This is a genomic window from uncultured Maribacter sp., from assembly GCF_947500405.1.
Lineage (GTDB): Bacteria > Bacteroidota > Bacteroidia > Flavobacteriales > Flavobacteriaceae > Maribacter_B.
Genome location: NZ_CANMRY010000005.1, coordinates 1 through 57,671 on the forward strand (window position 1 = coordinate 1; position 57,671 = coordinate 57,671).

Here is a 57,671-nt window from a genome sequence, read left to right on the forward strand (position 1 = left end):
GATTTTGAACTTAAATTTGTAGCTTAGACTAACTAAAAAAAAAGCAACGTTTGTTGCGTTAGAACCTTGAATGCAGCGTGGAATGGGATGAACATAGATAGTTTTAAAAAACATAGCTATGCATTTTGTCATTGGTCTCCAAAAATGACATTTAGTCGTTATAATGATAACTTTAACAACTAATTAAAACCTCATTCATAATTTTTTTCTAGTTTTATTTCAAAATCTAACTAATATTTGAATTAAATTTTCTTGTTTCTATTTATTGTGACAACATTTTTCAGCTAATTTGTAGAAGTGTAAATGCCATTTATTATGGAAAATGGTCAAATGTGAATTATATAGAAAAGGACTATTCTTAGTAATTGAGAAACTTCTGCGATTAATTGTAATCCAGTACTCTTTTTTTTTTTAATAAAAGACAATAAGTAACCATGAAATTAAAACTAATTGGCCTAATGTTTTTTTTAATAGGCATCAGTAACTTAAACGCCCAATGGACCGATGAGCAAAAGCGTATAGCAAGCGACAATGTAGAGGGAGACAATTTTGGTAATTCAGTGGCTGTTTCAGGAGACTATGCCATAGTAGGGGCAAAATATAACGATGATAATGGGGCCGATAGCGGTGCTGCCTATATATTTGAAAGGTCATTAAGTGGTAATTGGATTCAGCAACAAAAGCTTGTTGCCAGCGATGCCGGTGAATTTCATCGATTTGGTGAATCGGTTGCCATTTCTGGGGATTTGGTTATAATAGGAGCTCCTGTTAATAATGCTGTCTATGTATTTGAAAGAGGAGCAGATGGTAACTGGACAGAAGTACAAAAGCTTATCTCCAGCGACGCTCCGCGGGGTAACTTATTTGGTGATTCAGTATCTATTTCTGGTGATGTGGCTGTGGTTGGGGCATTCAGGGACAATGGGTCGACAGGTGCGGCCTATGTGTTTGAAAAAGGTTCAGATGGAAGCTGGTTTGAAGTAAAAAAACTAACTGCGAGCGATGCCTTTGATTCAGATGGTTTTGGCATTTCCGTATCGGTTTCTGGTGATTTGGCCATTATAGGAGCCTTTTTAGATGATGACAACGGTATTAGTAGTGGCTCAGCCTATATATTTGAAAGAGGTCCTGATACTTGGATTGAATCAAAAAAGCTAATCCCAAATGATGGCGGGAGGTATGACAATTTTGGTCAATCAGTGGCTATTTCAGCTGATGTTGCTGTAGTTGGTGCGCGAGGAAAAGATGGTTTTGGAACCGATACAGGTGCGGTATATATCTTTGAAAAAGGAATCGATGGCAGTTGGGGTGAAATTCAAATGCTAAGAGGTTTTGTTGAAGATCAATTAGGTAATTCAGTAGCTGTTTCAGATAACGTGGCCGTTGTAGGGTCTTTTTTAAATGATGAAGAAGCGGGAGATAGTGGTTCCGCTTATATGATACGAAAGGGGGCAAATGGCCTGTGGGAAGACATACAAAAAGTCAATGCCAGTGATGCTGCTTATAATGATAGGTTTGGGTGGTCAGTTGCCATTTCTGGAGATGTTGCGATAATAGGGGCAGCCTTTAGTAATGAAAATGGTGAAGACAGTGGCTCTGCATATTTTTATCGGTATACCCCTACTACAAATCAAGCACCAAGCCTAACGGCATTGGGAACGTTAAACGTAGAGGAAAATAGTATGGTTATTCTTAGAGGGGATATTACCGCAACCGACGATACCGATACCGAGGGTAATGGTTTAAGTTATGCCTTTTCAACAAAATACGGTTATGGTGAAGACAATACTCTTTTTATTTTGACGGAAGATACAGGTGTACTCTCTTTTATCAATAGCCCTGATTTTGAAAATCCACTGGATAAGGGTAACGATAACCTTTACGAAGTACAGGTTACAGTAACGGATAGTGGTGGATTTTACGCATTCCAAAATTATCCTATAAGGGTAACCGATGTGAATGAAACTATATGGGGTAATGTACAAAAGGTATTAACCAGTGTTTCTGGGGAAGGATTTGGTAATTCAGTATCTATTTCAAATGATTTTGCCATTATAGGTGCATCTGGAAATGATGACCTGAGTGATGAATATGGAAGAGATAGTGGTTCTGCATATATATATCAAAGGGACACCAATTGTAACTGGATCGAGGTGCAAAAAATCTTTGCAAGTGATGGTACTTCATATGATTACTTTGGCACATCGGTTGCAATTTCTGGTAATACTGCCATCGTAGGTGCCAATGGTAATGATGATAATGGTAGTAATAGCGGTTCGGTATATATTTATGAAAAGAGAGCTGATGGTACTTGGATAGAATCTCAAAAACTGACAGCCAGTAATGCTACTTCTGAGAGCAATTTTGGTACTTCGGTAGCCATATCGGGTAATTTTGCTGTGGTCGGTACGCACTATGATAGTAAAATGGGCTTAGCCTATGTATTTGAAAAGCGTGTAGATGGTAGTTGGGTTGAGCTACAAATGCTCGCCGGTAGCGACACTGCCTTAAGAGAGGATTTTGGTAAGTCAGTATTCATGTCGGGGGATAATATCATAATAGGTGCGGAAGACAACGATACTAATGGAAGCGGAAGCGGGGCCGCTTATATCTTTGAAAAGAGCTCCAATGGTACGTGGGTAGCTTCTCAAAAGCTAACTGCGAGTGACGCTTCTTTAGGGGATGGTTTTGGTTCTTCTGCGGCTATTTCCGATAATGTTGCCATAGTTGGCGCATGGAGTAATAATGATGATGGAGAAAACAGTGGTTCTGCTTACATTTTTGAAAAGAGTCCGACCGGCAATTGGGTAGAGGTTGAAAAACTAAAGGCCAGCGACGCATCTCGTAATGGTTTTTTCGGGATTTCAGTAGGAATTTATGGTGATATTGCTATCATAGGTTCAGATGAAGATGCTACTAAAAAAGGTGCTGCCTATTTATTTGAAAAACAGTCTAGTGGCAATTGGGTAGAAACGCAAAAATTTACACCATTTGACGGTTCAGGATATGATTTTTTTAGCAGGAACGTTTCAATATTTGGAAATACAGTTATAATAGGAGCCAAAAATGACAATGAAAGCGGTTCCCATAGTGGTGCTGTGTATTTTTACGGTTGTGCCCCTAATGATACGACTAGCCCTATCATTGTTTTAAATGGTGCCAACCCTTTAGAACTGAACCTAGGCGACATTTTTATTGAACCGGGGTTTTTGGCAACGGATAATGTTGATGGTGAAATTTCGGATAGGTTAGTGGTAGATACTTCCGATTTAAATACAAATGCAACAGGTACATATGGGATTACCTATAATGTAAGTGATGCATCGGGTAACGCTGCGGTCGAAGTAATTAGAACAATTAACGTTAGTAGTGCCCCTAATGATACGACTAGCCCTATTATTGTTTTAAATGGTGTCAACCCTTTAGAACTGAACCTAGGCGACATTTTTATTGAACCGGGGTTTTTGGCAACGGATAATGTTGATGGTGTAATTTCGGATAGGGTAGTGGTAGATACTTCCGATTTAAATACAAATGCAACAGGTACATATGGGATTACCTATAATGTAAGTGATGCATCGGGTAACGCTGCGGTCGAAGTAATTAGAACAATTAACGTTAGTAGTGCCCCTAATGATACGACTAGCCCTATCATTATTTTAAATGGTGCCAACCCTTTAGAACTGAACCTAGGCGACATTTTTATTGAACCGGGGTTTTTGGCAACGGATAATGTTGATGGTGAAATTTCGGATAGGGTAGTGGTAGATACTTCCGATTTAAATACAAATGCAACAGGTACATATGGGATTACCTATAATGTAAGTGATGTATCGGGTAACGCTGCGGTCGAAGTAATTAGAACTATTAAGGTTAGTGGATCAACAAACAAGTCAAAACTATATCCTAGTCCTACTTCAGATTGGTTTAACGTATCAGGGTTCGATAAAGATGGAAATGTAGAAATTTCAATCACTGATTTATCGGGTAAAGTCGTTAAAAATTTAAAACGATCTATTGTAAATGGTTTTTTAAAAATAAACGTATCGGACATTTCCAGTACAGGAGTTTATATCTTGAGTATTTATCAAGATGAAAAAGAGCGAGTTGATTTTAAAGTTGTAATCGAATAAGATATTTAATAAAGTACCTTAAAGGATGATAATCCTTGCCTGGACCTTAAACTGGTATGAAAGTATTAGGCGAGTATATTTTTCATAATCAGATAAAGAATTTTAATTAAGTCTATATCTGCAACTATGTAAAATAGACCGAAAATGGTCTATCCGCCAATTTACTGTGTTTGTTCTATAATGTTCTGCGTTATGTAACTTTGCTTTGGGAAAAGCGAAGTTCTTCTCCTAAATTTTCTTAGATTTTTTTCTTCTCAAAAGTTTCTTTAAAAATGTAATGGAATACTCTTTGCCCGAAGCGACGATAGGAGCGAAGTGGTAATGTGTATGAAATGGTAATATCTAATAACGCATTAAATTTATACCGTTCATCGAAAACAAAAAATTCATAGTAGGGTTTTTACTTTCTTTGTTGTTTACAAAGTACCAAACCCTTATTTATAGGGTTTTACGTAACGAAAACCTTAAATTTTAAACTATGAAACTTAACTTTTTAAATGTTTTTCTTGTTGTTTGTAGCATTCTAATTAGCTCATGTACCGATAACAATGATTCCAACAGTGGGTATGGCCAATTAAATATACAATTAACTGATGCCCCATTTCCTCATGATATGGTGGCCGAAGCCAATGTAACAATTTTTAAAATTGATGCTAGATATAAAGGAGATATCGAATTAAACGCTCAAGCAATAGATAGTACTGACGTGACAATAGAAACCGACAGCGGTAAATCTTTCATTGTATTAATGGAAGATGAAATACAAGTAAATCTTTTAGAGCTTACTAATGGTATTACCAAGAATTTAGTAGATATGGATATACCGACAGGTTCTTATGATTTAATGCGCGTCTACGTAAAAGGAGTAAACATTGTTTTAAAAGATAGTACAACCTATAATCTAAAAGTTCCTAGTGGCGCACAATCAGGCATTAAAGTGTTTATCAAACCCGAACTTATTGTAAGTAGCGGACTTTCATCAGATTTGTTGCTAGATTTTGATGTGAGCAAATCATTTGTAGCAAAAGGTAGAGGACAAAATATTACAGGATTCAATTTTAAACCTGTAATTAAAGCAAGTAATTTGTCTACAACGGGTACGTTGTTGGGGTCAGTTACTGGCGTTGAACAAGATTCTACTATAACAACTGTAGAAGGCGCTCAGGTGGCTGTTATCGTTTCAGACACCATTAATACTACAACTTTCACAGATGTTGATGGTGCTTATATGTTAATGGGATTAGATGCTGGGTCATACAATGTTGAAGTACAAAAAGAAGGCTATATTATGCAAACCACTGAAGAAGTTCAAATAAATGCAGCGAATAAAACAGTTCAAGATTTTGAATTAGTTAAGGAATAATACAGAGATTATAAAAGTAATTACTGGCGGGACATTTATCCCGCTTTTTTTGTTTTACTAGTAAAGAAACTGCACGGTATTTCTTTGTCAGAACCTTAAAGCTAATCTAAATTCTGATAAAATTTGATTTAAAGACATTTAAAAATTAAACAATATATACTTTATATATAAGTTAAATAAGTACTAATCATTTATATAAAAATTATGAAAAAATTAAGTTTATTGACTTTATCTGTTCTTTTTATGGGAATAATTTCCTGTAGAGACACAAAAAAAGAACAACAAGAATTAGACGCTACTTTAGATAAAATAGAGGCCGTAGAGCAAGAAATTGATGAAACAGTAAAAGAAGTTGAACAAAAATCAGAAGAAGTAGAATCAGCGCTTAGTGAACTTGATGGTATCTAAAAAAGAAAAGACATGAAAAATATAGCACGTATAATAGGTTTAATGCTTTTTGCATTTACAATGATGGCAACTACTGGGTATGCCCAAGGTAAATCTCAGGAGAAAGGAAAAGCCAAGAAGGAGAAAGTTAAAAAGGTCAAAGAAGATGTTGAAGAAGACATTGATAATGCCGTAGAGCAGCAAAAAGGTAAAGCTGACGAAATGAAAGGGAAAGGCAAAGAAAAAATGAAAGATAAGGCCAAGGATATGAAGGAGAAAGGCGTAGAAATGAAGGGGAAAGGTAAAGACAAAAAAAATAAGATTAAAAAGGAAAAGGGTGATGATGACTATGATCTTGATGAAGACAATGAGAAAGATGATGAGTTAAAAAAAGAAAAGAAAGAAAAAGCCAAAAAAGAAAAATCAAATAAAGGCAATGCGTATGGTCGTGATAAAGGCGATATGAGTGGAGAGGAATTTGGTAAGCATAGAGCAACTATAGCCAAAGAAAAAATTGACGAAACTGCTTCAACCTTATCTGATGAGGAAGAAACCTTAAAACGTGGTCGTAAAAAAGTTAAAGAAGCTAAAGAAAAAGTAGCGAAACAACGTGAAGAAAAAGGTGTTGATGAAGAAGCTATTAAAGAGAAAGAAGCTAAAATATCTAAAGCCGAAGAGAAATTAAATGAATTAGAAGACGTAATTAAAAAAGGAAAGGAAAAAGTAAAAAATAAACGTAAAGAAATTGAAGAGGTAGGCAACAAACCTGTAGAGTAAATTAGTATCGTAATACGTTTTAAAAATGCCCTTGTTATATTAAACTAGGGCATTTTTTATTAAATAATTTCGATAGAATAAGATTCAATTTTTTCAGATTATTAATAACTTATTGCTATTTTATATAACGTCGGATTATGAAAAACAAAGTGTTTCATAATGTTCTGCGTTATGTAACTTTGCTTTGGGAAAAAGCGAAAGTTGTTTCTGCGGTTTCGTGAAAAAATTTATTCTAAAAAGTATCTTCTACAATGTTAATGGAACACTTATTATGCGACGACGCAGGAGGGAAGCGTAATGTGTGTGAAATGGCATTGATGTAGAAGGCTTGAACCATCTTTAGTAATCACATTTTTAGGGTTTTAATAAAAATTTATTAACTTTATAAAACCAACACCAACCATTACTATTATGATTCACAAAGAACTAATTGACCAGCCAAAACAACTCTACAAATTAAGTCAGCTAATTCAGAAAGGATTATTAGACCTAGATGATTTAGCCCTAATAATCCCTGGAATTTTACACATAAATTCTCGTGAAGATTTGGCATTACAATATATGTCCAAAACAGGGTTGGATATTATTCGTTATTCGATGGAAGAACTAGAAGAATTGGGCGCAAGTGTTCTGGAAAAACACCAGGGTGAATTCACGTTAAAAGTTACTTATCCAAAACTATTTGCAGAAATATCTAAGAACGATGAAAATGCGGTAGTTCCTTTCTTTCAAGATTGGCAATACAATGAAGGTGAAAATCCAGTTTATCATTTTACTACCACTAAAATACTGAATGACACGCAACTAATTTCTATTTCACTTTTCCCTCAAGAAATAGAAGCATTTTCAAAGGATGTAAATCGTCTATTCGGCATTAATGCTGTTTTTGACAAATATTATAATTGCTTCAATTTACTTACCAAAAGAGAAAAGGAAATTCTCAAATTATTGGGTCAAGAATTATCTAGAAAAGAAATATCCCAATTGCTTTTTATTGACCCAAAAACAGTTAAAAAGCACTGTGAAAATATCTTCAAAAAGCTAGGCACCAATAAGCGAACTGAAATCAAAAATATAGCCGATGCTTTTCGGTTGATATAAAATAGGCTGTTTGGCGTATTTTTATTTTAAATGAGATTTTTAAACTTGTCCTTAAAAATGTAAATGAAATGATTAGAAACAAAATCCTCATAAAAATTCCTTTATTTCTTTTTTTTATTTGCAGTATAAGTTTTTCTCAAAACTTTGATTCAAAATGGCAGTCATATTCTAGACAAGGTTTAGGGGTTTCAAGCGCCAAAGATATCGGAGCAGTCTGGGGTAAATTAGATTTAGATTATCAAGTTACCGTAAGAGGAGAAATAGTAACTATAAAATTTAAATTGAAAAAATTTACTCCTAGTAATAGTGATGCCTATTATTACCAGCCGCAAGGAAAGACCTATACTTTAGAAGCACTTAATAAGCTAGGAATTAGTAATTCTAGATATATATCTGAAATCAATGCTAATTATACAGTAAATGAATTTGAAGAGGTTTCTGTTAGTTTTATATGTAATAATGATAATGAAAGTAATATAGCGACAGCAGGTAAAGGCTCTACAATCGGTGGTGGGGTGGTAAATGGCCCCTTTCAACTAGATCGTATTTATTCAATAAGCTTACCATTACAATATGGTTATAGATTAGGATTCCACAACTGTTTGGCAAAATCGGAAATGAAAATTTCAAAAATCACATTTGGAGGTGGGACACAACAAACAGATTCCAGTTTTATTAATCAGATATTGGATAACCCAAGTGAAGTTGAGAACACTGCTATATCTGGAAAAAATGAATCTAACTTAGCTATTGAGGAGGACAAAACATCAAATATTGAGTCTGGCATGGATAATATCAAAAAACCATATGAGTACTCTAAAGAGGAGTGGGAGAGTATGAGTAGCCAAGAACAACAATCAAGTTTACAAAATCAATTGGATAATCTTTATTCTAATGACTCGAATACCACAGAAATCTCTATTGATAAAAATTTACAAAAACAAGGTTACGCCTCAATGGCAAAAGGAGATTTCTTAAGTGCAGCTTCAAATTTATCGGCTGCTGGTGATACCTATGGAGCCATTGCAGCCACCGGAGTTGGGATTACTAGTTCTTTGATAAAAGACTTTAGGGATGCCAGAAATTTGAAAAAAAAAAATGCTGAGGAACAATATACTTCTATACTAATACTCGTTGAAGAACTCATACAACAAAGCAATAAACTATTATTGAACAAAGATGTGCAGGCCTATTTTCTAAAAGAAATAGAAATTATGAAAGCAAATCTCGAGGCATTGGCGTGGATTAATGCGGCCAATACCATGGAGAATAGTGAATATCACGACAAATTAGTAGACGCTATTGAAAGTTTTTCAGGCAAGAAATTTAAATTTAATGACCAAAGTAATTTTTTAAACGATTTCCAAAAGTTACAATTGTATTTATACCACCATTATGAACTTGATGATTTAGAAATTCACAAAAAATATCTTGGTATTTTTCAAAATCTGGAATTAGAAAAACAGAAGTTTTTAATTTCTTCAAGTCTAGATTTACACTATACATTTAGACAAAATGTCATTAATTCTGGACGTTATAAAAATAGATACAATTATATATTCACAAAAAAGAAGGACTTCTATGATTATAAATTAGCCTCGTTACTTAATACGAAAATCGATTTAAACTTTGACCCAGCAATAAAACACCCAGAACTTTCTCAAGGTAAAACAAAAGGTTATGAATCATTAATGATAGTAATGCAAGTCAAATCTCCCAATAAAGAATTACCAAAGTTACTGTATGGTCTTGAGTTAAATAATTCCTATAACACTATTGTTAAAAAATTTTCTAATGAAGGAGTGGATATAGAAATAGAATCAAAAAAAGGCAATCAAGTATATTTAGACGAAATAGAAATTTCACATCAAACTCCAACAGATTTTGAAGGTAATAGTTTGCCATGGCCTTCTCCATTAACTTTAAAGGATGTTACTTTTTTAGAAGGAAAAATAAAGGTGAAAATGCCAACAAATATGAATAGTATTCCTTCAGAAGTCTTATTAGCAAATGGATATACCATTCAATCAATGCCGATTTGTGCTTACATCACAAATTTTACAAGTAAAAAAGTAAAGTCATATGGTACTAGAATTAATTGTGTTTTTGGAATTTCTGAATTAACAGAAGATAAAACACTTGAAGAGGTAATGAATACTTTAAGAGTTGAATATAGCTCTAAAGATGAAAAGCATAAGATGCTAAATTTTATTAAACGTGATGTTAATGGCCTTAATTCGTTTTATGTAGAACATAGAAAAAGAAAATCAGGATTTTTAGAGTATCGAAGACTTATGTTCTATAAAGTTGATAATAAATTATATAGAATAAATATTCATTTCCCTTTCACAAATAAATTGTTGGAAAAAATTGTCGATGAAATTTATGAATCATTTAAGCTAAATTAGTAAGAAGTGGCCTAAGAGAATTTTTGGCAAAACAATAGGGGAGAGGAGAGTTAAGAATTTTAGGGGGCTGGCTACTATATTTGTTGACGGCCATATTGATTGTATTGCTTTAAAGCAATCTTAAGAGTTACAATGGATCCTAAAATTTAGCGACCGACCCGTACATTGTTTCCAAAATTCTCTACGTGACAAAAGAAATTAGCCAGTGGCTGATTACTTTTGGCGGCGGGTTGAAGCGTTGGCATTTTTTTGTTTCGCAGCCGCATCATCTCGCTCAAAGTATACTTTGCCGTATCAAGAAAAAAAGATAGATATTACTTTTAATAGTTAGAATGTTGAATTTCTATTTGACATAATATTAGAAGTGCTTAAAGTAATTATTGAAACAGGGCTAAATGGTAGCAAGTGCACAGAAATTTTATTTTCGAAATTTTGTGCTCTTGCGGCAATCTGACTAAATGTTTGTGAAAATTTTATTGACGTATAGTTTCGTATAAATTATGTATTTCAAAATAATCTAAAAGTTTTGCTTTTTTTGGCGCTGGCCAAGCGTTGGCAAATTGTGTTTAGAAATGAACGCCATAAAGCGTTTATTTTTAATAAGCAATCGAGCGATTGGCTGTGCGGCAATTTTACATAACGACTAATTATGGTACAAAATGAAATATGCGCCGTAGGCACCGCTTAAAAAAGATTGATGACCCTGTTGTAAGTTTTAATCGATTCTCAGAGCTTGAGGGCTATTTTATATAATATAGAATTATAGCTTACAAACGTATATTCTCTTGTTTGGTGAAAATGTTATACTTTGTACTATAATTTATATTATGTAAAATAGAATTTATAAAGTACTACTAAGAATCTTTCTTATGTAACTGTAAAACCATTGCTATGCTTATTCTAAGAAAACTAAAAAAGGCTATGGTATTACTTAGAATAATAAAAACATCTACAAGTGTAAAATTAAATGCCATAATATCATGTTTTCTTTAATATTTTAAAAATACATTAAGAAAATTAACTAACTATAAACTACTGTATACTTGGTAAAAAATAAATTATAAATGGTAACTTTTTAGTATTAAACACTTATTGCACTATATTTTCTCTTATACCAGATATTTAATAACACTCCTGTTATAATTAGTAACATCCCTACAATACTTAAAATAGTGTACTCTTCGTTTAAAAAGCCAATTCCTGCAACTATAGAAAATACTACTTCTATATATTTAATTGGAGCAATAATATTGGTTTCTCCAATCTGAAAAGCTTTGGTCATAAATATCTGTCCTACATACCCTAAAACACCAAGACTAAATAACAGTAATATATCTATACCATGTGGAGTTTTCCAATTAAAACTAGCTAATACACCACCTACTACGGTAGCAATGCACATAAAGTAATTTACAATTACAACGGGGTGTTCCCTATCCCCTATTTTTCTTATAATAGTATATACTAATCCGCTTGTAGCAGCAGCTGCAATAGCAAAAACAAAACCAAGAATGGATACATTTTTGTCAAACCCTTTTAAAGCAATAACGCCAACAAAAGACATTAGAAAAAACAGCCATTGTACAGGTTTTATTTTTTCTTTTAGCATAAAAATAGCAAATATGGCTGCAAAAATGGGAGAAATATACCGTAGCCCAACTGCCGACCCAACTGGCATATAATGTATTGCTAAAAAGAACAGAGACATAGAAGTTACCCCCACAACGCCTCTTAGAACTAGTAATTTTTTATGGGTCCCTAAAATGGGAATTTTTTTATGGATTAAAATACCAAAAGTGAAAAATAAGGTACCTAAAGATCTAAAGAAAACAAGCTCAAAAGTATCATAGGCTGTTAAATACTTAATTAGCACATTCATACAAGCAAAAGCTATGGTACTTAGCATCATAAAATAAATAGCCCTCCTTAAATCCATCTTCCAAATAATTTAATCTAACAAAGATATTATAATGAAGAATATAGAACATTACTGTCCTATTTGTTTTCTGCAATAGAATATATAAGAACTTCCTTATCTTTTCCTTTTAAAAGAACACTTCCAAGTTTATTAAAAGCATATAAATTGGTATTTAAAGTATTTTTTAAGCTTTGAGATATAAGCATCTCTTGTTTATAGGTATTACATTTTTCTTGTATTCTTGCTGCAGTGTTTATAGTATCTCCGTGATAAGCAATTTCTTTTTTATGCTTGCCAACTTCGGTAACTGTAACAATACCAGAGTTTAACCCTGCTTTAAAAAAAGGAAGTACGCCATAGTTTTTTAAATAGTATGCTTCTTTTTTATTTAGTTGGTGCTTAAAATTATAAAATGCGTTTATACAATTATTTGCTCTAATGCCGTCTTTTAATTTCCAAGTTAATATTACTTCGTCTCCTACATATTGGTATATTTCTGCTTCATTTTCTACCACCACTCCTAAATCTATAAAACAGTCTTGTAGCATTTTACTGTACTTAATATGCCCCAAATTTTCGGCATGAGTTGTAGAAGATTGTAAATCTAAAAACATAAAAATACGTTCTTCTTCTCTTGGCGTATAAAATTTTCCAAGAAAGTAATTTTTTAGATTTTGTTCGCCTAGCATAAGATTTATTTGCCTTAGAAAGCCCAAAAATAAATCTACCACTATAATATAAAAATAGATTGCAAAACTGCCAGATTCCCCTGCAAATGCTACTAGTCCTTTAGTTTCTCCTAAAAAAGTAGTAACAATAAAATGAGCAAAAACAATTATTAATGCCAGCAATATTATAATTGAAATTAAACGGAGAAGCGTTAATTTTAAAATTGAAATTCTTCGGTATAATTTTTCTTCAATAATTAATTGCGCAACTCCGGAGAGACTCCCAATTGTAAGACCAAATACTATAGATATGGTTATAGAGTGCCAAAACTCAAACTGTACAGAACTAACCTCTATAGTACCCACACCACGAACAATAGATAAGAAAATGAATGCTAGTGTCCACCCAATAATATAGTCGCTAACAATTTTTAATTTTCTTTTTGTAATAAAGTTCATGCTATATAAAACTATGTAATTTTTATTTATAAGAAGGAAATTGTGTTATACCATTTGTTTTTAGTTTCAACATCTGAAGTCCCCATTTTATCTACCTTGGCAGATATACTAGCTATAGGAGCATTTATAAAAATAATAAGATACGAATTTGCATTTTTACTTTTAGATATAAAGAAAATTTCTTGTGGAATATTTTCATATTTAGGAAGCCAATTATTTACTATTGCTTTTCTACAGCTTTCATTTTTTCCAGAAAATTCTATTTTATAAATTTCACTCTCTTTAGGAAGATTTTTAAAATAGGAATTACTTACATTTTTTAAATCACATTCTAAAAGAACTTTATTAGAGCTAAATATGTTTTTTAAATGTTCTTTTAAGGGTATTGTACTTTTTTTTAACTCTTTATGTATAATATCTGAAGGCGAATATGAAGATTCTGAAGGAATAGTTATAGTCTCCTTTTCTATAGATATATTTATATCATTTATAATAGGAGTGTTTCCCGCATATTCATTAATACTCCCTGAAACATATTGAAAAGTAATGCCGTTTTCTAGATTCTTAAAGGTTTTTGTTTTTAACCACTTCTTATTATTTTCTACCTGCTCTTTATGCTGTGAGGTATAGTCAAAACTAAAATATGATAATGTTGCAATACACCCGAAAACACCAAAAGCAATTATTAAAATTGGTATTTTAATAGAGTTTGTAAAAAAACTAAATAGAAAAGCGGTTAGGGAGCAAACAAAAAGAACACCCATCCCGATAATAGGGAAAAAAGTACTTAAACCATCTGCCCCCACAGAAGCAAAATAATTAAAATAGATAAGTAGCCCCAAAAAAAGTGCTGTTAAAACTAAAAATAGCTTGGATTTTTTTTTCATTACAAATCTTTTAGTATAGACTAATCAGAATACTAAAGTAGAAATAGTTATTTTAACATATAATCTCTTTAGCTTTTTTTAACGTAGAAAAGGGGTGTAATGCTATTATTTTAAATAATAATATTACAACTAAAAATAGTATCTAATTTGCAAAGTTTTTTTGTTATTAGACAACTTAAAGAAGAAACGGGAATTTAAAATAAAGTAATTTAAAACTTTACTCCAACTGCCTCAAACAAATGACTCATTGTCCAAGCAGGGCCAATCATTAAAAACTGAATATCTTTTAAGAAAGATGGTTTTTTTCCTTCATGGTTATGCCCTACAAATTGTATAATCCAGGCGATTACAAATATACCAAGCATAATAACCCAAAGCGGTGCTATATCTAGAATTTGTACTTGCTTTATACCAAATAATACTAAAACCGAAAATAGTAACATGCCTATAAATAAAGGAATAGATAGTCTTAAATAGTATAGCAATCCTAATATAATTACAATGCTACCAATATGGGCATACGGTAGTAATGAGGCAGGAATAATTTCTGTGAGTAAATTTCCTGTTGGGATAGATGCTAATAAACCAATTAGGCTAAAAAAGATAGCAGGAACGCAAAAATAGTGTACTATTCTATTAAATTTTGTTTGATGGCTTTCTCCATATTCTTCTAATAACTGGTCTATTTTTCTCATTGATATTAATTTTTAAGTAGTTAAAATTTTGAGTTTGCCTCATAATTTAGCTAAAAATTAATAATTAAGAAGATTCTACGAAAGTATTTTTTTTGAGTCTCTGGTATAAAATTTTTACTTTTTTTGTTCTACTAACTTATCATTTTCCCAAATTCCTTGCGTAATTATATCTCCTTTCTTGTTATAAAAAACACCTTGTCCATTGCGCTTGTCTCCTTTCCAATGGCCCACATATTTTTCGCCATTTGTCCAATAATAAGTACCCTCTCCATTTCTTTCATCATTTTCATAAGACCCTTTATAGTGCTCCCCATCTTTCCAATAAAAAACACCTTCGCCATGACGTTGGTTATTTAGCCATTGGCCTTCATAGCGGCTACCAGAATCTAAAATTGCTATTCCAAAACCATTTGCTTTTTGGTTAGTTACTTTACCAACGTAGTGAATATAGTTTCCTTTTTTACTCTTGAAAGTTAAATAGGCTCCTAAAGAGTTGTCTTGTAATTGCGATCGCATGCGGTTTACTTGTACTCTGGCTTTTTTTAATGCAAAATTTAAAGAATCTACTTCTCTAGTAAATACTTGTGTTTTTGCATTATTTGCGTTTTGTAAAGAATCTATATTTTTAGGAATAAACTCTTGTGTTTTAGCAGGCAAATTATCTCCTAAAGCCTGAAGTTTATTGGTTAAAGCAATCTTAAGTTTTAGTTCCTTATTAAATTGTTCTTTATTTGACAGTTGCGCATCATACACTTTTAAAGCCTGGCTGTATTGTCCTTTTACTAGTAGCGAATCGGCCTCCAGAATATTATCCTGAACCTCTACCCTATTTTGCAAATCTTTTTGTGCTGCTATACTTTCTTCTAGTTTTTTTTGAGTGCTAACTGTTTTTGTAATAAAAATGATAGAAGTTATTATGCTAGCTGCCAGTAGTATATATAAAATAGTTTGTTTGCTTTTCATTTTCATAGGATTTAATCGTCCAAATGTATTTCTGGTAGTTTATTACGTACTTTTCTAAAATCAGGAGAAAAATAAAGGTGGCAGCGTATAGCCCAACTTTGTTTATACTCTCCTCCGTTACTTAATTTTTGCCCTTGAGAATACATTGCTCCAGCGGCTACAGTTAATCTTGGAGTTAAAATATAACCTAGGGTTGTTGTAATCCTTAAATCTTCCATTGGGCTAGCTACAACAGATTTTCCACTCTGCATAATTAGTTCGGTTTCAGGAGCTACGTAAAAAGTTTTAGGTTTTAGTTTATGACTATTTAGCGGAATTTTTAAACGAAACATGTAACGCCATCTATTTCTAAATGTATAGTTACTATTTTCTTCAAAACCTTGTGTCCATCTATGTTCTATACGCAACCTATGGTAAATCATCATACTAGATAATGGTACAGCAAATTGGTATTGGTGCCATATACGCCATTCTGGAACTAAATTACGATCCGTAGAACTTTCATCTGTATTAAAATTAAGGCGCAAAACCCCGCCTAAACTTGCATTAAATTTTTTAGAATGTAAATACCCAATGGCATGGCGATTATATATTTGCGCTACTTGGCCAACAAAAGGAGTTTCTTCTGTTTCTGCAAATCTAAAATGTGTTTGTGCTACCCAAAAAAGACGTTTAGAAATACGAATATTACCGTATGTATTTATCCATGTCTTTGTGGAGGGTTCTTTATATTTAGATTCTTTTGGTAATACTTTTTCTGTTTCCTGTGCTAGTATAGTATTGGTAATTCCTAGAATTAATACAACCAAAATACCTGTAAAAATTTTCATAAACTGTTTCATACTTAGTGGTCTTTGGTATTTGCGTAATTATGAAACAACTCCATTATAGTTTTTGGGTTTTGTTCTTTCTTTAATTTGCGCTCTAGTTTATGAGTATCTTTATTTCGTAGAGCCAACACATCTTTGTGTGTTGCTTTTATTTGCGTATTTAATTCCTTTGCTTGTTCACAATCTAAGTAACTTTCTACGTGCTCTAAAAAATGAGGAATTACTACTTTGTCATAAGCATTAGTTATTTGTTTTTTTATTACTTCATCCATTAAAGTAGCCGTAAAAGGATTCCAAATTTTATCTATATATATTTTTTGAAGGCTGTCTACCTGTACCGGAATATTAGCTGTAGTTTTAGCTAGTTCTAAATAGGTTTTATTGCATGCGAGGATAGATTTTGCTTTTTCTAATTTAAGCCCATTATCTTTTACAGTTGCATAAATACTTAGTTGTTCTTTAGATTTAGCTTTAATGCTTTGTAATGCTGGAACATATTTTTTATGGATAGCATTAGCTGTAGAATCTATGTAATTAGATAATGTAGTATTATCCGATATTAATGTTTCTTCTAGACTTATAAGTTCTTGTTGTCTTTGTTCTTTGGTTAGTTTGTTTACTACTATTTCTTGAATACGTACTAAGCTTTTTTCTACATTAGAAGCTATTTGAGCAATTTTTTCTAAACTGTTAGATGTAGCAAAAGAAACTTCTTTTTCGGTATAAAGTTCATAAGTTTTTTTACTTTTTTCATTTGTTAAGTCATTAGCTACAGTTATTGTTTTGGAAGAAGGGATTTTACCTTCCCATAAACTTTGTAAAACTGCTTCTCTTGGAAAAAATTCTATTATTTGTTGCTCGTTGTAAGAAACAAAATTGGCTATAGGATTTACAAACTTATTGGTAATTTCATTGATAATATTGTAATAATAAAAAGACTCAGAATCTGAGAGTTTTAAAATGTTTAATTGTGTATTACGTAATAAAACTTCGCTTATTTTTTTTGAAGAGTTATTATTTTCTACAATAGTTTTTACCAAACCAACTTCTACAGAATCTAAAGGGTAATACGGGACTTTTACTTTTAGTTCTGGTGAAAAATTAGATTTTCCTAGCTTAGAAAGTATCCCATCTATCTTTTTATAGTAATCATTATTCTGTTTTAATAATTGTTCTATGTTCCCATGATAAATAGAATCTTCCCCATTTAATGCTATTTGTAATTGAATAGCTTTTAAATAGCGTTTATCTAAATGTATAGTTTTTGTATTACTATTTTTGAGTGTGTAAATTGGAATAGTTTTGTTTCTAGAATCGTTTATTTGAATGTTTTTTAGAATACCATCAGAAAAATTCCAATCTTCATTGGTACCCATAGCATTACTAGAAAATAAGGACCATTGGTCATGTGCTAGTCCATTTCTTAAAAACCTTCCTACCAGGGTATTTTGCTCATTCTCTATACTAAAATCTTTTTGTGGAATTCCTTTATCAAACGTAATAGTACTTTTAAAAGTAGTTTTTTCTATTTCAGAATTCTTAATATGATTTACAGTGTATACCCATAAACCGTCTGGTTTACCCTGCTTAATTTTACCTTTCGCTTCTTCTTGAATACCATTAATATTTACCCGGTATTGGTAATTTACTAGTTGAGAACTTTTATCTGTTTTAAAATCACCAAATTGAAAAATCCAATCTCCTATAGGGTAATTTTCTTTAAAAGCACCTTTAAATAAAAAGGAAGAATCCTCTTTGTTTATTAATAAATCTAGATTAGAGCGGTACATTTTAAAATCGCCTTCTAAAACAGTATCCTTAGAAATTAAATAGTAATTATATTCAGCTATACCAGCATATTTTTCAATAGCAAATGGGCCAGAATACTCTTGTGTTTGCCCAGACAAAGAACTAGAAAAAAATAAAAATACTACTAAGCCAAATAAAAAGGGGTTGGTAAGCCTTTTATGGTTCATATGATGTTTTTAATTATACTTTTATACGTAAAAAAAAGCAAGTTAGATGTTCTTTTAAAAAAAATAGATTTTTAATCCTATAAAACACTAAAATAACTGCATTATATTGGTATTTATATAGTGTGTAAAGTTTTAGTGAATAGTTGTTTTTTTAGGTTTAATTACACAAAAAATACGTTTCAAAAAAGTATCTTCGCGCGAATGTGGATGTATTTAGGCCTGCTATCGGCTTTATTTTTAGGATTACATAATTTATGCAAAAAGCATGCGGTACAAGGAAATGAAGTATTTCCTGTGCTTTTAGGTACTACAACTGCTGGTTTTATGTTGTTACTGCCATTTTACATTGGTTCTTTAACATCTCCAGAATTTATGCAAAAAATAGGTTTTTATGTTGCCCAAATTTCTTGGAAAGTGCATGGTTTTATAGTAATAAAATCTATGATTATGGCATCTTCTTGGCTTTTGGCTTACCAAGCATTAAAGCATTTGCCTATAACCATTGTTACACCAATACGTTCTGCAGGTCCTTTTTTTACTTTTATTGGTGCTATATTCTTATACCAAGAGAGCCCTAATTTTTTGCAATGGGTTGGTTTTTTTCTTATTATATTTTCGGTACTTCTATATTCTAGAGTAGGAAAAAAAGAAGGTATAGATTTTAAAAATAATAAATGGATTTTTGCAATTATAGGAGCCACTTTCTTAGGTGCTTCTAGCGGTTTGTACGATAAATTTTTAATTCAATACCAAGATTTAGCACCACAGACACTACAGTTTTGGTTTTGTTGGTATACCGTTTTAATTCTTTTAGTAATACTATCCATAACTTGGTTTCCAAATAAAGAAAAAAGAAAAGCATTTAAATGGCGTTGGACTATTCCCGTTGTTGGTATTTTATTACAAACAGCAGATTATTTTTATTTTAAAGCCCTGCAAGATTCAGAAGCTTTAATAATGCTATTATCGGCGATAAAAAGAAGTCAAATACTTATAGCCGTTTTAATTGGAGGTGTTGTTTTTAAAGAAAAAAATAAAAGAAAAAAGCTTGTTCCTCTGATAGGTATTATGTTAGGAGTAGCATTAATTTTATATTCTTAGTTTTTAAATTGTTGGCTGCGTAACACTTATATAATAAAGCATTATTATTTTTGAGATTTAAGTAAGGTTACTTTATCATTATTAATTGCTGTAACTTTACACTTAGCTATGATGTATAAAAAAGTCTTCTTTTTAAAGCTATACAAGCCTTATGGTGTTCTTAGTCAGTTTATATCAAACAACGATAAACAAAATCGTAAAAAGAGATTTTTAGGAGAGTTACAAGTTTTTCCAGAAGGTATTATGCCAGTAGGAAGGTTAGATGAAAAATCGGAAGGCTTATTATTACTAACTACTTGCGGTAAATGGAGTGATATTATTAACCAATCTGGTATTGAAAAAGAATACCTAGCACAATTAGATGGCGAAATAACAGTAGAGGCTATAACCAAACTTGCACAAGGTGTAGAAATAGGCTTTTCAGGTAAAAAATATATAACAAAGCCTTGTACTGTTCAAAAACTAATAGAAACCCCAGAATTACCTTTACCAAATTCTGCTATACGATTAGGGAGGCACCGCCCAAACTCATGGGTGCGTATAGTCCTAACAGAAGGCAAATTTAGACAAGTACGTAAAATGACGGCAGCTGTTGGTTTTCCTACGCTTAGACTTGTACGCGTTAGAATTGGAGATGTTTATTTAGAGAACATGAAACCTGGTGAAGTTGCTCAAGTAGAAAATTCTAGTTTACTTACTATTGATTTTTCCACCAAAGAGAATTCTATAGGATTTTTATCTAAAAATATAGGTTCTCCAATTTTAGGAACTATCGTATTTATTTTTAGCTCGTTGGCTTTATTTAAAATACGTTCTACAGGATCTGTCCATGAATGCATAGCAAGTTTAAAAGCTCCCCAATGTATTGGCATTATAATTTCTGCTTTAATATCTACACCAGCTTGTGCAGTTTCTTCGGGCATCATATGAATTTCACTCCATAATTCATTATACTGTCCGCATTCTAGTAAACCTATATCAAAAGGGCCATATTTATCTCCAATATCTTTAAAATGAGAGCCATAACCACTATCTCCACTAAAAAATATGTTTTCTGTAGTAGATTGTATTACCCAAGAACTCCATAAGGTAGTTCCACGGTCATTAATACCTCTACCAGAAAAATGCTGCGCAGGGGTACAAACTAATTTTAAATCGTTTAAAGTATTTTCTTGCCACCAATCTAGTTCTGTAATATTTTCTTTTGATACGCCCCAGGCTTGTAAATGTGCTCCTACCCCTAAAGGAGTATAAAAGTGAGTAACTTTTCCTTTTAGTTTTTTAATAGAACCATAATCTAAATGATCATAATGATCATGAGAAAGAATAACAGCATCAATCTTTGGTAATTTTTCTATTTCTATAGGTAACTCTTTACTAAACCTATTATTTCCTAGCATTGGATGCGGTGCAGGTACCTTTCCAAACATTGGGTCTATTAGAATATTTTTGTTATTCATTTGTAGTAAAAAAGTAGAATGCCCAAACCAAACTAGCCTAGTTTGATCTTTATATTCTGCAATAGCAACAGAATCTATTTTTTGAACAGTTATATTTTTTTTAGGAATTGTGTTGGGTTGCGGACTAAAATATAGTTTTAGCATTTTGGTAAAATTGCTAAAACTCATATTCATTTTTACATCACCCAAATTTATAAAAGTTCCTTTTTTATAATTACTAGAGGCTGTAAACTTCTCTTTTTGTTCTTTGGAAGGAGTACCTCCAAATTCTGGGCTTAAGTTCACAAATAAAGCCACAATAATGCATATAACCACTAGTAGTGTACCTATAACTGCAAGCATACGTTTTAAAAATTTAAATGCTCTTTTTTTCATTTTACCAATCTATAGGACGGTAATCTTTTAAAAATTTTCCGGACCAGTGTTTACCAGTATTTATTCCATCGATTAAAGGATCCATTACTCTAGCTGCCCCATCTACAATATCTAAAGGAGGCTGAAAATCGTGTAATTCTTCTTTTTTCTTTGCTAATTCTACAGGATCTTCATCGGTAACCCAACCTGTATCTACAGCGTTAATATAAATACCATCTTTAGCAAGACTACCAGCAGCAGTATGTGTAAGCATATTTAAAGCGGCTTTTGCCATATTGGTATGCGGGTGCCTGTCTTCCTTAAAAAAACGATGGAATTTACCTTCCATAGCAGAAACATTAATAATATGCTTTTTACCTGTATTGTCTTTCTTCATTACCTCAGACAAACGATTACAAAGTACAAAAGGAGCTACGGAATTTACTAATTGCACTTCTATCATTTCGGTAGTTTCAATTTCACCTAACTTAAGTCTCCAGCTGTTTGTTTTACGTAAATCTACCTGTTGTAAATCGGCATCTAACTCTCCTTCAGGGAAAACTTCTTGTGCCTGTAAAGAATTATCAAAACTATATGGTATTTGTGATAATTTTGCAGAAGCACGTATACCAATTCCTGGTTCTGGTCCATGCCACGTTACTGGCATATTTTGATTAGGGGAAGCGGTAGTTCTTAACTGCTTTAATTCCGCTAAACAATTGGTATGATCTTGTAATAAACCTGCAGCGTATTTAGGTAATTCATCTATAGTTAACTCCTCATTAGGCATTAAATGTTTGTAGAAACCTGCCGGTCTACGTACAGTTTGTGCGGCATTATTTATTAAAATATCTAAGCGTTCATATTTTTGTTCTATAAAATTACAGAAGATTTCTACACTTGGAATATGTCTTAAATCTAATCCATGTATTTTTAATCGATGTCCCCATTGCGTAAAATCTTCTTCTTTAGAAAAACGTAAGGCAGAATCTACAGGGAAACGTGTGGTTGCTACAACGGTTGCTCCTGCACGTAAAAGCATTAGGGTAATATGATAGCCAATTTTTAGTCTAGAACCGGTAATAACAGCTACTTGCCCTGCTAAATCTGTGGTTTGAAAACGTTTTGCATAATTAAAATCGCCACATTCGGTACACATAGTATCATAAAAATGATGTAATTGTGTAAAAAGTGTTTTGCATACATAGCAGTTTCTAGGTGACTCTAATTCCTGCAAGTCTTTTTCTTTGAGTTCTGCTTCTGGTAATAGCTTAGGAGCTACAAAAACTACGGATTCTCTAGCACTACGGATTCCAGTTACTTTACGCGCATTTTTATCTCTTGCAGCCTGTTTTCTTTTTTGTGCTTTTTTGGCATCTTTTTTTCTTCTAGAAAACTCTTCTCTATTAGGCCTAGATAATTTACCCGAGGCTTTTAATAAAGCAGTTCTTTTTTCCTTAGAAATTTCGAAAATCTCATTGGTATTATTAATTAAATGTTCTAGGACAGAAATGCATTTATCTATTTCGGACTCACTAATACTATTAGGGTTTTCTATATCTTCTTTATCACTCATAAAATATATCCAATAAAACTATTTAAAAAAATAGAAACTTATTTACGTTTGTTTCTTTTATTATAGTTTTTATCACCTTTTGTTTTTCTCTTTTTGTACTTTTTTTCTATGATTCTTTTGTAAGATCCTCCTTGGTTAGTTTTCTTGTTTTTTTCTGATTTCTCATGAAAACTTGGCCCTGGAGCATCTTCATCGCTTATTTTAATAGGATTGTTAGGCTCTATTACTTTAGGCTTTTCTTCTGGAGTTTTCTTTTCAGAAATTTCTATATGTTCTGGAAAGGGAATGTTTGGAATAGAAAAATCCATAAGACTCTCTATTGCCTCTTTATCTTCTGCTTCTTTAGGTGTATAAAACAATAAAGCATTTCCTTTTTTCTCTGCCCTACCCGTTCTACCAATTCTATGAATATAGTTTTCAGGAAAAGATGGGGTATCAAAATTTATAACATGGGATATTTCATCTAAATCTAAACCACGCGCCATAACATCTGTAGTTACTAATATTCGGTTTTTACCCTCATCAAACTGGCGAATAGAACGTACTCTATAATTTTGAGTTTTGTTAGAGTGAATTAAACATATTTCTTCACTATATATATCTTCTAAAACAGCAAACAAACGGTCTGCACTTTTCTTATTAGAGACAAATACTAACACTTTATGAAAAACTTCCGCATCTTGAAGAATATCTACTAAAAGATTGGCTTTGGTATAAAAGTTAGGAACTTCATAACAACTTTGTGTAATGTTTTCTAACGGTGTTCCACTTAATGCAACAGACACTTTCTGCGTATCTTTAAAAAAATTGGTTATTAGGTTTTCAATTTCATCGGTCATTGTTGCAGAGAACATTATATTTTGCCTTTTCTTAGGAAGCAAATCCATAATATTTGTTAGCTGAAAACGAAAACCTAAATCTAGCATTACATCCACTTCATCTATCACTAATTTTTTAATCATTTTAAGCTGTAGAGCTCTACTTAGAACCAAATCATATAAACGGCCAGGTGTAGCTACAATAATATCTGCACCCTGCATTACTGCCATTTTTTGGGTGTTTATATTAGTGCCACCATACACAGCTAGGGTTCTTACATTCTTATATTTGGTAAATTTTTCTATCTCTTCTACTACTTGTAATACAAGTTCTCTAGTAGGAACTATGACTAAAGCTTTAGGATGAATATCTTCTGAATACGGCAATGTATTTAGCACAGGAAGCATATATGCAAAGGTCTTTCCTGTTCCAGTTTGTGCAATACCAATCATATCTTTACCCGACATAATTACTGGAAAAGCTTTAGATTGTATGGGTGTTGGTTGGGTAAACCCCATGTCTGCAATAGCATTGCGTAATGGTGTTCCTATTTTAAAATCGTTAAAAGATTGCATACACTAAATTTTTGCAAAGATAGCTACATTATAGTGCAAGTTTACATAAATAAAAAGATATAATAGTACCTGATTTTAAACCCTTTAAGTTTAATTATTTACTAATCTTCTAAGTGCTACCCATTGTTTAAGCATATCTCTAGAATCACAAGCAGGATACCCTAAAACGGTTTTGCCAGCAGGAACATCGCTAACCACACCAGAACCAGCACCTACTTTTGCACCAGCGTGTATGGTTGTATGGTCATTTATAGAGGCACTACCACCAATAATTACGCCGTCTCCTAAGGTTACAGAACCCGCAAGTCCACTACTTCCGGCCATGATGCAACAACGTCCTAAAACACAATTATGACCTATTTGTACTAGGTTATCTATTTTACAGCCATCTCCAAGAATGGTAGAGCTAAATTTGCCTCTGTCTATACATGAATTGGCGCCAACTTCTACATGATTACCAATTACTACATTGCCAATATGTGGAATCTTAACTAGACCTCTACCGTCTTCACTTGGTCTATAACCAAAACCATCTGCTCCAATACTTACATTGTTATGAAAAATACAATGCGAACCAATTATAGAACGTTCTCTAATTACGGTTCCAGACCAAATTGTAGTATTTGCGCCAATTTCAGAATCATCAAAAATACTAACATTAGGATATACTATTACGCCTTCTGCAATTTTAACATTTTTTCCAATATAGCTATTTGCTCCAATTTGTGCACCTTTACTAATAGTAGCAGTTTCATGAATAACAGCTGTAGTATGTATATCAATTTCAAACACAGGTGGCTCTGGACTAAAAACACCTAATAATTTAGCCATTGCTAAATCTGCACACTTTACTTTAATAACCGCTTGATTGTCTTTAGGCATTATTTTAATGTTTTCACTAACTATTGCAGCACATGCCTTAGAGTCTTTCCAAAGTGATGTATGTTTTTTACTACCAATGAAAGTTATTTGATTTGGAGTAGCGTTTTTTAATTGATTTAGTCCGGTAATTTTTTTAGAAGTATCTCCTATTAATTCTCCAGATAAAATAGTGTTTATCTCTTGGATGCTGAATGAATGCATATAGTAATTATTGGTTGTTTTTTAACTGAAAAAATGAAAATTACGTAAAAAATATCCTAAAATGTCATTTCTTTAAGAAATATGTAATAAAAGTGGCTAAAAAAAAGCTCCTTTAAATCTTTTCAAAGGAGCTTTTTTATTTTATACAAAAAAGTTAATCTTCTGGTGGATAGCCATGAATATCCTCAAAGACAGTATCAAAATTTGCTCTTAAATATGCATTTAATTTCTTTTTGTAATCATCTTTTAACCAATGTAAAAAATTAAAAGTACTTCTACTTATGCATTTAGCATAGGTTTGTATTCTATTGTTTATATCTTCCGTTAGTAATTTAGCTAAACCTAAGGCATCATAAACATCTTCACTGTTTTCTATACAAATATATGCGTGTTGTGCAATAGAACGCTCTAAAACAACTTTAGAGGACTCTCCATTAGAAGTTGCACTAATATAGGTTGCTTTTATATCAAAATAAACCTCTTCAGACTTAGGAAATTCTGCTCTAACTTCTTCAGACATTTCATGTCTAAAGTTAGCTTCTATATCCTCATCATCCTGTAATCTATCCATGTAGAAATTAGGATTGTTAAATATAGTTTGCCAATCTAAATCTGCTCCCCATGGTCCAAATCTGTAATAGTTATTTCCTAAATCAATAACCTTAAAAGAAGATTTGTTATTTAAGATACGAGAACCACGCCCAATCATTTGGTAGTATAAGGTAAGTGATTTTGTTGCTCTATTTAATATAATAGTATCTATAGTAGGTTCATCAAAACCAGTAGTTAAAATACTAACCGATGTTAATACGGCATCTGGTGTTTCTTTAAACCAATTAAGAATTTCTTTTCGTTGTTTTTTTGTAGCGGTATTATCTAAATGCCTTACTGGTATACCTGCAGCATCAAAAGTGTGATATACATGTATAGAGGTATTAATACCATTGTTAAAAATAAGTGTTTTTTTACCTTTAGAGTGCTTTTTATACGCATCTAAAAGCTTTTCTAACATGGCTGGGCTAGAATATAAATCTTCCGATGATTTAACAGTATAATCTCCATTAGAACCAACTTCTAAAGAAGTAAGTCCCATATCATACTGAAAAACTTCTGCTTTTGCTAAAAACTCATTTTCTATAAGCGAACCAATACTCTCTCCTGCAATTAGTTCATCGTAATTATCTTTCATTGGTAAGTTCTTGTTAGAACTTAGTGGCGTTGCTGTTACACCAAGTATGAAAGAATTATTAAAGAACTTAAATAATTTATTAAAAGAGTTGTAATGCGCTTCATCAATAATAACTAATCCAACATCTGATATGTCTAGCATATCATCATTTAGTCTGTTATTTAAAGTTTCTACCATTGCCACAAAACAAACGTATTCGTCTTGGTCCTCAAGGTTTGCAGTACTATTAACTACTTTGTTTACTACCCCAAAGCTCGTAAGCATTTTAGAAGTTTGGCTACAAAGTTCTACACGGTGTGTCATTACCAAAACCTTCTTATTGTGGTTTTTTAAGTATTGCCTAACCAGTTCTGAAAATATTACTGTTTTACCTCCACCTGTTGGTAGTTGGTAAAGAAGATGATAATCATCGGGAGCACTATCAAATTTTTCAAAAACTTGGTCAATTGCTCCTTTCTGATAGCTATAAAGTTCTTTATCTGTCTTTTTTTCTTGTACTTCGTGTGATAAGTTTGCCATACCTTTCATTTCTCAGGACTGCAAAACTAAGACCTTTTATAGGGTTTTGCGCAATTTTTCGTTAAAAACTCTGTACCTTTTTGTTTAAAGGTCTAATAATTAAGACTATTGGTTGAAATTAATCTTGGAGATTAAATATTTAATACTAAAAAACTCCAATATATTTATATTGGAGTTTACTATTATGTGTTATATAGTAATTAAATTTTCTTTACTCGCACAGCATTCATCCCTTTCATTCCTTTTTCTAATTCAAAGGAAACTTTATCATTTTCGGCAATTTCATCTATTAAACCACTAACATGGCAAAAATATTTTTCTTGATTATCAGAATCTATGATAAAACCAAATCCTTTAGAAGTATCAAAGAAAGATACTTTACCATTACGTACTGGGTCAAATTCCTCTTCTTCTCCTTCCACTTTTTTAGGAATACCTAAAACAATATCTTCTGCTTCAATTTCTACTTTCATAGATGGATCTGGCGGGGTATCTACAAGATTTCCATTAAAATCTACGTAGGCCATTGGAATACCTTTTTTTCCATTTTCTTTTGCTTCTTCTTTACGAGCAAGCATTTTTTTTCTTTTTTCTTCACGTTTTTTTAAACGCTTTTTTTCTTTTTCACTTTTATTAAACGTTTGTTGCGACTTTGCCATTATTACTTATTAAGTTAGGGTATTAATTTTATGGCTTAATGTGAAATAGAATAATTACTTGAAGAGTGCTAAAAAATTTAATCTGAAAAAAATTAACCCTAATAAATGTAATTTACTGGTACGTATATTACATTAAACCTGCTGTAAAGATACTATTTCTAGTAAATTTTTAAAAGAATTGCGTGTAAAAAAATAGTAATGAAACTTACAAGTATTAGATTTTAAATATTTAAATCTAAATTTTAATTTAATATATAAAAATAAAACACTCTTTCTTGTTTATTGTAAGTTGTTGAAATACATAATTTTACAACATGTTATTACTACTTTTACATTATTCATAATTTAACTCCTTAAGAAGGATATGAAATGTTGCAATTATTTAATAAAAAGCTAACTTTAATGAACTTTAAAATGTTTTTAGTCGATAAATAGTAACATAATATCTATTGAAAAATAGACTCATTTAATTATAGCGTATTTTTAACAATTAGTATTAAAATTATTCAATGAAGATTTTTGATTTTTTAAAAAGTAGAAAGAATTTATTTTTATTAGCAATTATTTTTTCAGTAAAACTATGTTTATTGTCTTGTTCTAGTGATAGAGTATCCGAAGAAATAATAGATAAAGAGCCTGAAGAAGAAACTGTGATTATAAAAACCCAGCCAATACCATTTTCTGAGCAGCGAGAAGGCAATGCAGAAGCTGGTAAGGAGTATTTGTTATCTGGTAATTATATGAGTTCTGGAGTTCCTTATAATGCTTTTGTACAAGGGAATGGAGAAGACACAAGTAACGTTCTAAATAGAACAGGAGATAATGCTGTAATTCCTTATGATTATACTGCAGTAACAGCAAGTAACGGGGTGCGTGTTGTAGCTCCTAATTGTTTAAATTGCCATTCTTCTAGGATAAATAATGAGCATATAATTGGTTTGGGTAGCCATGATTCTGATTTTACGGTTAACCGAGCAATCCAAACACAAACATTAAATGTAGCTATTCCTCTTGTTTATGGGGCAGATAGTGACGAATGGGAAGCATATGACCAATTTAGAAAAAGTATTGAAGCCATTGCTCCTAAAACAATTACTAAAAGTAGAGGTGTAAATACTGCTAATAAAATTGCAGAAGTTTTGATTTCTCATAGAGATAAAAATACGCTTAGATGGTCTAATGAGCCTTATGTAGTATTGCCAGATGAAGTTATACCAACCGATGTTCCTGCTTGGTGGTTATTAAAAAAGAAAAATGCTATTTTTTATAATGCCATGGGAAGATTAGATTTTTGTAAATCTATGATTGGGGCTAGTATGTTAACCCTTACAGATATTACAAAAGCGCAGGAATTAGACAAAAATATGGTTGATGTTTTAGCGTATATAGAAACTTTAGAAGCACCAAAATATCCAGAGAATATTAACGAAGTATTAGTTGCAACTGGAAAAGAATTATTCAATGCTACTTGCGCTACTTGTCATGGAACGTATGGAGAAAATGGTTCTTACCCTAACTTATTAGTAGCTTTAGAGAGTATAGAGACAGACCCAGAATTATCTAACCATTACACTACCGTAACAGATGAAACTACTTATTTCTTTAATTGGTTTAATACAGGTTGGTTTGGTAGTGCTACAGATCCTTTAATATTAACTCCTGAAGGTGGTTACATAGCTCCGCCGTTAGATGGAATTTGGGCTACGGCACCATATTTACATAATGCTTCTGTGCCAACTTTAGAAGATATGCTAAATAGTAAAGAAAGACCTAAGTTTTGGAAAAGGACTTTCAATAATAGCGATTATGATTATATAAAATTAGGGTGGAATTATACTGTAGAGAGTAGTAAAACAGATAAAAACACTTATGATACTACTTTAAAGGGGTATGGTAATGGCGGGCACCGATTTGGAGATAAATTCACCGATGAGGAGCGTAAAGCTGTATTAGAGTATTTAAAAACCTTGTAAAAAAGAAAAAGGCTCCGTAGTTACGAAGCCTTTTTATAGTTACATTTATTTTTTTATTCCTTTAGTAAAATATCTTCTGTAATACCGTTTGGATATATAACCGTAGCATTAGCATCGCACGTGCCATCTCCAAAATTAACTTTTACAAGTAATCCATTTTTACTTAAACTCATTACACCTGTAGTAAAGTGTTCGCAAGCCAAGTTTCCTTCTAAAGTATTTTGTACTGCTATAGTATAAGTAGTTTCATCTACTTTTAGTGTCCAATCTCCTTCTACTGTAAAAGTACTTGTTGCATCTGTTGCTCCAGTAGTTAAACTTACTGTTTTTGTTCCATTTTCAGAAACAACCGAACCATCATCCATAATTATTGTAATAGCATTTAACACCGTAAAAGAAACCTCAGACTGCATAGTTGATGTACTTACAGTAAATCTTTTAGTTCCATCTACTTTAATATCTCCAACATAAAAAGCGTCATAGGCAGCTGTGTACGTAATAACCTCATTTTCAATACTGAAAGTAATATCCACACTACCATTTACATTGTCAGTTCCGTTTAAAACACAGTTATTAAAAGTTGCAGTATATCCATTTTCATTAAAAACAATAGAATGACATTCTGATGTCTTGTTTGTAGTACCTTGTTTTCCAGAAATACCATTTTCGGCAAATAAATCAGTAATAATAGTGTCTGCTACATTAGAAACCCCTTCAGCAGCTAATACAGAAGTAATCTCTTCTTTGTCAATAGAATTGCTATTGCTGTTATCTGAATCGTCACTACAGCTATTAAATATAGAAGCCATTAGAGTAAGAGCTGCTATAATTTTTACATTTTTCAGTAATTTTTTCATTTTAAAATATATTTGGGTTACGAGTGACAAACGTATTTTTTTGGTTTATAGTATTTTATACTATTTACTTTCGATGACTTTAATATCATAAAATCGTATACGATACGTTATATTTGGTATAATGGCAAAAATATTAATATTAAGAGACCAAGTAAGGGAACATTTGCTTAAACAAATGGTGCTTGGTAATTTACAAATAGGAAATACAATTAATTTAGCTGCATTAGCAAGAAAATTAAACGTTAGTGTTACTCCTATTAGAGAAGCACTTACACAATTACAACAAGCAAATATTATTAAAGCGGTACCTAATAGAGGTTTTGTTATAGCAGCATTAAATGCCAAAGAAGCGAGTGATTTGTATGAATTAGTGGCCAATTTAGAAGTTTTAGCAATTGAAAATAGTGATTTTTCTGCTACAGCTATAGAAAAACTAAAAGAACAACAAATAGTATTTGAAAATGCACCAGATGCTATTTCTAGGATTAATGCCGATTTTGAGTTTCATAATTTGCTTACTAAATATTATACAAATGATATAGCACTACAAGTTTTAACAGATTTAAAAACAAGAATCTTTTTCTATGAAAATGCCTTCATGAAAAACGATTTTTTTTACAATAGAACAGACAATCAGCATGAGGCTATTATAGCAGCAATTGAAGATGATAATATACCAACAGCATCTTTATTATTAAAGATGAATTGGATGTTGATATTAAATTATATATTAAAACAGCTGGGTGTAGAATAAAAGCAGCTTACCAATGAACTAGTTACTTTCAACTAAAAAAATGTGTTTTTTAATGCCTTTATTATAAATTTCTGTTAATTAATCACAAAGTATTTGTAAATTGTTAGATAAAAATAACAAAAGAAACTACTATTGTACTGTAATTAATACTTTGTAAGTGAAAAAATGTAAGAATCACACAACAAAGTAACTATTACTACGTTTTTATAGAAATTTAAATTGGAAGCATTATGAAATATCTTTCTCCTGAAATAGAAGCTATTTTAAATAGCAAGAAAAAAACTGAAAAATCTTTAGTTAAGAAAAACATTTCTTGTGGAATTTTTCAAGACTATGACATTACAGAAGACAATACAAATGAAGAACTAGTTAGTTAATACTAGTTCTATATTATGTTTTAATCTTAAGGAGGTTTAAAGTATAAATATATTATTTATGCTATTTCTCCACTTACTCTTTTAGCAATTAAATTTGCTCTCAGTTCTACATACATAGCCTCTTTTATAGCATGATCGCTTAAAAAGTTATTCATCATGGCGTAACCGTGAACAAAACTAGAGCAAAATTCGTCTATATCGCCACCTGCGCAGGTAGCTTCATATTCTTTTATTATATAATCCCAATCAAAAGTATAAGGCTTTGCTTCTACAACGCCGTACAATATTTCATTAAGTCTTTTTAGGGTCTCTCCTAGCTTTGTATTTATAACGCCTACAGCGCCTTTTACAAAATTAAATTGTGTTCCGTTGTTATACATGCTTTCTGTTTACTAAATGTTTTCTTCTTCTACGGTTTGTATTTGCTTTTTAGTTTCGAGGGAACCTTTATGCTTTAGAAAATGCTCTGATAGCATTTTATTATTATTGAAAAAGAAATTAATGGCTAATAGAGAACTAATCACTATAGTTAAAATTATTTTTACGTGTGGTTCATTCAAATCAGAGCTTCTAAAATCAAATAAAATTAGTATTATTTGATATAAACTAAGAGAAACAGGTACTAATAAGAAAGGACGATATAGTTTATCTTTAGCTTCAAAAAACCAGCCAACATACCCTAAATGGGCAAAAAGATGTATTAAGAAAGTGTAAATAAAAACGCGGTAAGTAGAAAAACCAGCAACATAACCTTCAGAATTGGTTAAAAATTCTTGAATACCCCAATCTGGAACCCAAGAAGGGAAGGTGCTCCCACGTATAGTAATAATATCATGAATATAAGGTAACGATGACAATACAATGATTGCCACCGCTTTTAAAAGTTCTTTAAGTATCTCTTTCTTCAATTTCATCCCTTGCAACACCGTATGTATCATCAGTCTCAGCAGTTGATTCTTCTGTACAAGAATAATTTAATGCAACAAGACAAAAACATGCTGCCAAAAAATAAAGCTTTTTAGTAATCATAATATTGTTTTTAGGGGTTTGTAACCCTTTAATAACAATAGGATGATTAAAAAATTGTACAAAAGCATCAGCTTTCGACAAACTACAACGTATTATAATTCTTACTAAAGGTATGCGTATTAAGATAATTTTGCAAATTTATAGCCTCACAAAAACAAATATTTTTGTTTTTAAGAACATAATATACTGATATACAGCAGTTAATGAAAAAAACTGCAGAAAATCTATTCTTGTATTTTTTGTGCAACTAATTGCAAATAGCTTTCAAAAGTATCAATATCTAAAGTATTTAAAGTACACTCACATTTTTTAACTTCTTGCTTTTCCTGCTCTAAAAGCTTTTTTGCACCAAAATCTTTATTCAAAATTTCTAAAGTAGTATAGTATTTGTCATTAAATAAAGCAGGAACACCAAAACCTTGTGCATACCTAGTAGCTACAATCTTTGAATTTATAGAACCTTTTATCATGGCATTTATATATTCTGTAGAAATATAAGGTTGGTCCGCTAGTAAAATTAAAATGTTTTGGAAATTATTCTCTAATGCTTTTATTTGTTTTACACCAGAAGCAATACTAGAGCCTAGACCATTTTTCCAATTTGGGTTTATGATATAATTTACATCTTGTTTTATGCATTCTAAACTCACTTTATCTGCATAAGCGCCTAAAACTACTAGAATTTCTTTCCCTAAAGATTCTTTAGCAACTTTTACAGTATTACCTAAGAATGTACTCTCTTTCCATGGTAGTAATTGCTTTATTTTATTTTTCATTCTGGTAGATGCACCTGCAGCAAGAATAATAATAGCAGTAGAGGGTTCTAAACTCATTGGTGAATTCCGTTTACTTTATCTTTAAGCATTATTGGCTTTTTATTTCTAACTACAGCTAAAATTTCAGCCATAATAGAAATGGCAATTTCTTGCGGAGTTTCTGCTCCTATATCCAAACCAGCAGGACCATGAATATTTTCTATAAATTCTAAATCTACATCTGGTTTCTGCTCCATAAATTCATGCAGTAATTTTTCTCTTCTTTTTGCAGGCCCTAAAGTTCCCAAATACATAGGATAGGTATTACTTATGGCTAGTAAGTACTTTAAGTCTTTTGCATAACTATGTGTCATTAGTACTACAGCGGTGTGGGCATCAATATTTTCTGTACTAAGTAATTCTGGTTCTACAGGAACTAGCTCCTTTGCTCCAGGAAAGTCAAAAATATCCTTTTGTTGTAAAGGCGTAGTAATGACAGTTACATCCCAACCTAGGGCAGTTGCAAAAGAACATAATTGTACTGCATCATGCTCTGCTCCTATTAGTAATAACTTATTATTAGGAGCCATATCTTGAGTAAACTCATAAAATGAACTGGTATTAATTTTTTTCCCTTGTATAGAAAAAGTTTTACCTTCTAAAAAGCATAAAGTACCGTAGTTATAGTTTTTAGAATCCTCTTTGATGTAATAGGAACTAAGCGAAAACCTCTTTCTGTTTTTTAATGTCACAGTAAATAAATTCAAGAACTCTTTGTTGGGGTTAAACAACTCAATTAAAATATAAAGAATACCTTCACAGCCAAGCCTAAACCTACCATCATAGGTCATAATTTTTGGTATTCCAGTTGCAAAAACGGTTGTTACTTGCCTTTCAATTTCTTTTTCTACACAACCACCACTTACAGCTCCTGTGAATTTCCCGTTTTCCCAAATAAGCATACGTACTCCCGGTCTTCTATACGAGGAACCGTCTAATGCAACTACAGTAGCTAATACGGTTTTATAACCTTCTTTCTTGGCTAGATTGTAACTTTCTACTATATGTTTAAATTCATGTGTCATACTAAATAACAAATTAAACTTATATAGAAACATTAGAAACAATTTTGATATTCTTTAACAATCTTTAACATATAATAAAGAGTACTACTATACTTAATGCCCAAAACCTACGTTCTGCTTGTTGAACTCAAAATTATTGAAAATGAAAAATGTTTTTAAGGTTATAACTACAATATTACTATTATTTATAGTTATTTCATGCGGAAACGCAGAAGACGATATTAATTTTAACCTTAATAAAGTAGATGGTTTAGGAAAAGGAAAACCAGTAGACGATTGTTTAGGATTAGATGAAAGTGATTTGGTTTTATCTATTCAAGATGAATTTACTACTTTACCTGGAAAAGTTTCTATTTTCTTTAAAGTATCAGACACAGAGGGCAAACCAGTTCCAGGATTAACTGCAGACCAATTTACTATTTACGAGCAAGGTAGAAACGATGCATGTTTTAATACCATATCTACATCAGAGTCTTTTGCAAGAATTTCTCCTAATTCCCAAATATTTAATAATAATACCATATTAGTATTAGATTTAAGTAATAGCGTATTAAGTAGCAGTTTAGAAGAATTAAAATCTGCAACTAGTAGCTTTATAAACAATGTAATGCCAGCAACTACGCAAGAATCTTTTAAAATGGGGATTTATTGGTTTGATGGGGAAGATAAATTACATTTATTAAATGAGCTTACGTCAGACAGACAAGAATTAATAGCTTCGGTAGATGAAATTACGGAGGATATAAGTAATGACCCTTCTACAGATTTATATGGAGCTGTAATAAAAGCAACAAATATAGCAGAAGATGTTTTAAAGCAAAGTACTAAGAACAATACCATAGGAGCATCATCTGTAGTATTGTTTACCGATGGTACAGACCAAGCATCTAGATATAAAAAAGATGATGCATTAAAGAAAGTTACTAATACAAATGCTAATATCTCCTTCTTTTCTATTGGTTTAGGTGCTGAAATTGATACGGATGTGTTAACAGAAATAGGAAAAACTTCCAGTGTTTTTGCTAGTAATAAAGAAGAGTTAGAAAATACGTTTAATGATATATCTTTTAAAGTATCTGAGCAAGCCAATAGTTTTTATTTATTTGAATACTGTAGCCCTAAAAGAGACGGTAGTGGAGAAAACAACTTAGCTATACAAGTAAGAAACGGTAATAAGCAAGGAGCTGTACAAACTAAATTTAATGCATCTGGCTTTAAAGGAGGTTGTAATTAAAAAAATAGCTATTATTTTATATAGTAAAGGCTCTTTTTAGAGCCTTTTTTATTTTTTACACTAAAAATATAGCAAAAAAAAGTAAAAATAAATTACTGTTTAACAGTTGTTTACGGTATAATATAAATATAATCATCGATTAAAAACATCTTTATCATAAAAATTACCGTAGATATTGAAACCTATTTTTTAAAAGATGATGAAAAAATTATTAATTACAAGTACGTTATCTGTTGCATTATTAACTTCATGTGTTTCTAAAAAGAAATATGTTGCTTTAGAGAACGATTTATCTAGTACTAAAAGTGTTTTATCTAAAACACAAGTAGAAAAAGAAGAATTAGAGTCTAAAATGGCTAAAATTGAAGCTAGAGTTACAGAGTATAACAATAAAATTAGCTCTTTAAAAGAAATAAACGATAGCCAAATGACAAGTGTAGATGGTATTGCTGTTATGAGCAACAACACTAAAAAGAAAATGAGAGCTACGTTAAAAAATGTAGACCCAGCTAAATTGGCAGGTGCTAAGACTTTACAGGATTCTATGAACCTTGCAATTTCTTACAAATTGAAAAAATCTATTTCTGATGAAGAAGGAGATGTTGATGTAAATATTGATAAAACAGTAGTTATGATTAATATTTCTGATAAATTACTTTTTAATAGTGGTAGTTACAGAGTAAGTAGTAAAGCAAATACTGTTTTAGCTAAATTAGCAGAAGTTATTAATTCTGAATCTAGCATGGAAGTTATGGTAGAAGGCCATACAGATTCTAGAAGTATTAACACTGCAATGTTTAAAGATAACTGGGATTTAAGTGTAAAAAGAGCAACTTCTGTAGTTCGTATACTTCAAAACAAGTACAATGTAGATCCTGCAAAATTAATTGCATCTGGTAGAAGTTCTTATTTACCTTTAGTAGAAAATGATACTAAAGATAATAGAGCTAAAAACAGAAGAACAAAAATTGTTATTCTTCCTAATTTAGATAAATTCTTTGCTTTATTAGATGCGGAGAATAATTTATAAAAAGGGTAATATACTTTATTTCTAAGGGGAGGCAAATGCTTCCCCTTTATTTTTTTATAAATTCTGGTAGGGTTTTTGTGCTATATGTTGTTATATTATAGAGAACCCAAAGAACAACTACCTACATCCTAAAAACGAAATGAAAAATACTAAAATGAAAGATTATGGATGTACTAAACGATATTTTTGAAAAAACAGCATTAAGTCTTTTCCCTAATGTAGTACGAAGTATTATACTACTATTATTTACAGTAGTATTGTTACTTATATTTGGTATGTATACTGCGCTTTTAATTTATGGAATTGATAGCCCAATACAATTTAGTTACTAACTACTTATCACCTATAAATCATTGCATTTTTTAAAGTTCCCTCCCCACTTTCTAGATTAATTAAAAAACCATTAATTACAGCATATTTATTTACGCCATTTTTCTCTAAGAGAAACGTAGGATTTACACCTGGTTGTAATAGTAACTCTTCTGGAATTATAAATTTAGAGCCAATAATATGTAAAGGGAATGGAGAAGAAAGTTGTTTGTGGGGTATTTTAGAAATTCTAAGATGGGTATACCCTTTTTTTAGAAGAGAAATAAAATCTAAGTTAGATGCTTCGCTAATTGTAGCTATTTGTTTTGGATACACTTTTCCCTGTTTTATAGTATAGCCTGATGCATTAAAAGTTTCATACCCATAATAGGTAGATAAATCTCCCTGATCTAATATTCTACTGCTATACCAAAAATCGGAATAGTCCTCTTTGTTAACTTCTAAGCGATTTATACCAATATCTATTTTATAAGCTTTGTTATTTAGAATATACTTTGCTCCTTCTATTTTTAAATCGAATAATTTTCTATCATTTTCTGGTATTTTTTCATATTCTGCAATGTCTATATTTTTAAAGTTTTGGGAAGCTATACTGTATATGGCAGAAAGGATGGATACATAATTAAGTTTTCTTATTTCTTGCTTTTCTATATCATTCTTATAACCACCAGACTCTATTAAAATAGTACTTGTTCCCCACTTCTGAATATTATCGCCAAAAGCTCTAGGTTCAAAATCATCATTATATTTAGCTACTTGCCCTGGAACATATTTTTGAACTATGTTATTCATAAAAACAATAATCTTCATGGCATTTGCACGAACCTCATTTACATCTTTTTTATAATTATACGCTGGTGCTAAATATGAAATTGTTGCTGGTTTGCTGGTTCTTTCTGCGTTGTAATAAGTGCTTTGGTCATGTAAATTAAATCCAAAATTAGCAGTAAGGCTATCTCTAACTCGTTTTAAAGTTTTTCCTTCTGGAGATTGTAATCGTAGCGCATCTCTATTAATATCTATGCCTAATAAATTTCTACGTTGGTACAATGCCGCTCCGTCTGGATTTAACATTGGAAGAAAGTGTAGTGTTAAATTAGTTAGAATAGCATCTTTTTCTTCTTTAAAATCAGGGCTTTCCAAAAAATTTAAAATATCAAAAATTGCTTGTGTTGCTGTTGGCTCATCACCATGCATTTGAGACCATAGAAATACTTGTGTTTTTCCCGTTCCAATACTTACTAAAGATAACTCTCTACCAGCTATAGACGTACCCACTTTAGAGACAGTAAAACCAGGAACATTTTTATAATGTGTTAGTAATGGTTGTATATCTTCATGTTTTATTCTTCGCTTTGCTATGGTTGTTTCTTTATAGGTTTCATAAGTAGTATACAATGCTGTTGTTATATCATTTTCTTGACTAAAAGCTACAGAGTATAGTAAGCTTAAAAGCAGTAGTAGTAAGTAATTTTTCATATAAAATTAAAAATTAGGGATTTCTTTAAACTCTAGATTTTGGGTAGCTTCACGTATATTTTTCATAAAAAAAGTACCTGGGTCTGTTTTTATAGTTCGGTATTTAGCATCTTTTTCTAACCAGAGCGTAGTTCCTTCAAATCTAGTATATTCATAATGACCTATAAGAAAATTTATCTCTGAATACTTTTCTTTTAAATAATATATCAAATCTATATTTGCTTGTAACTGCTCTTTAGTTAATGGTAGTTCTTTACCACCACCAACATTTTCAATGCCAATTGCACAATGGTTTAATCCTATTACATGTCTTGCCATAGTTGTTTCTGGCATAAGTCTATAAATAGTTCCGTTGCGATCCACCATAAACTGTGATGAAACATTAAGGCCACTTACATTTTTAATATCTGGTCTCCAGTTAGGCAATTTAGAAGAATTAAAGGCATTAAAAGATGCTTCTAAAGTGGAAAAAGCTGTCCAATGCAAAACTATCATTTTTGGGATAATTGTGGGTTCTTTTTGTAGTAGACCATATCTATTTTCTAAATATTCTAAAGTCAGTTCTTTTCTTTCTGCATCAAAAACTATTGGTTTGTCTATTATTTTAATATTGGATGCACATGAAAAAAATAAAAAACAATAGATAAAAAGAAATCTGTTCATTGCTATTTTAATTTAGTATTTAAAGAATCCTTTTTAACACGATAGTATATTTTCTTTTTCTTTCTCCCCCACTCTTTAGCTTTTGTAACATCTATTCCCATATAAATGTCAATTCTGTTACGCCATTTTTTATTCATTTTATCATTTACAATATAAATGCCTTCTAAACCTTCTATTTTTATTTGTGTGTTATGTGTAATGCCTAGTGAAATTAAGTTTCTAGAAACCGCAACACATTTCATTCCTGGTACTAAAGTATCTCCCCATGCAGTAATATTAGGCGTGCTTGAGGTTTGCGATGCTAAAGAATTATACGCAGTAGCAGTAACCATAATTGGTTTCCAAATATAATCCTCTTCTTTAGGTTCTTTTTTACAACCAAAAATAAGGAAGATGAAAATACTTAAACCTGCTATTTTAGTATTAAAAGACATATTACAAGATGCTTATTAGTATCATTTCTTTTTTTAAATTTACGATAATAACTAAAACTACACTTTTGAAAATAATAAAGAGAATTTTACTCGCCTTAATTATCATCATTGGAATTGTTATATATTTAAATTACCCAAAACTGAATATAATTTCTGGGTATGCTTCTAAAAATTTAACTTCTAATACTCTTATTTCAAAACGCTCTGTAGCTTCTATAGCTGCCAATGATAACAATATGCCCTTAATAAAATTGGCAGATGTTGCTTTTAATGAAAAGGAGAAAATTGGCTCTGCTACCGTTTTTGGACTAATGGAGCGCAAAACCATATATAGAGAAGGCTTAGGTTGTGTTTTAGTAAATGATAGTTTTGATGCTTCTAAAATGGCATTAAAACCCAGAAGAAATAAAGTAATAGATACACTACCCTATCCTTTTGGCAATAACAAAGCTTTAGACACCATTTTTTCCTCTGTAGATTATGAACAGTTAAATAAAGCTGTAGATTTTGCTTTTAGTACTCCCGAGATAAACAAAACAAGAACCGTTCTTGTTATTTATAAAAACAGAATTATTGCAGAAAAATATGCTGATGGTTTTTCTAAAGAAACACCTATACTAGGGTGGTCTATGACTAAAAGTATTATTTCTACATTATACGGTATCTTAGAACATAAAGGTAAGATAAATGTAAATTCTATTACTTCTATTCCAGAATGGCAAAATGATGAACGTAAAGACATTACTATTAACCATTTACTTCGTATGCAAAGTGGTTTAGAATGGGAAGAAGATTATACTAAAATATCTGATGTTACTAAAATGCTGTACCTAGATGCAGATATGACAAAACCCCAAAGAGATAAAAAAGCAATAGCAAAACCTACAGAAATATGGAATTACTCTTCTGGAACCAGCAACTTACTTTCTGGTATTCTTAGAGACCAATTTTCTACAAGACAAGAGTATTTAGACTATCCTTATAAAGCTTTAATAGATAAAATTGGAATGAACTCTATGCTTTTAGAAGCAGATATGGAAGGTAATTACGTAGGCTCTTCCTATGGTTGGGCTACTACAAGAGATTGGGGTAAATTTGGTACGTTATATTTAAATAATGGAAGCTGGAACGGAGAACAAGTATTCTCTAAAGATTGGGTAAGTTATATAACAAAACCAACAAAAAAATCTGACGGGGTATATGGTGCACATTTTTGGTTAAATGCAGGTGGTAAGTTCCCTGATGTTCCAAAAGACATGTATTCTGCAAATGGTTTTCAAGGACAATACGTTTTTATAATACCTTCTAAAGACTTGGTTGTAGTGCGTACAGGGTTAGCACAAGAGCCTATTTTTGACCTTAATAAATTTTTAAGTAGAATAACTAAAAGTATAGATTAAGATTCCTACAATAAAATCTTACCTGTTTCGTAAGTTGCTAACAACAATTTTTAAGAAGATAACCACAAGTTTCTCTTGTGTGGCAACATAACTTTTTAGAACACCTAAAAGGGAAATATATTTACAGTGTTATTAAAAACATAGAGTAAATTTTTTCATTTTCATATAGTGTTCTCGTAAAAGAGCCTTATCAATTAAGATAAGGCTCTTTTTAGTTTATATATAGTAAATAAGTGCTCTTAATCTCCAAGTTGTACTTACGTTCTCAAGATTTTTTCAATTTTTCGTCCTTTAGCTAATTCATCTACTAATTTATCTAAATACCTTACTTGTTTTGTTAAAGAGGTTTCAATATTTTCTATTCTATAACCACAAATTACACCTTTAATCTTTTCTACATTAGAATTTAGTTTAGCTTCTTCAAAAAATATTTTAAATGTTGCTTTTTTAGCAATTAGCTCTTGGAGTTTACTGTCGTTAAAACCTGTTAACCATTTAATTACTTGGTGTAATTCTTCTTTTGTTCTTCCTTTCTTCTCCACTTTTGTAATATAGTGAGGATAAACCGAAGAAAAAGTCATTGTAGCAATGCGAGCATCATGTTCTGGTGTTGTTGTCATGATTTAGTTTTTATAGTTTCTTTTTTATACTTGTATTTAGCAAGCCTCCTAAAATTACACAAGTCATTTCAATAATATATAGCAACTTTATAATGTAATACTTTAATTATTGTTAAATTAATTAAAGTAAAGACAATAATTTAGTAACATAAACTTTTAAAAACCAATAATTTCTATACTACTTTTATAATAAAAAAATAAATAGCGCAAAAAATGGCATTAGTTAAAGAAATTAAGAAAAACAGTTCATATACTACAGTAAAATTTACAATTGGGGAACAAGAAGCTCCAAGTGCTTCTTCTGTTTTATTATTAGGAGATTTTAATGATTGGCAAAGGAATAACAGTACTAGCCAAATGAAAAAAGAAGGGAATACCTTTGTAAAAAAGGTAAAACTTGAAAATGGGAAACGTTATGAATTTCGCTATTTAAGTGAAGATAACGGCTGGTTTAATGATAGTGCAGCAGATGCATACACTGCTTCTCCGTTTGAAGGAATAGAAAATGGCGTAGTAGATTTAAGTGCTATACCTACTAAAAAGAAAGCGGTAAAAAAGGTTAAAAAAGACGATTTAAAAAAGATTGAAGGTGTAGGACCTAAACTTTCTTCAATTTTAATAGAAAATGGTATAGAAACTTTTGAAAAATTAAGTAATGCACCTATTTTTATTCTTGAAGGTATTATAAAAGAAGCAGGACCTAGATTTAGAATGCACAAGCCAGGAACATGGCCGCAACAAGCTAAACTAGCTCAAGATGGTAAATGGGAAGAATTAAAGCAGTTACAGGATATGTTAGATGGTGGTAAATAATTATTCATCAAAACTTATATAAAACAAAAAGCTCTAAGATTAATACTTAGAACTTTTTGTATGTACCTATATTTTGGCCAATTGAAAAATTTGCTCATTTTGCCTTTTATTTACGGATGAAGGGGTTACTTGTAACATTAAATTACGTAAACCAATTAATATTGGATTTGAAAAATGAGCCATTTTTCCAACCATCCAACTGGCTTTAACTACCTGGTGTGCTTTGGGTAATCTTATTTTTTGATATTCTAAAAAAGCTTTATTTATATTATACTTGTCTAAACATTCAGAAAGTACGTAAGCATCTTCTATAGCTTGGCATGCTCCTTGTCCCATATTTGGGGTTGTAGCATGTGCAGAATCTCCTATTAAACATACATTTTCTTTATACCAAATGTTGGTTGGTTTTAAATCTGAAATCTCTGCTGTATTTATATGTTCTTTCTTAGTTGCTTTTACTAAACCTTTAATAGTAGTATTATAGTCCTTAAAATAAGTGTTTAAATCTTTAACAGAGAATTCATTTTTATCTTCTTTAAAAGCTTTTAAAGCATACCAATACACTTTGTTTTCTGCTATTTGTACAAACCCAAATCGTTCTGTTTTTCCCCAAGCCTCATTTAATTCATTCCCATATTTTTTTGGTAATTCATAATCTGTAACTCCTCTCCAGCATATTTGATTTGCATTTCTTATGCTAGTATTAGGGAATATAGTTTCCCGTACCGTAGAATTTAATCCGTCTGCTCCTATAACATGGACAGATTTTATTTTTTCTCCATTAGAAAACTTTAAATCATAATCATTTCCGTTTTTTTCTATTTTAGTTAGTTTATGATTTAAATATATTTTAGTGGTTTTTAGCTCCTTAATTAATATTTGTTGTAAGATTCCTCTATGTATAGCAATATTTTTAGTGTTGTGCTTTTGCTCAAAGTAGGATAAATCAATTTTAGAAAGCGGTTTTAAATTTTTCTTTGTTATGTTCATAGAAGAAATAGGGTTTCCATTTTCTTCAATTATATTTCGCAGACCTAATTTATCATAAACTTGCATTGCATTATTAGCTAAAATAATACCTGCTCCTACTTGTTTTATTTCTTCTGCTTGTTCAAATATTCTTGTCTTAATTCCTTTTCTTTCTAGTGCAATTGCAGTAGTTAGTCCACCTATTCCTGCTCCAATAATATCAAAAATTTTGCTCATAATATATTTTATTTAGTAACTTAATATGTTTTTATAACCTATAAAATTCTATTATAAATGGTTTATGGTAGCCATTTTTTTTCAAAATTGGGTTTTCGCTTTTCTAAAAATGCATTACGGCCTTCTTTGGCTTCCTCGGTCATATATGCTAAACGGGTTGCTTCTCCTGCAAATACTTGTTGACCGACCATTCCATCATCAGTTAAATTCATAGCAAACTTTAGCATTTTTATAGAGGTAGGAGATTTTTCTAATACTTCTTGTGCCCATTGGTATGCGGTAGCTTCTAGCTCTTTATGAGGTACAACAGCATTTACCATACCCATTTCATAGGCTTCTTGCGCAGAGTAATTTCTTCCTAAAAAGAAAATTTCTCTTGCCTTTTTTTGACCTACCATTTTTGCTAGGTATGCAGAACCATAACCACCATCAAAACTAGTAACGTCGGCATCGGTTTGTTTAAAAATAGCATGTTCTTTACTTGCCAAAGTCATATCGCAAACTACATGCAAACTATGGCCGCCACCAACAGCCCAACCAGGTACTACTGCTATAACTACTTTTGGCATAAAACGTATTAAACGCTGTACATCTAAGATGTTTAATCTGTGGTACCCGTCTTGCCCAACATAGCCTTGGTGTCCCCTAGCCTTTTGATCGCCTCCGCTACAAAAAGAATACACACCGTCTTTTGTAGAAGGCCCTTCGGCAGACAATAATACTGCCCCTATTGAGGTATCTTCCTGCGCATCATGAAATGCTTCTAAAAGTTCACTAGTTGTTTTGGGTCTAAAAGCATTACGCACATTTGGTCTGTTAAAAGCTATACGTGCTACGCCGTTACTTTTTTTATAGGTAATGTCTTCAAATTCTTTTGCAACTTTCCAATTTGGTGTATTCATGGGCAATTTTATATCTTAATTATTTGCGTATTTTCTTAACTATTAGAGTGTAACCCTATTCTATTACCCTCAGTATCTATACATTGTGCAAAAAAACCAAATTCTCCAATATCTGTTTTAGGAACTATTAGTTTACCTCCTGCTTTTTCTACTAAAGCAACCTCTGTAGCAACGTCTTCGCAAGAAAAATAAATAATAGTACCATTTGCACTTGGCGTATTCTCTTTAGATTGTACCAAACAACCAGAAGAACCTACTTTAGTTGGGTCTCCAAACATATACATTTTGCTATCTGGCATATCTATAAATTGAAATTCTAAATTAAATACACTTGTATAAAAGTCTTTTGCTCTTTCTAAATTAGTTGCAGCAATCTCTAACCATTGTACGGGATTATTCATATTCTTTAGTTTTTAGAGTAATAAATTAAGAATTAAAGATACTACTCTATTTTTTATTTTTAGCTTCTATCCACTTAGACATATATTTTGTACTTGCCATAGTGTGTTGTTGCAGCATTGCTCCTATAAAATTAGAGCATCTGCGTTCTTGTAAATGCTGTATAGTATCTTCAATTTTTTGAAGAAATTCTTTTTCGGTCTTTTCTTTGTTAGATAGCTGCTTTAAAAGCTTTTTTCCCTTTTCTTGTGCCTTATTCCATGCTTTTTTAGAGGAATATAATTCTATTGCAGCTGCGGCAATGGTTTCTGCTGTTTCTGTAATTGTATTGTTTAGGTTTAAATGATTTGTACTAATGCCCTCTGCTCCTATTGCAGTAGTTACACTTGGGGTATTTGCTTGTAGTGCAGTTATAAGTTTACCTTTTAAACCTGCGCCAAAACGTAATGGTGCTAGATTTACTTTTGCTTTACCCATAACTTCTACAGCATTGGTAGCCCATCCTTTTACTAAAAAACCCTGTTTAGGATTGTGCATTTGCAAAATTTGTTCTGGTAAATGTCCGCCATAGATAGAAAGTGTGGCTTTTGGTAACTGCTTACGAATAAGTGGCCAAATTTCTTTTTTTAGCCAAATAACCGCGTCTTTATTTGGTGCATGATTGCCATTACCAATACAAATAAATCCTTCCCGTTCATCAAAAGGAATTTCCACTGTATGTTTAGCATCGATTAAAAAAGGCAAATGATGCAGTAAACTATGGTTTATATTTAGCTCCTTTGTTAGTAATTGCATTTCAAAAGAAGAAATAATTAAAGACACATCGGACCTATATATACTCGCAATTTCTCTTTTCGTAATGGAATTTTTTTTCCAGTCTTCTAACGTAAAAGAGATTCCTTTTTTTAAGGCATTTTCTCTTGTATTTCGTAAAGAATGCACATCTTCGGTATCTAAAATACGAAGTGCTTCTGGGTTCCTTTCTGCCACACGCCAACCAAATTGTTCTTCGGTTAAGAAGCGGTCAAAAATTACTATATCTTTTTTATTATCAGATAAATAGGTGTCAAAATCTGAATCGTTAAGTGAAATCTCTTTTTGAATAACTCCTAAAGAGTCTAACGCATAAGAATAGGCATTCTTTTTTGCAGTACTAGCAAACGTAATGTTACAATCTTGTTTTAAGAAAAAGTGTATTAACTCTAACATTCTTTGGCCTGCTGCAGTAGTAGTAGGCTCTGGCCATACAAACCCAATAATTAGAACTTTTAATGCCCTCATAATGGTTTACATTTTTGCGGCAAACTTCTTAGAGATATTAGAACGTAGTTTGCGTTCATAATCTTCTTCTAGCCATTCCTTGTAGTTCTTTGTATTGTTCATAATACAGTACGAGTATTGCTTTACTCTAAAACTAATTTCTTCTTGCAGTTGTTTTGCTAGTATTCTAGCGTCAAAAACATCTTCGGCATTTTCTACACAAATGGTAGCGTGTTGTTCTATACTTTTTTCTAATACTAACTTAGATTTAAGGCCTTGTGCAAATACTTTTTTGTATTCTTCCTTAATATCAAACTCTATATTTTTAGATTTAGAGAACATTGCTCTTAAAGATTTTGGCATTTCGTAGACAAAATCCCTTTCTATATCCTCATCATTCTTAATATTTTCTAGAAAAAAATCTGGGAAGTGAAAAATTTCTTGCCAATCTATGGGGGCACTCCACATACCAAAACGGGCAACATTATTCCCAAAATCTATTACTGTAAATTCCTTTTTATTTGGTAATACACGAGAACCACGCCCTATCATCTGAAAATATAAGGTAAGCGACCTTGTAGCTCTATTTAGCATAATAGTTTCTACCGTAGGTTCATCAAAACCAGTGGTTAATATACTTACCGATGTTAAAATGGCGTCTGGCGTTTTAGAAAACCATTCTAATATTTCTTTACGTTCTGTAGCATTATTCTTATTATCTAAGTGCCTAATATTGTATCCTGCCTTTTTAAAGGTCTCATACACATAAATAGAGGTATTTATACCATTATTAAAAATAAGCGTTTTGGTGCCTTTAGCAACCTCTGTATAGCCATTTAAAAGCTTGGTAAGCATACTTTGATTCCCATATAACTCATCTGAAGACTTTACGGTATAATCGCCATTAATACCAAGTTTTAAGTTTTGTAGACTTACATCGTAATTATAAACATTGGCCTTTGCCAAAAAGTTTTTAGAGATTAAGGAAGATATAGATTCGCCTACAATAAGTTTACTGTAGTTATCTTTCATTGGTAATTTTATATTAGAACTTAATGGTGTAGCCGTAACTCCTAATATTATAGCATTATCAAAATACTTAAATAATTTACGGAAAGAATTGTAGTGGGCCTCATCTATAATAACCAAGCCAATGTTACTAATTTTTACTTTTTCTTCCTGTAAGCGATTGTTTAAGGTTTCTACCATGGCAACATAGCAACTTATATTGTCCTGATCCATGACCTCTTTAACCTCGCTATTAATAATTTTGTTCTTAACGCCAAAGCCATCTAACATAGAAGAAGTTTGTACACTAAGTTCTATTCTATGGGTAAGAACTACAACTTTCTTTTTAATCTCATTAATGTACCTTTTGGTTATTTCTGAAAACACGACGGTTTTACCGCCTCCCGTAGGTAATTGGTAAAGCAAATTTTCGTTATCCTTAGAATTCTTTAAATGCTCAAATATGGTATTTAAATCTTCAATTTGATAATCGTAGAGATTTTTCTCTTTTATATGCTTTTTATACTCCAAAGGTATGCTAGTAGTTTTGTTTGCTAATGTAAAATGCCAATCTTACAAAACTATAAGTTTTTTATAGGTAAAAGAAATAATAGCCGTAAAATGAAGATTTTTTTTATTTGTGTTATAAATTGATAAAAAAGAAATCGAAGTAATGCTAGTCTACAAGATCTAAGGCTTTAGAAAAATCCTCGGCAAATGTCCATTTTTTTTCTTGAGTAAGGGTATATATTTTTACAATACGGTCTTTATTTTCGGTAACAAAACCATGTAAAGCGGCATATTGTAATGCTTCTTTAAAGGAGTTTAGCATACTTTTATAAAAAGAATCGGGCACATTTTTTTCTATGGAAAAAGATTGTGCTATTTCTAAATTAAAAAGCATTACATCTACAATTAAAGAAGGAGCTACACCTAATTTTATAAAATGCTTAATATATTTTTGAGCTACAGACCTACGTGCTTTGGGTCTTTTTCTTTTTACAGGAAAATACTCATTTGCAATTTTAGTTTTTGCTTCTTGTACTAGTTTGTCTTCTTTAGGATTAAACACAAAATCATAATATTCTTTCACCAAAGGAAACCGTTGGTATAAGTCTACTAGTTGTTCTTCTAATTCTTTCTTTTTTAAATCCTTTAAATAGGTTGTTAAGGCTCTTTTACTCATTTTTTTATAATAATTTCAAAAATAGAACAACTCTGTTAATTTATTAGAATTCTTACATAGATTTACAAGATTTGTAATAAAATCTGTATAACTATGTATCTATCTGTTTGGAAAAGAGATAATAAAAATGTATTATGAGTTCTTGTACAAGAACTAAAAACACACGAATATATGAGGCAACTAAAAATTATCAAGCAGGTAACCAATCGTGAATCCAAATCATTAGATAAATACTTGCAAGATATTAGTAAGATTGATTTAATAAGTGCAAGTGAAGAAGTAGAATTAGCCCAATTAATACGTACAGGAGACCAAGCAGCATTAGAAAAATTAACCAATGCTAACTTAAGGTTTGTTGTTTCTGTAGCAAAACAGTACCAAAACCAAGGATTAAAGTTGCCTGATTTAATAAACGAAGGAAATGTAGGACTTGTAAAAGCTGCAAAACGTTTTGATGAGACTAGAGGTTTTAAATTTATTTCCTATGCCGTATGGTGGATTAGGCAGTCTATTTTACAAGCATTAGCAGAACAATCCAGAGTAGTACGTTTACCTTTAAATAAAATTGGGTCTATTAATAAAATTAAAAAGGCCTTTTCTTATTTAGAACAATCCCATGAACGCCCTCCTTCTCCTGAAGAAATTGCGAACGAGTTAGAAATGACGGTTTCTGAAGTTAAACAATCTATGAAAAATTCTGGGAGACATGTTTCTATGGATGCTCCATTACGTGAAGGAGAAGATTCTAATTTGTATGATGTTTTACGTGCTGGAGAGTCTCCAAGACCCGATACAATATTATTACAACAATCTTTAAATACCGAAATTAATAGAGCTTTAGATACGCTTTCTCCAAGAGAAGCAGATGTGGTTAAATTATACTATGGTATAGGAGACCAACATTCTATGACGCTTGCAGAGATAGGACAAACTTTTGATTTAACTAGAGAGCGTGTTCGTCAAATACGAGAAAAAGCAATTCGTAAACTACGCCATAACTCTAGAAGTAAGCTATTAAAAACCTATTTAGGTTAATATTTACAAAACAAAAAAGACCGCTATTCTTAGCGGTCTTTTTGTATATTTTTTTAAACCCTTTATTAAGAGTAGGTAAGTTTATTAATATTATAATCTACTAGAATTTCGTTTAAATTCTGAATAAAATTTAAATAAGATGTGTTGTCTTGATTCTTGTTTGCCATAACTTGTTGGGGTTTTAATGATACATTTAGGTTTTATGAAGATTACATAAAGTCTAATTCTACCAATTCGTTAATACTTAATATTTCATTTAAATCTTGAAGGAAAGCTAAATACTCTTCTCCGTAGGTATCATAAAGCATATTAATGTAGGTTTAATTAATACTAGGACTTGGTTATAATTTCATTGTAAACATATATATAACGAGAAACAAGAACAATTAATTGTGGTGTACTATCCAATTTTTGTTGTATAACTATACTTCTTTTGTTGTAAAAGTAAAAATTGGCCATAATCCCTTTGTATATGGTAGTTACAGCGCTATGCAGTTCATCGAATATTTTGACATTTGTTAGAATTTTACCTGGTAAGTAATCCCTGCAGATACAGACCAAAAGAATTTTCCTGGTTCAAAAATAAGCTCCTGCCGTGTTACTCCTAAATTGGTTTTATAAATATTAGGATTCTTTTTTCCTGTAAATTGATATTCAAAAAGTACTTGTTGCGATTCTACATACAATACGGTTTCTGCCAATAAAGCATCTTGTGCATTTCGTAATTGCTTTAATTCTGATGCATACCCAACTCCTGCTATAACTCCTAAATAGTTATCCTTATCTCTTAAATATTTTCTTGCCAATACAGTTCCGGAAAATCCTAGATTTTTATTGTTACTTATAGCCGTTACATAGGGTCTAGCAGAAAAGAAATAGTTTCCAGTGTATAAACCAACACTTGCAGTGGCAATAGTTGCCTTTATAGATTTAAAGTCTAAATAACGAACTCCTAAAGAAAGCTCCATGTTTTTTGGATAATTGGCATATACCTCTACTCCTGCTCTATGTTTAGGAAAAGTAGGTGCGTTAGAAAAACCATAATTTAAATACCCGTAAATCTTTTTAGAAAGTTTGGGGTAAAAATCTAGTTCATATTGTAAACCGTGTGTACCAAACCTATTACTATAATTTATTCTTGGAATAATAGGGCCAGAAAGAGTTTCTCTTTTATACTCTATACTAGAATAAAACATAGGGTCATAGACAACATCAAAAATTTCAAAGCTATTGGTTAATCCAAATTGGTTTTTAAGCATTGTAGTGGTAGTATCTATTTCAGATTCTTTCCCTTCCTCTGTAACGCCAATTATACCGTCTATAGCGTATTGTTTTTGTTTCGCTAAATCTTCATCATTTGGAATATATTTTAATGCCTTATTTGCTAAACCTAAAGCTGTAGCGTAATTTTCAGAATAAAGTTCATTATTAATAGCTGCCACCCAAACTTCTTTAATTTCCTTTTCTTTAGAGATTATAGTATTAAAATGTTTTCTTGCACTATCGTATTCTTTATCCCAGGTATGTGTTTTAGCTAATAGAACACGAACATCTGTATATTCTGGGTATGCACTTAAAATAGTAGTAAGCGTATCTCTAGCAGCTACTCTATTCCCTGCAAAAGCTAATTCCCTAGCGGTAAAGAAAGAGGAATCTGGGTCTCCAGAATACGCAAGCTTCTCTTGTGCTGATATGAACAAACTGCAAAAGCATAAAAGAATAAGAATGTATGTTTTTAGTATATGCATTAAAAATTTATTTCTGCTATTTCTTTATTTTTAGTTAGTATGGTATTTGCTCTTAAAAGCTTAACCTCTATTTCTTTAGAACTAATATTGTTTTCTTGTATTATTTCTTGAATCTCTGGTACTCTATCATTATTATTAGACCAATAATACACGTCTAACAACGCAGCATAACCATCTTCATAGGTTGGGTATTTACGAATAACTTCTTCTAATACTTCTATAGAATTATTGTATTCTTTCTTCCAAGCATATATTCTACCAACAAGAATTTCAGTATCTGCATGTCTTGGTATTTTAGATAGTATATAGTTGCAAAGTAATAAAGAGCGGTCCCATTCTTTATTAAAAGCTAGTTCACGAGCAGTTTCATAAGCATTATCAAAATCTTTATCATTAAAAACACTTTCTACCCAAATTTGGTCTTGTTTAGAAAACTCTTTTGTTTTAGTGACATAGAGAGATAAATCTTCTGGAATTATTTTATTTGTAGTAGTAACATATTTATTTACCGATTTAAAATAACGAAACCTCTCTTTTATGGCATCTTTATTACTAGATTCGTCTTCTTCTAAAAGGTCTAAATCTTTATATAACTTATATACGTTGCCCTTACTAATAAAATTAGAACCACTTATATAATCTACTATGGCTTTTCTCCTTTTGAATAAAGGAATTTCTTTATCTACTTTAAATGTATTTTCATGTACTAAACTACTCCCTAACCAAGAATTTTTTATCGGTATTTTTAAAGTATAATTAGCATCTAAAAAAGAAATTAAAGAAGGTGTAATATCTGCATGTGAAGTAAGCGATTTTATTTTTTTAGGTGTTTTTAAAAGCGGACTAAACAATAATAACGGCACTTTATACTTCTGTAAATTAGTGGTTTGTGGTAAATCAGTACTATTATGTGTACCCGTAATAATGAAAATTGTATTCTTATATTCTGATTTTGTTTTATAATTTTCTATAAACGATTTTACAGCATTATCTGTATACAATAAGCTAGCAAAAAGTTCTTTATTTTTAGAAATTATTTTTCTGGCTCTTTTTGTATATCGTTTTTTATTCCCTAATTGTTTTTCTACCGTTTGTAAATACTTTTTTGCATTAGGAATAGCGTAAGGATTTTTAGTACTAAGTGTTACAAAAAAATCTAACCTAGGTTTTTTTGTACTAAAAAATGATGCATTAAATTTTTTAAATAATTCTGCATCTGGGTATCCTAAAGAAATTCCGGCAGCATCTTCTTCTTGTAAACTATAATTTTGATTAAATACTTTTTTGTCTATAATACGGTCTACACGTTCTTCATCTAAAAATTTATCAATATAATTAAGAGCACTATTACCGCCATAATTAAAAGAAGTAGCATAACCATTTTTCTTAAGAATACTATATAAGGTATTTCTATTAATATAATTATCTAAATTGGTAAACCCTTCTTGCCCAAAAGGCAAAGACCCAAGTATATTTGGTATAGCAGCAAAACTTTCTCCACTATTACTTAGATGGTTTTCCCAAAAAAGACTCTTTGTGGTTAATTCTTGTAAATATGGTGTAAAGCCTTTGTAGTCTGGTTTATCACCAATAAAATCGGAACCCAAACCTTCTACAACTAAAAATATAATATTTGGTTTTTCTTCTTTTACATTAAAATAAGTGGACAAAACATCTTCCTTAACATAGTCTTTTAAAAGTGGATATTCCGCTGTGCCTTCATACGTATCATTTTCAAGAGCATAATTCTTTAAACTAGTAATTAAATGATGTGTTTTATTTTCATTAATTGGTTTTTTATCCGCATATAAAGTGGCTAAAAACAAACTAAATAGTATTAAAGTTACTGGATACATTCTACTAATAACCGTATATGTTTTTGCTGTAAATTTTTGTACATAATAACATACAGCAAAACAAATAAGTAAAAGACCTATAATTGGTAATAAAGAAAAAATTACAGTATCCGATTTAAAAATACCAAGAATACCTGTTCCTAATATCTCATAATTTTGGATATAGTATTGTATTAAAAATGCTTCTATACAAATAAGAAGTATTAGTATTATTCTGGTTACCTTATACCCTAAACCTGCTTTTTTATTTTCTAAATAATTAAATAAGAAAGATAAGATTAGTGCTGTAATTGCTACATATCCAGTATGGTTAAGAAGCAAATGAAAAAAACTTTTATTAAAAACGCTATCTATAACACCACTTAAATATAAACTAAGATTTTGATACACAGAAAGTACAAAAAAAGCCACAAAGAAAGTTAATAACATAGGAATAAAATCCTTTAACTTTTTTGGCGTACCGTCTTTTGGTATGTTATTTTCTACTTGCATTATTATGAAGCTTTTGCAAATCCTTTACGAACTTGTGACCCCCAGCCAGATTTAATTTTAAATAATTTTTTATAATTTCCACGTATTGCTGCCCATACTACTATTGGGTGAAAAGTAATAGGTTCTATAATTGCACAAAACATAAGAATTAATATATCTTTTGTTTTCTTATATTCATTATATGCATATACATCCCAAAGGATAGCGTAAAAAGAAAACATAATAGAAAAAACATAGACAGTTGTTGTAATTGCTATGAAAAAATCCCAGTTTAGTATTCCTAAATAGTAAAAAAGAATAATGGTAAACATTCCAAAAAACTCTAACATTGGAGCTAACCATTCGTAAAAAAACCAATACGGATAACTTAGCATGCCTAGTTTTCCAAATTTGGGATTAAAGAACATTTCTTTATGTTTAAAAAGTGTTTCTAAATTGCCTCTAGCCCACCTATCTCTTTGGTTTACAAGTATTTTTAAATCTTCAGGAACTTCGGTCCAGCATAAAGGGTCTGGTATATATTCTACAGTATATGGTATTTTACGTTCGTGCATATACTTACGCATCTTAAAAACAATTTCCATGTCTTCTCCTACGGTATTGGTATCATAGCCATCTACCGCTAATGCTATTTCTCTATCAAAGAAACCAAATGCTCCTGAAATAATTAATAAACTATCTATTCTTCCCCACGCCATTCTACCTAAAATAAAAGAACGCGTATATTCTAATAATTGAAACCTTGCCAACCAATTTGTTGGTAATTTAATCTCTTCTAATTGTCCGCCTTGTATAACACAAGAATTTGCAACACGTATTACCCCACCAACTGCGATAACACGTTTTTCCGAGCGTTGGTAAAAAGATTTTACAACATGTAGTAATGCATCTGGTAATAAAAGACAATCTACATCTATACAACCAACATATTTATTTTTAGATAACGCCATGCCTGTATTTAAAGCATCAGACTTACCTCCATTTTCTTTATCTATTACTGTAAGTTTAGAAAATGCTCTTTGAGGCGATTTATAAATACCTCTAATAGGTTTAGATTTCCAATTTGGGTCTATTTCTTGGTCTATTTTTACTAGGTCATAGGCATCAATCATTTTTTGAAGCGTATCATCTTTACTTCCATCATTAACCACCATAACTTCATAGTTAACATATTTTAAAGACATTAGAGACCTAATATTTTCTACAATCGTCATCCCCTCATTATAGGCAGGAGCAATTATAGTTATACTTGGTGCTAAAGGAGAAGCCATTAATTTAGACATGTCTCCAAAACTATTTTTGTTCTTGTAGTGTATTGTATTTCGGGTGGCTAAATACCCCATTGCGGTAAAAAATGAAAATAGAATAACTGTAAACAAGAAAAAAACAATGTTTATATATTCTAAAATGATATTGAAAAGACCGCTATCCATTAAAACTTATCAAAGAGTTTACTGGAGAAAGAATAAAACTGTTCTAAGAAAGAAGGCTCTTTAGTAACGGTAGAAACTTCTTCTATATCTAGATTACTTATTTTTGAGGGATTAATATTGTTTTTTTGTAACTCTGCTTTATAATCTTCAAGAAAAGCATACTCTAGCGGAATTGGTTCAAAAGAATCATCAGGTATAATATTTTCAGATTCTATTTGATCTTTTAATTGTTTTAAGCATTTTTTTGCTTTTTCTCTAACTCTTTCATCATCATCTTCTACTAAGTTCATTAATAATTTTACTTCTTTTTTATCACTAACGGCAACTATTTCATTTAATAAAATAAGTTTAGATTCTGTATCAGCATTTGTAAAAAGTTCTTCTAGTATAGAAGTCTCTGTTGTAACATCATCCATTTTTATTTCTTTTTTAGTAGGTAATTCTTTATAAAATTTTTCTAAAAGCTCTATAATACGGTCTCTTACAATACCTTCTTTTTCTTTTAATAAATATTCTTCTAAAAGTGGAATTTCTCTAACATCTCCTAACTCGTTTAAATCTTCTAAAAGAGATAGCATTTCTAATTCTCTTTTATCACAGAATACGGCTTTAGGAATAAAGAACTCTTCCTCTACATTAGTATTAATAGTAATTTCATCTTCATTACTTAGTAATTTATTAATGTCTAGTATCGTATTTTCTGCTTCCGTAATTGTTTCATTAGAAATACTAATCTCTTCAAATATTGTATTAATGTTTTCAATTTTTGAATTATCAATATTTATAATGGATTCCGGCTCTTCTGTAACATTAATCATGTCATAAATAACAGGTAAGAAATCTACATTTAAAGTTTCTTTCTTTTTAATACTTATTTCTTCTCCTATTACTTGTAAATCTAAAGGGTTAATTTCTACAGTTTTTTTCTCTATAACATTAGTAGTAACAATTGGAAGGAAATCTAAATTTAAAGCCGAAATTTCATTTTTATTGTTAGGTTCTACAATAGAATATTCTACGTGTATATTAGTAATATTAGAAGGAACAACTTTCTGGAAATTAACGATAATTTCTTCTGGTTTTACTTCTGGCTTACTGTCTTGAGTAATCATATTTTCATTTTCCTTGCTGGTTACAATAGGAAGAAATCCTAGACTTTCTGATATATCGGTTTCTAAAAAATCTTTGTCCGTCGCATTTATTGCCATGGCCAATTCTTCTTGTCTTAGTTCATGAATAGAATCGTTTGTTTTTAAATCTTCAACTTTTTCTATACTCTCCTTAGGGTTTTCCGTATTTTTAATAATAATTTCTTCAGGTTTTTCTGCTATTATTAATTTTTCTTCTTCTGGAATTACAATATCTTTTGGAGTATTATGTGCTATATTTTTTTCAATTTCTTTAGTTGGCATAATGGTTTCTGGAGCAATACTGTTTATAGTACTCAGTGCTTTACTTTTTACATAAAAATTACGTTCCTTATTTTCTATTTGATTTAAAAAAGGTAAATCTTCCTCTGTCCCAATTTCTGATAAGGCGCTTAGTATTGTAATTTTAATATCGGTAGAGCAATTCCAGAATATTAATTTTAAAGTATCTGTAGCTCTCATAAAACCAAATTCTTTAATACAAAGAATAGCTTCTTGCTTTATTTGAGTGTTTTTGTGCTTTACTAACTCTATAATAGAAAGTTCTGCGTCATTCTGGTTATAATGCTTAATTAATCGTAATGAAAAAAGAACAACATGTTTATTATTAGAAGTTAGCCACTGTTTAAATTTAGGCGGATTAAAATCTTTCTTATTACGTAATACTTCTAATATTTTTAATTGTTGCCATTCAGATATTTTATATCTGGTAGTATCTAAAAAATAAGAAATACCTTCATGCTTTAAAGTTACTGTTGCAATTTCTGCCTGTTTACGTATGGTTCCTCTTTTATCATTTATACGTTTTATGATAAAACCATAAGATTCTGAAACTTGCATTTGTGTTAACTCTAAAATTCCTTTAGAGACAATTTCCCACCGCCAACTTTCTAATTTTGTATACGCATCCTTATGTAAGTCTAATTCCTTATATAATTTAAAAAGAGATTTTTGAGTGCTTCCAGAAACATCAATACTTAAATCTAATAGCACTTCTGATAATATTCTTCTATTAAAAACATCTTTTAAGAATTGTCTTATTTCAATTTTTAATTGAATGTAATTTGTTTTTTCATCTTTAGAACTCTCTTCTTCAAAAAAAAGAAACTCACTAATAATTGGAGAAAGGTCTTTCTTTTTTTGTGCTACCTTTTTTGTTTTTGAAGATATTTTATTTCTAAAATAAAAGATAAATAGAAAATATAGCAAAGCTAACCCCACAAACATGAGGGATAAATCCCAGAGTAAATCTGTGTGAATTTTAG

General features: G+C 31.1%; 49 protein-coding genes and 1 pseudogene (1 of these 50 running past the window's edge). 17 read left to right on the forward strand and 33 right to left on the reverse strand.

Going from position 1 to position 57,671, the window contains the following annotated elements:
- The first annotated feature begins 434 nt into the window (after positions 1-434).
- The 6 genes from Q0945_RS08250 to Q0945_RS08275 all read left to right on the forward strand — a co-directional run bounded on the left by Q0945_RS08250 (position 435) and on the right by Q0945_RS08275 (position 10,169).
- Positions 435-4,133, forward strand: a complete 3,699-nt coding sequence (locus Q0945_RS08250) for an immunoglobulin-like domain-containing protein (RefSeq protein ID WP_299433325.1) — start codon at positions 435-437, stop codon at positions 4,131-4,133.
- 478 nt (positions 4,134-4,611) lie between these two features.
- Positions 4,612-5,496, forward strand: a complete 885-nt coding sequence (locus Q0945_RS08255; protein ID WP_299433328.1) for a DUF4382 domain-containing protein — start codon at positions 4,612-4,614, stop codon at positions 5,494-5,496.
- Positions 5,497-5,700: 204 nt separating this feature from the next.
- Complete coding sequence (locus Q0945_RS08260; protein WP_299433331.1) at positions 5,701-5,904, forward strand: hypothetical protein; 204 nt, start codon at positions 5,701-5,703, stop codon at positions 5,902-5,904.
- A 12-nt stretch (positions 5,905-5,916) separates the two neighbouring features.
- Entirely contained in the window at positions 5,917-6,660 is a 744-nt protein-coding gene (locus Q0945_RS08265) for a hypothetical protein (RefSeq protein WP_299433334.1), read from the forward strand.
- A gap of 411 nt (positions 6,661-7,071) precedes the next feature.
- Entirely contained in the window at positions 7,072-7,761 is a 690-nt protein-coding gene (locus Q0945_RS08270; protein WP_299433337.1) for a helix-turn-helix transcriptional regulator, read from the forward strand.
- 68 nt (positions 7,762-7,829) lie between these two features.
- Positions 7,830-10,169, forward strand: coding sequence for a hypothetical protein (locus Q0945_RS08275; RefSeq protein ID WP_299433340.1), 2,340 nt, complete (start codon positions 7,830-7,832; stop codon positions 10,167-10,169).
- 1,081 nt (positions 10,170-11,250) lie between these two features.
- On the opposite strand, the gene Q0945_RS08280 is transcribed toward Q0945_RS08275, so the two are convergent.
- The 7 genes from Q0945_RS08280 to Q0945_RS08310 all read right to left on the reverse strand — a co-directional run bounded on the left by Q0945_RS08280 (position 11,251) and on the right by Q0945_RS08310 (position 18,565).
- Positions 11,251-12,105, reverse strand: a complete 855-nt coding sequence (locus Q0945_RS08280) for a DMT family transporter (protein WP_299433343.1) — start codon at positions 12,103-12,105, stop codon at positions 11,251-11,253.
- Between the two features lie 59 nt (positions 12,106-12,164).
- Entirely contained in the window at positions 12,165-13,214 is a 1,050-nt protein-coding gene (locus tag Q0945_RS08285) for an adenylate/guanylate cyclase domain-containing protein (protein WP_299433346.1), read from the reverse strand.
- Positions 13,215-13,240: 26 nt separating this feature from the next.
- The gene (locus Q0945_RS08290; RefSeq protein ID WP_299433349.1) at positions 13,241-14,101 is read right to left on the reverse strand and encodes a hypothetical protein; all 861 of its coding nucleotides are present in this window, start codon (positions 14,099-14,101) and stop codon (positions 13,241-13,243) included.
- A 209-nt stretch (positions 14,102-14,310) separates the two neighbouring features.
- A complete protein-coding gene (locus Q0945_RS08295) occupies positions 14,311-14,796 on the reverse strand; it encodes an Mpo1-like protein (protein WP_299433352.1) in 486 nt (161 codons plus the stop codon).
- Positions 14,797-14,910: 114 nt separating this feature from the next.
- A complete protein-coding gene (locus tag Q0945_RS08300) occupies positions 14,911-15,759 on the reverse strand; it encodes a hypothetical protein (protein ID WP_299433355.1) in 849 nt (282 codons plus the stop codon).
- Positions 15,760-15,770: 11 nt separating this feature from the next.
- Positions 15,771-16,601: a DUF2490 domain-containing protein gene (locus tag Q0945_RS08305; protein WP_299433358.1), complete on the reverse strand. Its 831-nt coding sequence runs from the start codon at positions 16,599-16,601 to the stop codon at positions 15,771-15,773.
- A 2-nt stretch (positions 16,602-16,603) separates the two neighbouring features.
- Positions 16,604-18,565, reverse strand: a complete 1,962-nt coding sequence (locus Q0945_RS08310) for a hypothetical protein (RefSeq protein ID WP_299433361.1) — start codon at positions 18,563-18,565, stop codon at positions 16,604-16,606.
- A gap of 201 nt (positions 18,566-18,766) precedes the next feature.
- Between Q0945_RS08310 and Q0945_RS08315 the strand changes: the two genes are divergently transcribed.
- Positions 18,767-19,666, forward strand: coding sequence for a DMT family transporter (locus Q0945_RS08315; RefSeq protein WP_299433364.1), 900 nt, complete (start codon positions 18,767-18,769; stop codon positions 19,664-19,666).
- A 111-nt stretch (positions 19,667-19,777) separates the two neighbouring features.
- Positions 19,778-20,347, forward strand: a pseudogene (locus Q0945_RS08320) (pseudouridine synthase); the annotation flags it as partial.
- Here Q0945_RS08320 and Q0945_RS08325 read toward each other — a convergent pair.
- The 6 genes from Q0945_RS08325 to Q0945_RS08350 form a co-directional block, all read right to left on the reverse strand.
- Positions 20,338-21,501 (reverse strand): MBL fold metallo-hydrolase, encoded by a 1,164-nt coding sequence (locus Q0945_RS08325; protein WP_299433368.1) that lies wholly within the window; start codon positions 21,499-21,501, stop codon positions 20,338-20,340. The pseudogene Q0945_RS08320 and the gene Q0945_RS08325 overlap by 10 nt on opposite strands.
- 1 nt (position 21,502) lies before the next feature.
- Positions 21,503-23,056: an SDR family oxidoreductase gene (locus Q0945_RS08330; protein ID WP_299433371.1), complete on the reverse strand. Its 1,554-nt coding sequence runs from the start codon at positions 23,054-23,056 to the stop codon at positions 21,503-21,505.
- Between the two features lie 38 nt (positions 23,057-23,094).
- Positions 23,095-24,450, reverse strand: a complete 1,356-nt coding sequence (locus Q0945_RS08335) for a DEAD/DEAH box helicase (protein WP_299433374.1) — start codon at positions 24,448-24,450, stop codon at positions 23,095-23,097.
- Between the two features lie 90 nt (positions 24,451-24,540).
- A complete protein-coding gene (lpxD, locus tag Q0945_RS08340; protein WP_299433377.1) occupies positions 24,541-25,533 on the reverse strand; it encodes a UDP-3-O-(3-hydroxymyristoyl)glucosamine N-acyltransferase in 993 nt (330 codons plus the stop codon).
- 154 nt (positions 25,534-25,687) lie between these two features.
- A complete protein-coding gene (locus tag Q0945_RS08345; protein WP_299433380.1) occupies positions 25,688-27,241 on the reverse strand; it encodes a DEAD/DEAH box helicase in 1,554 nt (517 codons plus the stop codon).
- A gap of 200 nt (positions 27,242-27,441) precedes the next feature.
- Positions 27,442-27,900 (reverse strand): cold shock domain-containing protein, encoded by a 459-nt coding sequence (locus tag Q0945_RS08350; protein WP_299433383.1) that lies wholly within the window; start codon positions 27,898-27,900, stop codon positions 27,442-27,444.
- 509 nt (positions 27,901-28,409) lie between these two features.
- Here Q0945_RS08350 and Q0945_RS08355 point away from each other — a divergent pair.
- On the forward strand, positions 28,410-29,873 hold the full coding sequence (locus Q0945_RS08355; protein ID WP_299433386.1) for a c-type cytochrome: 1,464 nt from the start codon (positions 28,410-28,412) through the stop codon (positions 29,871-29,873).
- Between the two features lie 53 nt (positions 29,874-29,926).
- Here the strand turns inward: Q0945_RS08355 and Q0945_RS08360 are convergent, their stop codons facing one another.
- Positions 29,927-30,730, reverse strand: a complete 804-nt coding sequence (locus Q0945_RS08360) for a hypothetical protein (RefSeq protein ID WP_299433389.1) — start codon at positions 30,728-30,730, stop codon at positions 29,927-29,929.
- Positions 30,731-30,851: 121 nt separating this feature from the next.
- On the opposite strand from Q0945_RS08360, the gene Q0945_RS08365 reads away from it, so the two are divergent.
- Both Q0945_RS08365 and Q0945_RS08370 read left to right on the forward strand, forming a co-directional pair.
- The gene (locus Q0945_RS08365; RefSeq protein WP_299433392.1) at positions 30,852-31,484 is read left to right on the forward strand and encodes a GntR family transcriptional regulator; all 633 of its coding nucleotides are present in this window, start codon (positions 30,852-30,854) and stop codon (positions 31,482-31,484) included.
- A 230-nt stretch (positions 31,485-31,714) separates the two neighbouring features.
- The gene (locus Q0945_RS08370; RefSeq protein ID WP_299433395.1) at positions 31,715-31,861 is read left to right on the forward strand and encodes a hypothetical protein; all 147 of its coding nucleotides are present in this window, start codon (positions 31,715-31,717) and stop codon (positions 31,859-31,861) included.
- A 56-nt stretch (positions 31,862-31,917) separates the two neighbouring features.
- Here the strand turns inward: Q0945_RS08370 and Q0945_RS08375 are convergent, their stop codons facing one another.
- The 5 genes from Q0945_RS08375 to Q0945_RS08395 form a co-directional block, all read right to left on the reverse strand.
- Positions 31,918-32,241 (reverse strand): hypothetical protein, encoded by a 324-nt coding sequence (locus tag Q0945_RS08375; RefSeq protein WP_299433398.1) that lies wholly within the window; start codon positions 32,239-32,241, stop codon positions 31,918-31,920.
- Positions 32,242-32,253: 12 nt separating this feature from the next.
- Positions 32,254-32,775, reverse strand: a complete 522-nt coding sequence (locus Q0945_RS08380) for a hypothetical protein (RefSeq protein ID WP_299433401.1) — start codon at positions 32,773-32,775, stop codon at positions 32,254-32,256.
- Positions 32,750-32,971: a hypothetical protein gene (locus tag Q0945_RS08385; protein ID WP_299433404.1), complete on the reverse strand. Its 222-nt coding sequence runs from the start codon at positions 32,969-32,971 to the stop codon at positions 32,750-32,752. The genes Q0945_RS08380 and Q0945_RS08385 overlap by 26 nt, the downstream gene beginning before the upstream one ends.
- Before the next feature lie 143 nt (positions 32,972-33,114).
- The gene (locus Q0945_RS08390; protein ID WP_299433407.1) at positions 33,115-33,723 is read right to left on the reverse strand and encodes a nucleotidyltransferase family protein; all 609 of its coding nucleotides are present in this window, start codon (positions 33,721-33,723) and stop codon (positions 33,115-33,117) included.
- Positions 33,720-34,730 carry an XdhC/CoxI family protein gene (locus Q0945_RS08395; protein WP_299433410.1) on the reverse strand — a complete coding sequence of 337 codons (1,011 nt, stop codon included), beginning with the start codon at positions 34,728-34,730 and terminating at the stop codon, positions 33,720-33,722. Before Q0945_RS08395 ends, Q0945_RS08390 begins: the two co-directional genes overlap by 4 nt.
- A gap of 142 nt (positions 34,731-34,872) precedes the next feature.
- Between Q0945_RS08395 and Q0945_RS08400 the strand changes: the two genes are divergently transcribed.
- From Q0945_RS08400 to Q0945_RS08410, 3 genes are all read left to right on the forward strand, one after another.
- Entirely contained in the window at positions 34,873-35,964 is a 1,092-nt protein-coding gene (locus Q0945_RS08400) for a VWA domain-containing protein (protein WP_299433413.1), read from the forward strand.
- Between the two features lie 199 nt (positions 35,965-36,163).
- Positions 36,164-36,994 carry an OmpA family protein gene (locus tag Q0945_RS08405; protein WP_299433927.1) on the forward strand — a complete coding sequence of 277 codons (831 nt, stop codon included), beginning with the start codon at positions 36,164-36,166 and terminating at the stop codon, positions 36,992-36,994.
- A gap of 164 nt (positions 36,995-37,158) precedes the next feature.
- Positions 37,159-37,326, forward strand: coding sequence for a hypothetical protein (locus Q0945_RS08410; protein ID WP_299433416.1), 168 nt, complete (start codon positions 37,159-37,161; stop codon positions 37,324-37,326).
- 7 nt (positions 37,327-37,333) lie between these two features.
- On the opposite strand, the gene Q0945_RS08415 is transcribed toward Q0945_RS08410, so the two are convergent.
- Genes Q0945_RS08415 through Q0945_RS08425 form a run of 3 tightly spaced genes read right to left on the reverse strand, consistent with a single transcriptional unit; the run spans position 37,334 to position 39,900 of the window.
- Positions 37,334-38,803, reverse strand: a complete 1,470-nt coding sequence (locus Q0945_RS08415) for a M14 metallopeptidase family protein (protein ID WP_299433419.1) — start codon at positions 38,801-38,803, stop codon at positions 37,334-37,336.
- Between the two features lie 6 nt (positions 38,804-38,809).
- On the reverse strand, positions 38,810-39,466 hold the full coding sequence (locus Q0945_RS08420) for a peptidoglycan recognition family protein (RefSeq protein ID WP_299433422.1): 657 nt from the start codon (positions 39,464-39,466) through the stop codon (positions 38,810-38,812).
- Positions 39,467-39,468: 2 nt separating this feature from the next.
- Complete coding sequence (locus tag Q0945_RS08425; RefSeq protein ID WP_299433425.1) at positions 39,469-39,900, reverse strand: hypothetical protein; 432 nt, start codon at positions 39,898-39,900, stop codon at positions 39,469-39,471.
- Between the two features lie 65 nt (positions 39,901-39,965).
- Here Q0945_RS08425 and Q0945_RS08430 point away from each other — a divergent pair, with 65 nt between their 5' ends.
- A complete protein-coding gene (locus tag Q0945_RS08430) occupies positions 39,966-41,300 on the forward strand; it encodes a serine hydrolase (protein ID WP_299433428.1) in 1,335 nt (444 codons plus the stop codon).
- A 257-nt stretch (positions 41,301-41,557) separates the two neighbouring features.
- On the opposite strand, the gene Q0945_RS08435 is transcribed toward Q0945_RS08430, so the two are convergent.
- Positions 41,558-41,920, reverse strand: coding sequence for a DUF2200 domain-containing protein (locus Q0945_RS08435; RefSeq protein ID WP_299433431.1), 363 nt, complete (start codon positions 41,918-41,920; stop codon positions 41,558-41,560).
- Between the two features lie 213 nt (positions 41,921-42,133).
- Between Q0945_RS08435 and Q0945_RS08440 the strand changes: the two genes are divergently transcribed.
- A complete protein-coding gene (locus tag Q0945_RS08440) occupies positions 42,134-42,733 on the forward strand; it encodes a hypothetical protein (RefSeq protein ID WP_299433433.1) in 600 nt (199 codons plus the stop codon).
- A gap of 66 nt (positions 42,734-42,799) precedes the next feature.
- Here Q0945_RS08440 and Q0945_RS08445 read toward each other — a convergent pair whose 3' ends face one another.
- From Q0945_RS08445 to Q0945_RS08470, 6 genes are all read right to left on the reverse strand, one after another.
- On the reverse strand, positions 42,800-43,939 hold the full coding sequence (locus Q0945_RS08445) for an FAD-dependent monooxygenase (RefSeq protein ID WP_299433436.1): 1,140 nt from the start codon (positions 43,937-43,939) through the stop codon (positions 42,800-42,802).
- Positions 43,940-44,001: 62 nt separating this feature from the next.
- Complete coding sequence (locus Q0945_RS08450; RefSeq protein WP_299433439.1) at positions 44,002-44,841, reverse strand: 1,4-dihydroxy-2-naphthoyl-CoA synthase; 840 nt, start codon at positions 44,839-44,841, stop codon at positions 44,002-44,004.
- A gap of 35 nt (positions 44,842-44,876) precedes the next feature.
- Positions 44,877-45,242, reverse strand: a complete 366-nt coding sequence (locus tag Q0945_RS08455; RefSeq protein ID WP_299433442.1) for a VOC family protein — start codon at positions 45,240-45,242, stop codon at positions 44,877-44,879.
- Positions 45,243-45,288: 46 nt separating this feature from the next.
- Positions 45,289-46,521 (reverse strand): glycosyltransferase family 4 protein, encoded by a 1,233-nt coding sequence (locus Q0945_RS08460; RefSeq protein ID WP_299433445.1) that lies wholly within the window; start codon positions 46,519-46,521, stop codon positions 45,289-45,291.
- Positions 46,522-46,527: 6 nt separating this feature from the next.
- Entirely contained in the window at positions 46,528-48,039 is a 1,512-nt protein-coding gene (locus Q0945_RS08465) for a DEAD/DEAH box helicase family protein (RefSeq protein WP_299433448.1), read from the reverse strand.
- A 145-nt stretch (positions 48,040-48,184) separates the two neighbouring features.
- Positions 48,185-48,694 carry a DUF6155 family protein gene (locus Q0945_RS08470; RefSeq protein ID WP_299433451.1) on the reverse strand — a complete coding sequence of 170 codons (510 nt, stop codon included), beginning with the start codon at positions 48,692-48,694 and terminating at the stop codon, positions 48,185-48,187.
- Between the two features lie 171 nt (positions 48,695-48,865).
- Here Q0945_RS08470 and Q0945_RS08475 point away from each other — a divergent pair, with 171 nt between their 5' ends.
- Complete coding sequence (locus Q0945_RS08475; protein WP_298485798.1) at positions 48,866-49,729, forward strand: RNA polymerase sigma factor RpoD/SigA; 864 nt, start codon at positions 48,866-48,868, stop codon at positions 49,727-49,729.
- Positions 49,730-50,247: 518 nt separating this feature from the next.
- On the opposite strand, the gene Q0945_RS08480 is transcribed toward Q0945_RS08475, so the two are convergent.
- The 4 genes in view from Q0945_RS08480 to Q0945_RS08495 are tightly spaced (at most 2 nt apart) and all read right to left on the reverse strand, a layout consistent with a single transcriptional unit that may run on beyond the window.
- Positions 50,248-51,477: a YaiO family outer membrane beta-barrel protein gene (locus tag Q0945_RS08480; protein WP_299433454.1), complete on the reverse strand. Its 1,230-nt coding sequence runs from the start codon at positions 51,475-51,477 to the stop codon at positions 50,248-50,250.
- Positions 51,477-53,825: an LTA synthase family protein gene (locus Q0945_RS08485; protein WP_299433457.1), complete on the reverse strand. Its 2,349-nt coding sequence runs from the start codon at positions 53,823-53,825 to the stop codon at positions 51,477-51,479. Before Q0945_RS08485 ends, Q0945_RS08480 begins: the two co-directional genes overlap by 1 nt.
- 2 nt (positions 53,826-53,827) lie before the next feature.
- Positions 53,828-55,258: a glycosyltransferase gene (locus tag Q0945_RS08490; RefSeq protein ID WP_299433460.1), complete on the reverse strand. Its 1,431-nt coding sequence runs from the start codon at positions 55,256-55,258 to the stop codon at positions 53,828-53,830.
- A protein-coding gene (locus tag Q0945_RS08495; RefSeq protein ID WP_299433463.1) for a HEAT repeat domain-containing protein crosses the window boundary here: on the reverse strand, positions 55,258-57,671 show its 3' portion. The gene runs 46 nt beyond the window's last position; only the last 2,414 of its 2,460 coding nucleotides appear in the window; its start codon lies beyond the right edge, outside the window; its stop codon occupies positions 55,258-55,260. The genes Q0945_RS08490 and Q0945_RS08495 overlap by 1 nt, the downstream gene beginning before the upstream one ends.

Bases quoted from the DNA above. Each gene is read 5' to 3' on its own strand.
- Q0945_RS08460 (WP_299433445.1), bottom strand. From the start codon at position 46,521: ATGAGGGCATTAAAAGTTCTAATTATTGGGTTTGTATGGCCAGAGCCT.
- Q0945_RS08345 (WP_299433380.1), bottom strand. From the start codon at position 27,241: ATGGCAAACTTATCACACGAAGTACAAGAAAAAAAGACAGATAAAGAA.
- Q0945_RS08375 (WP_299433398.1), bottom strand. From the start codon at position 32,241: ATGTATAACAACGGAACACAATTTAATTTTGTAAAAGGCGCTGTAGGC.
- Q0945_RS08265 (WP_299433334.1), top strand. From the start codon at position 5,917: ATGAAAAATATAGCACGTATAATAGGTTTAATGCTTTTTGCATTTACA.
- Q0945_RS08405 (WP_299433927.1), top strand. From the start codon at position 36,164: ATGAAAAAATTATTAATTACAAGTACGTTATCTGTTGCATTATTAACT.
- Q0945_RS08255 (WP_299433328.1), top strand. From the start codon at position 4,612: ATGAAACTTAACTTTTTAAATGTTTTTCTTGTTGTTTGTAGCATTCTA.
- Q0945_RS08365 (WP_299433392.1), top strand. From the start codon at position 30,852: ATGGCAAAAATATTAATATTAAGAGACCAAGTAAGGGAACATTTGCTT.
- Q0945_RS08355 (WP_299433386.1), top strand. From the start codon at position 28,410: ATGAAGATTTTTGATTTTTTAAAAAGTAGAAAGAATTTATTTTTATTA.
- Q0945_RS08370 (WP_299433395.1), top strand. From the start codon at position 31,715: ATGAAATATCTTTCTCCTGAAATAGAAGCTATTTTAAATAGCAAGAAA.
- Q0945_RS08435 (WP_299433431.1), bottom strand. From the start codon at position 41,920: ATGACAACAACACCAGAACATGATGCTCGCATTGCTACAATGACTTTT.
- Q0945_RS08470 (WP_299433451.1), bottom strand. From the start codon at position 48,694: ATGAGTAAAAGAGCCTTAACAACCTATTTAAAGGATTTAAAAAAGAAA.
- Q0945_RS08290 (WP_299433349.1), bottom strand. From the start codon at position 14,101: ATGAAAAAAAAATCCAAGCTATTTTTAGTTTTAACAGCACTTTTTTTG.
- Q0945_RS08490 (WP_299433460.1), bottom strand. From the start codon at position 55,258: ATGGATAGCGGTCTTTTCAATATCATTTTAGAATATATAAACATTGTT.
- Q0945_RS08295 (WP_299433352.1), bottom strand. From the start codon at position 14,796: ATGAGAAAAATAGACCAGTTATTAGAAGAATATGGAGAAAGCCATCAA.
- lpxD (WP_299433377.1), bottom strand. From the start codon at position 25,533: ATGCATTCATTCAGCATCCAAGAGATAAACACTATTTTATCTGGAGAA.
- Q0945_RS08300 (WP_299433355.1), bottom strand. From the start codon at position 15,759: ATGAAAAGCAAACAAACTATTTTATATATACTACTGGCAGCTAGCATA.
- Q0945_RS08455 (WP_299433442.1), bottom strand. From the start codon at position 45,242: ATGAATAATCCCGTACAATGGTTAGAGATTGCTGCAACTAATTTAGAA.
- Q0945_RS08360 (WP_299433389.1), bottom strand. From the start codon at position 30,730: ATGAAAAAATTACTGAAAAATGTAAAAATTATAGCAGCTCTTACTCTA.
- Q0945_RS08325 (WP_299433368.1), bottom strand. From the start codon at position 21,501: ATGAAAAAAAGAGCATTTAAATTTTTAAAACGTATGCTTGCAGTTATA.
- Q0945_RS08315 (WP_299433364.1), top strand. From the start codon at position 18,767: ATGTGGATGTATTTAGGCCTGCTATCGGCTTTATTTTTAGGATTACAT.
- Q0945_RS08420 (WP_299433422.1), bottom strand. From the start codon at position 39,466: ATGAACAGATTTCTTTTTATCTATTGTTTTTTATTTTTTTCATGTGCA.
- Q0945_RS08275 (WP_299433340.1), top strand. From the start codon at position 7,830: ATGATTAGAAACAAAATCCTCATAAAAATTCCTTTATTTCTTTTTTTT.
- Q0945_RS08410 (WP_299433416.1), top strand. From the start codon at position 37,159: ATGGATGTACTAAACGATATTTTTGAAAAAACAGCATTAAGTCTTTTC.
- Q0945_RS08270 (WP_299433337.1), top strand. From the start codon at position 7,072: ATGATTCACAAAGAACTAATTGACCAGCCAAAACAACTCTACAAATTA.
- Q0945_RS08450 (WP_299433439.1), bottom strand. From the start codon at position 44,841: ATGAATACACCAAATTGGAAAGTTGCAAAAGAATTTGAAGACATTACC.
- Q0945_RS08425 (WP_299433425.1), bottom strand. From the start codon at position 39,900: ATGTCTTTTAATACTAAAATAGCAGGTTTAAGTATTTTCATCTTCCTT.
- Q0945_RS08380 (WP_299433401.1), bottom strand. From the start codon at position 32,775: ATGAAATTGAAGAAAGAGATACTTAAAGAACTTTTAAAAGCGGTGGCA.
- Q0945_RS08475 (WP_298485798.1), top strand. From the start codon at position 48,866: ATGAGGCAACTAAAAATTATCAAGCAGGTAACCAATCGTGAATCCAAA.
- Q0945_RS08400 (WP_299433413.1), top strand. From the start codon at position 34,873: ATGAAAAATGTTTTTAAGGTTATAACTACAATATTACTATTATTTATA.
- Q0945_RS08415 (WP_299433419.1), bottom strand. From the start codon at position 38,803: ATGAAAAATTACTTACTACTACTGCTTTTAAGCTTACTATACTCTGTA.
- Q0945_RS08440 (WP_299433433.1), top strand. From the start codon at position 42,134: ATGGCATTAGTTAAAGAAATTAAGAAAAACAGTTCATATACTACAGTA.
- Q0945_RS08260 (WP_299433331.1), top strand. From the start codon at position 5,701: ATGAAAAAATTAAGTTTATTGACTTTATCTGTTCTTTTTATGGGAATA.
- Q0945_RS08480 (WP_299433454.1), bottom strand. From the start codon at position 51,477: ATGCATATACTAAAAACATACATTCTTATTCTTTTATGCTTTTGCAGT.
- Q0945_RS08335 (WP_299433374.1), bottom strand. From the start codon at position 24,450: ATGCAATCTTTTAACGATTTTAAAATAGGAACACCATTACGCAATGCT.
- Q0945_RS08395 (WP_299433410.1), bottom strand. From the start codon at position 34,730: ATGACACATGAATTTAAACATATAGTAGAAAGTTACAATCTAGCCAAG.
- Q0945_RS08390 (WP_299433407.1), bottom strand. From the start codon at position 33,723: ATGAGTTTAGAACCCTCTACTGCTATTATTATTCTTGCTGCAGGTGCA.
- Q0945_RS08310 (WP_299433361.1), bottom strand. From the start codon at position 18,565: ATGAACCATAAAAGGCTTACCAACCCCTTTTTATTTGGCTTAGTAGTA.
- Q0945_RS08330 (WP_299433371.1), bottom strand. From the start codon at position 23,056: ATGAGTGATAAAGAAGATATAGAAAACCCTAATAGTATTAGTGAGTCC.
- Q0945_RS08280 (WP_299433343.1), bottom strand. From the start codon at position 12,105: ATGGATTTAAGGAGGGCTATTTATTTTATGATGCTAAGTACCATAGCT.
- Q0945_RS08285 (WP_299433346.1), bottom strand. From the start codon at position 13,214: ATGAACTTTATTACAAAAAGAAAATTAAAAATTGTTAGCGACTATATT.
- Q0945_RS08350 (WP_299433383.1), bottom strand. From the start codon at position 27,900: ATGGCAAAGTCGCAACAAACGTTTAATAAAAGTGAAAAAGAAAAAAAG.
- Q0945_RS08250 (WP_299433325.1), top strand. From the start codon at position 435: ATGAAATTAAAACTAATTGGCCTAATGTTTTTTTTAATAGGCATCAGT.
- Q0945_RS08445 (WP_299433436.1), bottom strand. From the start codon at position 43,939: ATGAGCAAAATTTTTGATATTATTGGAGCAGGAATAGGTGGACTAACT.
- Q0945_RS08305 (WP_299433358.1), bottom strand. From the start codon at position 16,601: ATGAAACAGTTTATGAAAATTTTTACAGGTATTTTGGTTGTATTAATT.
- Q0945_RS08485 (WP_299433457.1), bottom strand. From the start codon at position 53,825: ATGCAAGTAGAAAATAACATACCAAAAGACGGTACGCCAAAAAAGTTA.